Source organism: Sorangium sp. So ce176, assembly GCF_051519835.1.
Classification (GTDB): Bacteria; Myxococcota_A; Polyangia; order Polyangiales; family Polyangiaceae; genus Sorangium; species Sorangium cellulosum_G.
Genome location: NZ_CP150371.1, coordinates 576714 through 634384 on the forward strand (window position 1 = coordinate 576714; position 57671 = coordinate 634384).

The window sequence follows — 57671 nt, forward strand, 5'->3', positions numbered from 1 at the left end:
TTCCTGGAGGGGCAGCTCAAGCGGCTCTCCCGGCAGCGCGAGCAGCGCCGCCGCCGCCGCGCCCGGCTCGGCGTGCCGGTCGTCTCGATCGTGGGCTACACGAACGCCGGCAAGAGCACGCTGCTGAACACGCTGACCGGCGCCGACGTGCTCGCGGAGAACAAGCTGTTCGCGACGCTCGACACCCGCTCGCGTCGGCTGCGCTTCCCCGAGGAGCGCGAGGTGGTGATCACCGACACCGTCGGCTTCATCCGCGAGCTCCCGAAGGACCTGTTCGCCGCCTTCCGGGCGACGTTCGAGGAGGCCGCCGACGCCGACCTCCTGCTCCACGTCGTGGACGTGAGCGATCCCGCGCGCGATCAGCACATCGAGACGACCGAGGCGCTGCTGACGGAGCTCGACCTCATCAGCATCCCCCGCGTCCTCGTGTTCAACAAGGCGGACCTCATCGCGCCGGAGGAGGGGCGGCGGCTGCTGGTCGGGCACCCCGACGCGGTGCTCCTGTCCGCGACCGACAGGGAGACGACGCGCGAGCTGCTCACCAAGCTGGCGGATCGGCTGAAGAGCCGCTGGGAAGAGGCCGCGACGGTGCCCACCTACGAGGCGGAGGCTGCGGACGGCGAGCTGGACGACGGCGGGCTGTTCGACGGCGAGGCCGAGTCGATGACGGTGCTCGGTCCGCCTTCGGGTTCCAGCGCCGAGGGCATCAGCTCACGGGTGAGAGGGACGTTCGAGGCGTGAGCACCGCGCCCGGCTCCCTGTGGAGCCGTGGCAGCGCACGTCGGGAGGGGCGAGACCCGCCGGGCTCTGAGCGAGCCCGGCGGTCGGTCAGGGGGAGGTCAGGGCTCCCCCCCTCCCTCTCCTCCCTCCGCCGGGAAGTTGCCGCAGACGAAGATGCCGAGGCAGTTGCCGCTCGCGCACTCCTCGTCCGTGGTGCACTCCTCGGTGGGCGCCAGCCCGCACGCGCCGTTGCCGTTGCAGACGTTGGCCCCGCTGCAGTCGATCCCGTCCTCGTCGCCGGCCGCGACGTTCGAGCACGTGCCCTCGGAGCCCTCGATGTTGCAGGCAACGCACGCCGAGTCGCACCCGGTGTCGCAGCAGACGCCGTCGACGCAGCTACCGCTTCCGCACGTCTCCGCTTCCGTGCACTCCTGACCGTTCGCGGCCTTGCACGCGCCCGCGGCGTCGCACGCCTGGTCCTCCTCGCAGCCCAGGCCCGGCGTGCCCGCCGCGGCCAGCACGCATTCGCCCTCCTCACCGCAGACATGGCAGAGCGTGCAGTGCGCGTCCTCCGTGCACTCGGTGAAGCACGCGTTCTCCTCCGGATCGCAGGCGAACGTCTCGCAGCTCTTCTCCTCGCCGGGCGCGCACTCCACGCTGGACCCGTCGCAGGTGCCGCGGCTCGTCTCGACGCCCTCGGAGCACGTCGGCTCGCCGCACGCGGCCTCGGCCTTGGAGGGGCCGCACGTGCCGCTCTCGTCGCCCGACTCCTTGAGATCCGCGGCACAGGCGTCGCACTCCTCGTCGCAGGCCGTGTCACAGCAGACGTCGTCCGCGCAGAAGCCGCTCGAGCAGTCGTCCGCCTCCGTGCACGCCTTGGCCGTCGCGCACTGCGGGCAGGTGGGGCCGCCGCAGTCGACGTCGGTCTCCTCGCCGTTCTTCATGCCGTCAGCACAGAGATTGACGACGCCTTCATCCCCCGGGATGCGCGAACGATCGACCGTGGCGATGAGCTCGCAGCCCATCCCGAGAATCGAGATCGCGCCGGCGCAGAGCGCCACCGCGAGAAGGTGCTGGTTCTTCCACATAGTAGTCCCCTTAGAAGGTAAACCGCGCAGCGGCGCCGCCGCCGGTCGGGCTGACGAACGGAGCGACGAACGCCTTCTTCTTCATGCTCGAAGCCGCGGTCTTCGTCTCGGCCGACGTGTCGTCGCTGAGGAGCAGGACCGCCCCGGTGACGCCGAACGTGAGCGCCACGGCGAAGGACATGTCCGCGATGAGCGCGTTGCGGTCGACGCGGTCCGCCGTCTTCGTCGTCGGATCCTTGTCGAAGTCGCTCTTCGCGCTGAGCGCCTGGACGCCGAAGATCGTCCCGACCACGACGCCAGCGCCGGCGAGGCCGAGGGTGACGTAGGCCGGCACCGGGGAGCGCGGCTCGACGGGCGCCGCGGGCGGCGGCGGCTGGGCCGGCGGCGGGGTGGTGGCCGGCGGCGGGGCCGGGGGCTGCACAGGCGTCGCGGCGACCGGCGGCGGCGCCTGCGGCGTCAGCGTGACGCTGACGTCGCGCGTCTCGGCGAAGCTGACCTCGATCTCCTGGCTCGCGTCCGCGAACCCCTCGGCCGAGACGGTCAGCGTGTGCTTGCCGGGCGGCACCGAGAGCTCCGTGCCCGTCTGCGCCACGCCGTCGATCGCGATCTTGAGGCCCTGCGGCGTCTCCGGCGTGGTCGCCACGCGCACCTTCGCCGGCGTCTTCTTCAGCGCCTCGATGCGCCCCTGCGCCTCGGTGATCTTGTCCTTGAACTTCTCGGCGTCCGGCTTCGAGTCGAGGAACGACTGCCACGCCGCGACCGCCTCGGCCGCGAGCCCCTGCTTGTCGAGCGAGAGCGCGAGCTTGTACTTCGGCGCGGCGCCGGGGACGTGCTCGTCGGCCTGGCGATAGAGGTCGGCCGCGACGGCGTACTCGCCCTTGTCGAACCTGGTCTCGGCCTCCTTGTAGAGCTTCTTCGCCTCGTCCTTCTTCTGCTTCTCGGTCAGCGGCTTCTTCGGCTTCGTGGTGGTCACCGTGGCCGCGGGCTCCGCGGCCTTCGCCGGGGCCGCCGCCGCGGGCGTACCCGCCGCGGGCGGCGTCGTCCCGGTCGCGGGCGCCGCCGGCGCGGTGGGGGCCGCCTGCGCCGCGGGGGCGGCGGGCTTGGCAGGGGCCATCGTCGGCGTGGCCCCGGCGGGCGCCTGCGCGGCCGGCTTGGCCGCCGGCGGCGCTGCCGGCTTGGCATCCGTCTGCGCGGATGCCGGGCTGACGTTCGTCAGCGTCAGGAGCCCAGAGACCATTGCCGCCGAGGTCAACATCGTCAGCCGGCCCGATCGTGAACGCATACCGTAAGCCCTCCTCCGCGGATAGTGTCGCGTGGGCGCCCACTTAAGCCTTGAAGGCCGCTTTACACAAGGGTTTTCGCGTTCGTTTGGTCGCGCGCGCCCTCGATTTCACGGTTCGTGGCGCCGCGCGCCGCCTCAGGACATCAAGGCTCGTCGCCTCGCTCCAGCCATGCAGGGAAGCGAAGCCTCGCCTCGACGCCAAAGCCCAGCGTCGCCTGGCGCATGCGCGCGGTCCGCTCGGCGCCCCGAGGGAGGCTCTCGCGGAGCCGCCGCAGCGCCTCGATGTAGCGCGCGAACCGAGGATCCGAGAACAGCGCGCCGAGGTCCTCCCGGATGCGCCGTATCGTTCCTGGGCTGACGCCATGGCTGCTGAAGCTCATGGTCAGTCCGGGGGCGGCGACGACCGAGGGATTGACGAAATTCGATACCTCCGGGCGGTCGAGCGTGCAGACGAGGCGCCCGGCGTCCGTGAGCTCGCGATGGAGGCGCCGCGAGAGCGCGTCGTTGCCCGGGGCGAGGAACACGATCGCCGCGCCGGCGAGATCGTCGTCGACGTACGTGCGCCGGTGCAGCTCGATCAGCCCCTCCCGGCTGGCTCGCTCGATCGCCCCGTCGACCTGCCCTGGCGCGACGACCGAGACGCAGGCGCCCGCGGCGAGGAGCCGCTCCACGGCGTACGGCGCCTCGCCGTCGCCGCCGATGACGAGGGCCCGCCGGCCGTTGAGATCGAGCGCGATGGGGAAGAGGCGCATGGAGGGGAGTAGACACGAACGGGGGCGTCCGCGCAGCGCTTGTCGACCGGCGGGGGAGGTGCAGGACCGCGGGCGAGCTCGCTGCCCGTCCGCGCCGCGAGCGGATCAACGGCTGGGCGGGCTCTTGGGCGGCGGGCTCTGGGGCGGCGGGGGGGCCGGGGGGAGGGACGGCTGCGTTCGAAATGCGAGCTTCCGGTCGGCGTTCCCGATGCGGGTCACGAACAGGCCGACGAAGGAGCCGAACAGCGAGTCGCCCGGGCCGATCGCGGTGGAGCCGGGCGGGCGGGTGACCCAGCGCTTGATGCGGTCGAGCATCTCGGCGCTCATGGGGTTCACCTCGACGAGCACGGCGACGAAATAGCGGCTGCCGTCACGGAGCAGGGAGCGCTCCACGAGCGGCAGCTTCCGGGCCTCGGCGCAGTTGCGGAGCACGCCCTCGACGTTGACCGCGATCGTGCTCGACTGACCTCCCGCCTGGATGAGCTGGATCCGGAACACCTCGTCCCAGAGGTCGTAGACGACGCGGCAGCTCTTGGCGGCGAGCGCCAGAGGGGTGCCCCCGCTCTCGTGGAAGAGGTAGCCGCGCATCGTGATGACGGTGGGGAGCCCGCTGAGCAGCTTCTTCGAGATCTCGCCGTCGACGACGTCGCGGAAGCTCACGGTGAGCTGCACGATCGTCCGGTCGAGCGTCAGGCTCGCCGCCCGGGTGGGCAACGCGGCCGGCGCGCCGAGCGCCTGCTGCGCGTCGGCGTCCGCGATCTCCTTCGACGGCTGCCGCCCCTCCGCCGCGCCGGGCCGCTCCTGGGCCAGGGACCGGCGCGCGCCGAGGCAGAGCGCCGCGAGCAGCGCCACCTCGATCCATCGCGTCGCGCGCCGTCGGAGCGCGGCGAGCGCTCGCCGCGGGATTTCCGCCGCGCGCCGCGCGCCACGCGCCGCGCCTCTCGGCCCGCGGCCTGCGGCCGAGCAGGTCATCTCCGCTCACCGCGCCGCGCCGGGATCATCCCGAGCAGGTTCGAGAAGGCGAGCGTCACGCCGCCGGCCGCCGTGTCGACCCGCAGACCGAGGTTGTAGGTGATGTCGACCGGCACGCGGGCGAAGCCCTCGTACCCGGTCGGCGCGTCGGTGAACTCGCGGCGGGTCGCGAGCCCGTACAGGCCCGCGGCGGCGAAGAGATCGACGCCGTAGATGGAGCCGCGGCCTGCGTAGACCGGGATGCGGTACTCCGCCTCGATCTTCGCGGTGAAGTCGCCGTACCGGACCTCGATGATGTCCGTGCTGAGGAAGTTCGGCGGCTGCCGCCGATCTGGAGCGAGGTCGAGCAGCCGATCGGGCAAGAGGTCGGTGAGATCGCCGACGTAGAACTTCTCGAAGAACGGCGCGTCCCCCGCGACAGCGCCGGCGAACGCCTCGACGCGGAGCACGTGCCGCAGCGGCAGGCGGAACCAGCGTTGCGCGCCGAACTCGAACTTCTGGTAGCCGTAATCGCTGCCGAACGGCGGCACCCCCACCGTGACAGCGACGGAGGCGAGCGTGCCCTGCGTCGTCAGGAAGGGCGCGTCGCGCGTGTCGTGGTCGATCGCGGCGCGCAGCGACGAGAGCACCGTCCTGCCGCCCAGGATGTCGAAATCGATCGGCTCGCGGCTGTCGCCGCGCATGTGCGACGCGACAGTGGGCACGGTCGCGTCGATCTGCTCCAGGTGGTAGTCGAGCGAGAGCTGCGAGGACGAGGAGACGTCGTGACCCGTGCCGAGCGTCGCGCCGAACCGCTTGTAGGCGACGACGGCGTACCCCGTGACCTCGCGCTGCTCGAGCAGCGGAGACTCGAACGAGACGTCCCGGTTGCCGAAGAAGTCGCGGGCGTCGTTGTAGAGCAAGGTCACCGCGGCCGACCAGCGGGTCCCCACGAACGCGGGGTCGACGAAGCGGGTCCTCAGCGCGAGCTGGTCCGCGGCGAGCCCGACGCCGGCGCCGAGCGTGATGCCCGTCCCGGCGAGGTTGGTCTCGGCGACCTGCACGCCCGTGAACGCGGAGAGCGGCCGCGCGTTGCCGGCCGTGTCCTCGTCGGCAGCGATGCCCAGCCAGAGGTCCTGGACGACGAACGTGTTGCGCTCGACCACGTCGATCACGAGCGTCGCGCTGCCGCGCTCGGCCCCTTTGCGGAGCGAGAGCCCGACCGAGGCAAAGAACCCGGTCCCGAGGAGGCGATAGCGGGTGAGCTCGATCTCCGGATCCTCGACGTCGAGCACGTCCCCCGCGCGGAACCTGACGTAGCGGAGGATCACGCGCGCGGCGGTCCGCGCGTTCCCGCGGATCTCGACCCCATCGAGGGCGTACCGGACACGATGCCTCGCCTGGAGCGCCGCGCCGGCGGACAGCCCTGTCGCGTGGAGGCGCGCGGCCGCGTGAGGCCGCTGCGCCGTCGCCGGGCGCGCCGCGCCGGCGGCGGTCCCGGCGCGTTGCCCGAGGGCGCGCCCTGGGCACGACCCTACGAGCAGCGCGCTACAGAGCGCGAGGAGTGCGCGGCTGAGCACGGGGGGCAGGGGGATGGCCGGGGAGCGTGAGGGACTCCGGGATCGACGAGGAGCCACCGGATCTTCGCGAGACCGCCAGCGCCTCCGGAGATCTCAGCGGCGCACCGTAGCACGATCGATCCCCTCGCCGCAGGGGTCGGCCGCTTCGGGCTCGACCGCGCGCGCGCCGTCGGGGTGCTCCGCCAGCACGAGCAGGTCCAGCCGGGCTGGTGTCGGCTCGATCAGGTGATCGGCCGCCGCGAGCAGCAGCGTCCGGACCTCGGTGCGGACGCTGGCGTCGCGCGTCCAGCGCGCGCCGACGCTCGCGGCGATGGCGCGGGCGAGGAGGAGCTCCGCGCGCCCGCGCACGTCCGCGGGGATCCAGTCAGCGATGAGCGGATCCGCGAGCATGGCCAGCGTCCTGCGCAGCCCGGCGACGCGGCGCGGGCCGAACTGCTCCGGCGCGCGGGCCGCGTGGCGCGCGAGGCGCAATGCCCTGCGGAGCGCCCGACGAGCGGCCTTGCCGACCACGGCGCCGCGCACGGTGAGCCGCGCGCGCGGCGCGTCGATGGCGTGCAGCACCGCGGCCAGCGAGAGCCCTCCGGCGATGACGAGCGCCACCGTCGCGGCGGTGGCGCCGGCGTCGCGAAGCTCCCAGCCGCCTGTCGCCGCGACGAAGGCGCAGCCGGCGACCAGCGAGAGCCCCAGCGAGCCGAGCGCGCCCGCCGCATGCGACCGGCCGCGCCACGGCTCGCCTTCGCCCTGGAGGAGCCGCGCGTAGCCGTCGGGCGCGATCAGCCGGCCGCCGCTCGGGATGAGGCCCACCATGGCTCGCCGCGCCGCGCGCCCGAGGCCGACCTCCAGCGGGCCGAGCTCGATGCCGGGCGGCTCACGGAACGGGCTCACGCATCCAGGATAGCCCATCCCTCGCCGGCGCGAAGCGCGCCGGCGCACCCCGGCGCGCAGCGCCGCGGCGGCCGCGGAAGCGCTCCGTCCAGGCGCGCGGCGAGCACCAGGCGGCCGGCTTGCGGCTCGCGGCCTGTCGGACGGCGGCGGGCGGATTGCGCCATGTGCGCACGGTCGATACCCTCGACATGTGAGAAGCATCGCTGTCGGCGGCCTCGCTCTCGCCGGCGCCACGGCGATCGGGGCGCTCCTGATCGGCGGCCCCGGCTGCAGCGACACAGCCTCCTCGGTCTGCGCCGGGCTCTGCGACTGCTGGCAATGCAGCGGCGTCGAGTACGAAGAGTGCCTGGACAGCATGGATGACACCGTCCAGAGCGCCGAGCGGAGGGGCTGCCCGGAGGCGGCGGACGGCCTCTCGCGTTGCGTCAGCGCGGACCTGAAATGCGCGGCGGACAGGGACGCCGCCGAGCCCACGAGCTGCGAGCGCGAGCAGCAGGCGCTGGCTGTGTGCGGCGTCAGGGTGCCTGTGCTCGGCCCCCTGTGCGAGCGGGGCGCGCAGAGGCACTGGGAGTGTCGGGGCGAGGAGCTCGGAGCCGACGCGTGCGAGGGCGCATCGCGGTGCAGGCTCGCCTGCTATGCCGACGCGAGCTGTGACGAGGTACGGTCCGACAGCTCTCGGCGGCTCGCCGACTGTTTCCAGCGGTGCGCGGAGCACGAGCCGACGCGCTGACGCGGCGGCGCGTGGCCTGTCACGGCTCCCCCGACGTCTGCTTCTGCGCGCGCTGCGCCTTCTCGACGAGGCCGCTCGTGCCCACGCGCGACGCGAGCGCCGAGAGGACCGCGCGCAGCGGGACGCCGCGCGACGCGAGGCCGACCAGGAGGTGGTAGATCACGTCGGCCGCCTCGGACGCCACGCGCTCCGCGGTCTCCCCGGCGATCGCCTGCGCGAGCTCGCCGGCCTCCTCACGGAGCTTCGCGCCGATGAGCGGCGCGCCGCCGTCGAGCAGCTTCCGGGTGTAGCTCTTCGTCGCCGAGGACGCCTTGCGCGCCTCGATCTCCCGCTCGAGCGCCTCGAGCAGCGCGGTCGCGTCCTGCCCCGCGTCGGCGGCCTCCGGCTCATCGTCGCCGCGGGCGTCGACCTGCCGGAAGAAGCAGCTCGAGCTCCCCGTGTGGCATGTCGGGCCGCGGGGCTCGGCGAGGATCAGGAGCGCGTCCCCGTCGCAGTCGGCGTGGACGCTCGTCACCGCCAGCGTGTTGCCGCTCGTCGCCCCCTTCTCCCAGAGCTCGCCGCGCGACCGGCTGAAGAAGGTCGCGCGCCCCGTCTCGAGCGTCCGGGCGAGCGACTCCCGCGTCATGTACGCGAGCATCCGCACCTGTCCTGTCAGCCGGTCCTGCACGACGGCCGGTATGAGCTTGCCCTCTCCGAATGCGATCTTCACAGCCTATGCCTCTCCGGTGGTGTCGGGCGCCTCCGCGGCGGCGCCGCGCTCGCGGGCCGTCGCCTGGCCCTCGTCCTTCGCGCTGCCGCGCTTGGCCCGCGACCGCTTGTCGCTGGCCTTCGCCGGCGAGCTTCGTTTCTCGCCCGCCTTGTCGTCCTCGTCCTCGTCGTCGCCCGGCTCGTCGTCGTCGTCCTCGTCCTCGTCGTCATCTGCGGCCCTGTCCGCGGCGGCGCCGGGGCTGTCCGGGAGGTTGAGCGCCATCGCCTGCTCCGGGTGGTCGAGGGCGGCCTTGTAGTAGATCGCGAACGCGATCGACGCGGCCAGCCCGGTCGCCAGCGCGACGGCCTGGGAGGTCGAATACTGGATCGTCGCGGACGCGCCGAACGTCTCGGGCTTGAGGACCACGTACAGGGCGATCGCCGGGACGAAGGCGAGCGCCTGCGTCACCTTGCGCACGACGTTGTCGCGGATGACGTGGGAGAAGCCGATCGTGTACCCCACGGCGAAGATGACGAGGCCGGCGGGGAGCAGCACGTGCTCCGGGAGCGAGGGCGGGATCGAGCCGCGCTCCGCGTCGTCGCGCAGGAGCTCGAGCAGGTAGCGGCAGACGCCGTACGAGAACGTGAAGAGGAGGAAGATCTCTCCGCGGAACTTCTGCCGCCTTCGCGCGAGGAGCAGGAGCGTGAGCAGCCCTGCGCCGACGAGCGCCTCGTAGATCTGCGTCGGGTGCACGGCGAGCGACGCCTCGGCGGTCGGATCGAGCCCGCGCTCCTTGACGTGCTGCACCCACGCCGGGGACCCGCTGCCGTGGTCCAGCGTGCCTTCGGGCCAGTGCGGGAACGTGCCGAGCTTCTTGAGCCAGGCCGGCGCCGTCTCGCCGAGCGGCCGGCCGAAATCGCAGCCGAAGAGGTAGCACCCGATGCGCGTGATCATGAGCCCCGAGGCCAGGCTCGGGACGGCGACGTCGGCCCACGGGAGCAGCGGGATGCGATGAGAGCGCAGGAACAGGTAGGAGCCGATGAAGCCGCCCAGGAACCCGCCGTACGCCACGAGCCCGCCGCGGCGGATGTCGAACATCGCGCCGAGCGAGTCGAACTCGTCGAGGTTCGTGAGGATGTAGAGCACGCGCGAGCCGACGACCGCTGCGAGCGCGGTGACGACGTAGCAGTTGGCCATCGTCTCCTTCGGCAGGCCGTCGCGCTCCGCGAGCCCGAGCGTCAGGTACCAGCCCACGACGAGCGAGAGGCCGAGCATGACGCCGTAGCTGTAGATGGGCAGCGGACCCAGGGTGTAGGTCTGCCCCTTGAACTGGGAGGCGAGGGCGGCGAGCGCGACCCCGGCGATGCCCGCCGCGGCTGCGGCCGGTTTGTTCTTCGCGAGGAACAGCCCGATCGCGCCCGCGAAAGCGATGCCCGCAGCGATCAGGAAGACCCAGAGCAGGGGCACGGTCCACACGGGCAGCGGGACGCGAAACAGGATGGGGTGCATGGCGCCTCTCCTTACGCCTGGGATTGGGCACCATCAAGCGCCGTCTCTCGGGCATGACGCAGCGGGCCAAGGCGCTCGTAGACGCTTGTCCGGCCGCATCGGGCGAACGCGGTGCGCCCGGGCCGACAGCGCAGCGTCGTCCCCCCTGACGATGACGTCCGCGAGCGGCCCTCGAAGTCCGCGCGCGCCGCTGCTAGCATCGATTCCGTGCTCTCTGGCCGCGCCGCCGTCAGCGTCTTCGCAGTCCCCGGGCTGCTCGCGAGCGCGTCGTGCGTCCCCGAAGGGCCGGCCACAGGCGACGCGAGCACGCGGCCGGCCGGGGCGGTCGCGGCGTCGGCGCCCCCCGGGGCGGCGGGGGCGGTCCAGGGCGCGAGGGGCGCGGGCGTGTTCGAGGACGACTTCAACCGGTCGGCGCTTGGCCCCGACTGGAACGCGCTCAGCCCCAGCTGGAAGATCGAGGATGGGCGGCTCTGCGCGCGCGCCGCGAGGAACCGCGGCGTGTGGCTGAAGCGGCCGCTGCCGGAGAACGCGCGGATCGAGTTCGACGCCATCGCCGAGGCCCCCGACGGCGATCTGAAGGCGGAGCTCTGGGGAGATGGGCGGAGCGGTGCGACGGCGGCGAGCTACACGAACGCGACGAGCTACCTCGTGATCCTCGGCGGGTGGAAGAACACGAAGCACGTGCTCGCCCGGCTCGACGAGCACGACGAAGGTCGGCTGGAGATCGACGTCGATCCGGACAGCGATGACGAGCGAGCGCGCCCTGTCGCTCCGGGGCAGCCGTACCGCTTCCGGATCGAGCGCCATGATGGAAAAACGCTCTCCTGGTCGGTGAACGGCGTCGAGTACCTGGAGCTCAGCGATCCCGAGCCGCTCTCCGGACCGGGGCACGAGCACCTGGGCTTCAACGAATGGGATGCGCCGGTCTGCTTCGACAACCTGCGGATCACGCCCCTCTAGCCGCGATGGAATCGAGCGAGGTCGAGCGGGAGCTTGAGGAGCTGGAGACGCGCATCGAGCGGCTGCGCGCGCTGTACGAGCAGTACTTCATGGGCATCGAGCGGCTGGAGCCGCTCATCCCTCGGAAGGACGTCGACCGCCGCATCTGGGTGATGCGGCGCGAGCAGATCAGGAACACCGGGCTCCGGTTCAAGTTCCAGATGCTGTTCCAGCGCTACAACACGTTCCAGCAGTACTGGGGCCGCATCGCGCGCGAGATCGAGAACGGGACGTACCGCCGCGACGTCATCCGCGCAGCGAAGCGGGTCGGGGCGAAGGAAGCGCTCACGATCGTCGGGCGCAAGCGGGCGGAGCGCTACGCGGACCTCGCCGAGCAGCAGGCGACGGCGGGCGAGGCGCCCCGCCGCAGCGATGGCGCCGAGGATCACGAGGAGATCGACGTCGACGACGAGGCGGTCACGCTGGCGCCTCCGCCGTTGCCCCCCGCGTCGCCGGCGCGAAAGCAAGCGCTCGCTGTCGAGGACGCCCCTCGGCGCGAGGCCCCTGCGCAGCCGATCGCGCCGGAGGCGTCGAGCGCCGCGCCCGCGGGCCCGCAGGTGCGCCCGCTCGTCGCGCTCGTGCCGCCTGCCCCACCCCAGGCCACGGCCGCCGTGAAGCCCGCCCCGCTCGGGGGTTTGCCTCGCGGGCTCGGCCTCACCAGGCCTCAGCAGAAGTCCGCGGAGATCAAGCCGGCCGAGGCAAAGCCGGCCGAGGTCTCCCCCCCGGGCGGCAGGACCTCCGCGCGCCCCGCTGCCGACCGGAACCAGCCGGCGGCGGCGGGCGCCACGAGCCGTCAGCGGCTGGCCGAGCTCGCGGCGGAGATGCGCGCCCAGCGCGCGCAGAGCGGTGCGGCCGGCGACGCGACGAAGGTAGCGGCCGCACCGCCCGTCCTCCAGGCGGACGTCGCGCCTGAACCCCCGCCCCCGCCGAAGCGACCGCCCCCGCCCCCTGTCCGACCTCGGCCGGCCCCTCCCGCGCCAGCGCCAGCGGCCGCCCCCGCAGCGGCGCCCGCGGCGACGGGCGCTGGAGCGAGGCGGCAGGAGCGCGTGCACTCGGACCGGCCGCCGCCTACCCGGCGCCGTCGCTCCACGGTGCCGCCCGCCGCGGACGCCGGCACGGCGAGCGGAGCTCGGCATGCGGCGCCGCGCGCGTCATCGCGCCCCCCGGAGGCCGCGCGCGCGGGCCTCGACGCTGGCGTGCGCGCGCGACCCGCGCCGCCCCCGCAGCGGCCCGCCGCGCGCGACGACGATCTCCCGGAGCAGCGGCTGCGTCAGATCTACGCGAAGTACGTCGAGACCAAGCGCGCGGCGCGGGAGTCGACGGCCGGCGTCACGTACGAGCGCCTGGCCGAGAGCCTCCGCGCGCAGGCCGCGAAGCTGCGCGCGACGAACCCGGCCAGGTCCGTCGACTACGACGTCGTCGTCAAGGACGGCAAGACGCTGCTGAAGCCGATCCTCAAGTAACCGGCAGCCGACGGGCCGACGCCAATCAACGATCGCGGACGCGAGCGGCCCACGCTTGCGTCGCAGCGGTGATGACGCACGGACAGAACGCGACGCTGCGAGCGCCGGGAGGCTGAGCTCGCCGAGCAACGCTCGGCTCGCTGCACTCCTCCAGGAGGCGCTCGCTACATCGGGTGGCTGGGTGGGTGGTGATGTTCTGGCGGGTCAGTGATGTGCGACGCGACGCCAGAGCTGCGGCAGGCGCTGGACCCGCGAGGGGACCGAGCCCTCGTCCTCGACGAAGAGGATCGCGCAAGCCGTGCGGTCGGCTTCGCGCATCCTCGCGCATAAGTCGGCCAGATCGTCATCGGCGTCCACAACGTCGGCCTCGGCCGGCTGGGGAGCGCCCTGAACGTACCTGACATTGTCAAGGGCGACCCATCGCCCAGCGAACTCTTCAGAACGACATATGTCGCGCCATGTCATCCGAGGCGCGGCCAAACGAATCTTACTGCCCATGTCCCGTGAGCGACCTTCTCCCCCATGTTCCAAAGTCAAGAGCCGACCTAACAAGCCAGGGTGCGGCGTCCAATGAGCCTTCAGAACCTCAGGGCGGGATCTAGCACCTGTCAAAATCGGGCGTCAAGGCAACCATGGAACAGCTGGGACCCCCTGGGCGTTGTACCCAGCTCCTCACGACGTTACGTCGTCACTTGCAGCGCGCCGGTAGCTGGGACATGGCCTCGCTCGCCCCGATCCGCGCCGCCGCGAGCGCGTGGGACTTGGCCCCACACCCCTTGGACGCCACGGCTCGCTTGGCGCTCGCGCCGATCGCGGCTCGCGCCTCGGCCTTCCTGGCGCCGTCGCAGCCCGCGAAGCGCTTCACCGCGAGGTCTGTGTTGCCGCCGTTCGCCAGGTTGATCGCGGCCCTGCACTCCTGCTCGGCCTTCTCGTTGCCGGCGGGCGCGGTCTTGGGCCCGGCGGTCGCGGTCGGCGTGCTCTTCGGGACTTCGTCCGGGGACGCCTTCTTGACGGGCTCGTCCGTGTCGGGCGGGGGCTCGGGGGCGGAGGGCTCGCTCGTGGGCACAGCCACGGTGGGGTCCGACGTCACGGTGACCGACGGCGCGCTCGGCAGCGGGATCAGGTTCGAGGCGCTCTCGTCGGTCGCATTCCCGCTGCCCCTCCTCGTCATCATGACGATGCCCACGACCCCGAGCACCGCGACGGCCGCGACGGCCGCGAGGATCGGGGCGGTCTTGTTCTTCTGCGCGGGCGGGGGCGGCGGCGCGGGAAACACCTGGCCGCTGCCGGTGTGCACGGGCGGGTGCGCCGGCACGGCGCCCGACGGCATCGCCGCCTGATCCATCACCGTGGCCGCGTGGTGGCCCGCCTGGGGGTTGACGACGGTCCTGCCAGCCCCCGTCGGCGGGCCCGCGACGAAGAGCGGCTCGCCGATCTGGGTCTGACCCGAGCGCGATGGCATCAGTGCGGTCCCGCTGGTCGGGGCCTCGAGCCCGACCTGGGTGCGCGGCGCCGCCCCGAGCACCGAGAGGCGGGGCCCTGCGCCGATCGTGAGCTCCTCGTAGAAATCCCGCGCCGACTGCTGGCGGTCCTCGCGCTTCTTGCTGAGGGCCCTCATGACGGCCGCCTTCATCTTCGGCGGCGCCGCGGCGCCCATCGGCACGGCCTCGAACGGGAACGGCTGCGCCGTCATGTGCTGCGTCGCCCACGCCCACGGCGTGTCGGCGTCGAACGGCAGGCGCCCGGTGAGCATCTCGTAGGTCAGCACGCCGAGCGAGTAGATGTCGCTGCGCGCGTCGAGCTCCGTCCCCGTGAACTGCTCGGGGCTCATGTACGGCGGCGTGCCGAGCACCATCCCCTGCTGCGTCAGCTTCTGCTCGGCCTTGGCGCTGCGGTCGTCGCGCTTCGCGATGCCGAAGTCGAGGACCTTGACGTAGTCCTCCTCGCCCGCGCGCCTGGTCAAGAAGATGTTGGCGGGCTTGAGATCGCGGTGGACGATCCCCTTCTCGTGCGCCTCGTGGAGCGACCCGCACACCTGCGCGATGATGCGATCGACCCGCTCGGGAGAGAGCGCGCCGCCCCTCTCGAGCGCCTCCTCGAGCGACTGCCCGTTGAGGAGCTCCATCGCGATGTAGAGCTCCCCCGTGTTCGTCTGACCGAAGTCGTAGACCTTGATCGTGTTCGGGTGCTCGAGCTCGCTGACCGTGCCGCACTCTCGCATGAAGCGCGCGACCACCTGCGGGTCCTTCGCGTGCTGCGAGAGCAGCGTCTTGACGGCGACCTTCCGCACCGACGTCCCCATCGGCTGCTCGCCGTTGTAGACGCGGCCCATCCCGCCCTCGCCAAGCACCCCGACGATCCGGAACCGGCCGCCGACGATCGTGCCGATGAGCGGATCTGCCTCCACCGGCGCGACAGGGAGGAGCGCGCCGCACGTGGCGCAGAAGCGCGCCCCATCGATGTTTGGCTGATGGCAAGCGGGACAGTCCATGCGATCGAACCTCTACCCCCGAAGCATGACGAGACGCGCCCGTCGTCTCGGGCTGCTCTGCTGCGCGCCCGGGCGAAGGTGCGCGGGGCAGGATCGCAGCAGCCGCGCGCCGAGCGCAAGGGAGCTCTCGCGGTGCCGCCGCGACGGCGCGCGGCGCTGCCGCGACCGCGCCGCGCCGTCGCGGCGGGTCAGGCTTCGCGGCGCGGGCCTCGCCGCGCACGACCGGACGGCGCGGAGCGCGGATCGAAGCGCGGTACGACGCGAGATTCGACGCCGGTTTCGCCGCACGTGCGACGTTCATCTTGAAAGCGGGTAGCTCTCGAGCGAGATACGCCCCGCCGGACGGGGTGGGCGCTCCCGCTGCCCGACGCGACGGACCGCGCTCCCGCCGCGGATCCAGCGAAACGGACGAAAACGATGCACACCGCTTGACACGTCTCTTGCAGGGGGCTAAGAGCCTCCTCCCTTCGCGGGACTCGTCTACCTTCTGAGCGACGTGAGCGGCGCCAACGGCTTCACCTCGCTGCGGTCCAGCCCGATCGGCACACCCCGAACGGCGCAGGCAGACGGTTCAGCAGGGCCGGGAGTAGATTGCTCGTAAAAAAGTGATCGGTCTTGGAACAGTCCGCTAGGTCAGCACGCACGCCTCCCGGCGCCTCGGGGGCGAGCAGCGGGTCGATGTCGCTGGCGTAGCTCAATCGGTAGAGCACCTGCCTTGTAAGCAGGGGGTTAGGGGTTCAAGTCCCCTCGCCAGCTCCGAGGCAAGGCAGCAGGTCGATGGTTCAGGAGGTCACGGTAGGGACAAGATCCGGTAAGATCGGATAGTAGGAAAATTCTGGAGGGTTGCCCGAGCGGCCAAAGGGAGCAGACTGTAAATCTGCCGGCAATGCCTACGATGGTTCGAATCCATCACCCTCCACCGGAGCGGTTTTTCGCTCCGACAGCGATCCGACCAGGATACACATCCGCCGGGACCCGTCCCGTCGGGCGCCCGCGGGCGTAGCTCAGTTGGTAGAGCGTCAGCCTTCCAAGCTGAACGTCGCCGGTTCGAACCCGGTCGCCCGCTCTGTGGTCGGTCGTTTGCCCACCTAGCTCAGTTGGCAGAGCACGTCCTTGGTAAGGACGAGGTCGTCGGTTCAATCCCGATGGTGGGCTCCAGCGAGGACAGCGCAACGCATTCGCGAACTTCATTCCGGCAGGAGACATCTCGATGGCCAAGGAGAAATTCACTCGTACGAAGCCGCACGTGAACGTGGGCACCATCGGCCACATCGACCACGGCAAGACCACGCTCACGGCCGCGCTCGTCAAGGTGCAGTCGAAGCGCCAGCTGGCGAAGGCGATCTCGTACGCCGACATCGCGAAGGGCGGGACGGTCCGTGACGAGACCAAGACGGTGACCATCGCGGCGGCGCACGTGGAGTACGAGTCGGTCAACCGCCACTACGCGCACGTCGACTGTCCCGGGCACGCCGACTACATCAAGAACATGATCACCGGCGCGGCGCAGATGGACGGGGCGATCCTCGTCGTGTCGTCGCTCGACAGCGTGATGCCGCAGACGCGCGAGCACGTGCTGCTCGCCCGCCAGGTCGGCCTGAACCACATCGTCGTGTTCCTCAACAAGTGCGACGCCGTGGACGACCCGGAGATGCTCGACCTTGTCGAGATGGAGGTCCGCGAGCTCCTGTCGAAGTACAAGTTCGACGGCGACAACGCGCCGGTCATCCGGGGCGCGTCGCTGCCTGCGCTGCAGGGCGACCCGAAGTGGGAGGAGACGATCCAGCAGCTCCTCAACGCGCTCGACAGCTACATCCCCGAGCCGGTGCGCGACATCGACAAGCCGTTCCTGATGGCGATCGAGGACGTGTTCTCGATCAAGGGCCGCGGCACGGTGGCCACGGGCCGCATCGAGCGCGGCGTGATCAAGGTCGGCGACGAGGTCCAGATCATCGGCTTCAAGGACACGAAGAAGTCGGTCGTGACCGGCGTCGAGATGTTCCGGAAGCTGCTCGATCAGGGGCAGGCGGGCGACAACGTCGGCTGCCTCCTCCGCGGCGTGGAGAAGGAAGAGATCGAGCGCGGCCAGGTGCTCGCGAAGCCCGGGTCGATCACGCCGCACACGAAGTTCACCGGTGAGGTGTACGTCCTCAAGAAGGAGGAGGGCGGGCGCCACACGCCGTTCTTCACCAACTACCGGCCGCAGTTCTACATCCGGACGACGGACGTGACCGGCACGGTGAACCTCCCCGAGGGGGTGAAGATGGTGATGCCGGGCGACAACATCACGATGACGATCGAGCTCATCGCCCCGGTCGCGCTGGAGGAGCAGATGCGCTTCGCCATCCGCGAGGGCGGCAAGACGGTGGGCGCCGGCGTCGTCACCAAGATCCTCGCGTAGGAGGCCGACATGGGCGAGCAGGCCGGTGGGTGGCGTGCGGCGCGCATCGCCGTCTCACTGGCCTGCAGCGAGTGCAAGTCGCGGAACTACAAGACGACGAAGGCGCCCGACCAGGTGGTTTCGCTCAAGAAGTTCTGCAGGCAGTGCAAGAAGCACACGGTTCACAACGAGACGAAGTGAACGGGTGCTCAGGAAGGCGCAGCGGTTCTAGGGGTATAGCTCAGTTGGTAGAGCAGCGGATTCCAAATCCGCAGGTCGGGAGTTCGAGCCTCTCTGCCCCTGCAGGGGAATGCGGGCGCCCAAGGGCGGCCCTCGAAGCCCCATCGAGCAGGCATCCGCCTGCCGCGGGTCGGCGCGTTTGGTGTGGTTATGGCGAACGGTCAAAAAGACAAGCAGACGCCGAAGGTCGCGGAGGATGGGGAGCCGGAGGAATCTGGACCGATCGTGCCCGCCGAGACGTCGTCCCTCGCGACGCGGAGCGAGGAGCCGGAGGCGGCTGATGTCGAGGGCGCCGGCGAGCCAGAGGAAGCCGAGGAAGAGGTCGCGGCCGCTCAGCTCGGGACCGAGCGTTACGTGCTTGCCGGCTTCTTCGCGGTCGGGATGCTTCTCGCCTACCTGCTCGGCAAGATCGTTCACGGCATCTGGGCGACCCTCGCCAACAAGGACTGGTTCAGCCGGACGCTCCCGGCGTTGTCGGCGGTTGGTGACGACGACAAGGCGACCTACGGCATGGTCGTCGGCGGCATCGTCGCGCTCGTGATCGTTGTGCGCGCGTTCCGCAATGCGGAGCTCCGCACCTGGAGCGATGAGGTCGCTGCCGAGCTGGCCAAGGTGAAGTGGCCGACCAAGAAAGAGGTGACGAACTCGACGTTCGTCGTGATCGCGACGACCACCGTGGCGACCCTCTACCTGGCGCTGCTCGACCGCTTCTGGGCATTCGTGACCAACATCGTTTACGGCGATGGAAGCTGAAGCAGGGAGACCCTGAGGGAATCAAGCGCCATGGCCAAGAAGTGGTACGTCATCCATACCTACTCGGGATACGAGGCGAAGGTGCGCGACGCGCTCCAGCAGCGCGTGAAGCAGTACGGACTGGAAGATCGGTTCGGCGAGATCCTCATCCCGAGCGAGACGGTCACGGAGAACCGTCCCGGTGGCAAGACCCGCGTTCGTCAGAAGCTCAGCCTGCCCGGCTACATCTTCGTCGAGATGGACATGAACGAGCAGGTCTGGCACCTGGTCAAGGACACGCCCAAGGTGACCGGCTTCATCGGCAACCAGGCGCCGCAGGAGGTCCCCCTGGCGCAGATCGATAGCCTCCGTCGGGGCATCGTCGAGGGGGCGGTCAAGCCGAAGCCGCGGCTCACGTTCGAGGTGGGTGAAGAGGTGCGGGTCCTGGACGGGGCCTTCGCGAACTTCACCGGCACGGTCGACGACGTGAAGATGGACAAGCAGAAGCTCAAGGTGAAGGTCAGCATCTTCGGCCGACCCACCAGCGTGGAGCTCGACTTCGCGGCCGTGGAGAAGCGCTAGCCAGGAGCGAACGGCTGCAAACCTGCGGGCGAGGACCGCGCGTCCGCGGCACCTCACTGTTTCTCTGAAAAGTAGACCGCCCGTCGGGCGGCGGTTCGATAGGGTGCGAGATTCATCATGGCGAAGAAAGTCACTGGGTACGTGAAGCTGCAGCTTCCGGCGGGCAAGGCCAACCCCTCGCCCCCCGTCGGTCCCGCGCTCGGCCAGCACGGCGTCAACATCATGGCGTTCTGCAAGGACTTCAACTCGCGGACGGCGGCGCAGGGGGACATGATCATCCCCGTCGTGATCACGGTCTTCTCGGACCGCTCGTTCACGTTCATCCTCAAGACGCCGCCGGCCTCGGTGCTCCTCAAGAAGGCGGCGGGGCTCGAGACGAAGAAGAAGCCGGGTGCGGGCTCCAAGGAGCCCAACAAGGTCAAGGTGGGCAAGGTGACGCAGAAGCAGCTGCAGGAGCTTGCCCAGCTCAAGATGCAGGACATGAACACGACGAACCTCGAGTCCGCGATGCGCAGCATGGCGGGCACCGCCCGCTCGATGGGCATCGACATCGTCGACTGAGGTTGGTCACAGCCGTGCCCCGCGATCGGGGCGCGCTCCGCCCGAGCAGCCCTCGATGGAGGGGGCCCCGGCGGGGAAGAACAAGGACTTACCACGGTAGTTTTAGGCGCACCGTGGGAGGCGAGAGCCGTTAAGAAGGAGGGCATATGCCGAAAGTCGCCAAGAAGAAAGTCGCAGCGCGAGCAGCCGTCGACCGCGCTCGAAAGTACACACTGCAGGAGGCGTGCGCGCTCGTGAAGCAAGCCGCACCCGCCAAGTTCGACGAAACCGTGGACCTCGCGGTCCGGCTGGGGGTCAACCCGCGGCACGCGGACCAGATGGTCCGCGGCGCCGTGGTGCTCCCGCACGGCACGGGGCAGTCGCTCCGGGTGTTGGTGTTCGCCAAGGGAGAGAAGGCCAGGGAGGCCGAGGCGGCCGGCGCCGATTTCGTCGGTGAGGCGGATCTCGTGAACAAGGTCCAGGAAGGCTTCATGGACTTTGACCGCGTGATCGCCACGCCCGACATGATGGGTCTGGTTGGCAAGCTCGGCCGTATCCTCGGTCCGCGCGGCCTGATGCCGAACCCGAAGGTCGGGACCGTGACGTTCGACGTGAAGACGGCCATCTCGGAGGCCAAGGCCGGCAAGGTCGAGTACCGCGTCGAGAAGGCGGGCATCGTGCACGCCCGAATCGGCAAGGTCTCCTTCGCGGAGAACGCGCTCCACGTGAACGCGGACGCGCTGATCCAGGCGCTCGTCCGGGCCAAGCCGGCGACGGCGAAGGGCATCTACCTCCGGAGCATCACGATGTCCTCGACGATGGGCCCGGGGGTTCGCATCGACCCGGTCCACTTCGTCGGCAAGGCAGAGGAGGCGTAGCCCATGGAACGGTCCCAGAAGGAAGCGGTTGTCGGCTCAGTCCGGCAGAAGTTCGAGCGGATGTCTTCCGCGGTCTTCCTGGATTTCAAAGGGATGAACGTCGAGGCGGTCACCAAGCTTCGCGATGAGTTCCGGAAGTCCGGCGTGGAATACCGGGTCGTGAAGAACACGCTCGTCCGCCACGCCATCAAGGAGCACCCCTGGGCGAACACGCTCGTGAAGAGCCTGACCGGCATGACCGGCGTGGCCTGGAGCTACGAGGATCCGAGCGCGGCAGCCAAGGTCGTCAAGGCGTTCCGCAAGGACAACCAGAAGCTCCAGATCAAGGCCGGGCTCATCGAGGGTCAGATCCTCTCGGGTGACGCGGTCGAGACGCAGCTCGCGACGATGCCCGGCAAGGATGAGCTTCGTGCCACCCTGCTCGCGACGCTCCAGGCGCCGCTCCAGCAGTTCGTGCAGCAGCTCAACGCGCCTCTCCAGAATTTCGCCTATCTCCTGAAGGCGAAGGAAGACGCGGGCTCGTCGGGCTGAACGGGCGCTTTCGTATCAATTGGGCCTTGCGCCCGTCTGGTTTTGGTTTACATGGCCCCCTCCCCGGGGCGCGCAGAAGAGTTTGAAGGAGTCTTGCAATGGCTGAGATCACGCGCGAGCAGGTCGTCGATTACCTCTCCAACCTCCCTGTCATCCAGATCGCCGAGCTCATCAAGGACCTCGAGAACAAGTGGGGCGTCAAGGCTGCCCCCGCGGCCGTCGCCGTCGCGGCTGGCCCCGGCCCCGCGGCCCCGGCCGAGAAGGCCCCGGAGCAGACCGAGTTCGACGTCATCCTCGCAAACGCGGGCAGCAACAAGATCGGCGTCATCAAGGCGATCCGTGAGATCACCGGTCTGGGCCTGAAGGAGGCGAAGGACCTGGTCGAGGCCGCGCCGAAGACCGTCAAGGAGCAGGTTTCCAAGGCGGATGCGGAGGAGATGAAGAAGAAGCTCGTCGAGGCAGGTGCTACCGTCGAGCTCAAGTAACGATCACCGCTCCCTGCAAGGGAAATCGGGATCCGCCGGAGGACGGCGGCAGGGGCGGTCGTCCCTGCCGCACGTCCCGCTTTTGTTTGAAGAAGGGGACCGCGCGTGCGGACCCTCTGTCGAGGACCACGGGTACGGGCCCTCGACCGCTGCTGAAGAAGAGGACCGCAGGTACGGGTCCTCGGTCAACTCTGAAGAGGACCGCGGGTGCGGGTCCTCGACCAATGCCGGAGCTCAATGGGTCGCCACGCGGTCCGCTCTGCCCCCACAGCCAAGATGTTCTGGGTCCTCACACCCTGGGGACGCTCGCTCGCCATTGGTGCGTAGCTTCGTGTTCGTTGCTCGGTTCGAGCCGTGCGCCCGCCCCGCACGTCTCGTGTGAGCCGGAGGAAATCGATGCCGTCGGTCGTCCAATCCAACTTCCGCGTCCGTAAGAACCTGGGTCGCGTTCGTCGCATCATCGACGTCCCCAACCTGATCGACATCCAGAAGTCGAGCTACGACAAATTCCTCCAGATGAGCGTTCCGCCGAACGAGCGGGAGGAGGTCGGGCTGCAGGCGGTGTTCCGCTCGGTCTTCCCGATCAAAGACTTCAACGGCACGAGCGAGCTCGTCTTCGTCTCGTACAACCTCGAGCCGCCGAAGTACGACGTCGATGAGTGTCGCCAGCGCGGTATGACCTACTCGGCGCCGATCAAGGTCACGAACCAGCTCATGATCTACGACACCCGCGACGGCGGGGAGCGGATCGTGCGCGACATCAAGGAGCAGGAGGTCTACTTCGGCGAGCTGCCGCTGATGACCGAGACGGGCACGTTCATCATCAACGGCACCGAGCGCGTCGTCGTCAGCCAGCTCCACCGAAGCCCAGGCGTCTTCTTCGATCACGACAAGGGCAAGACGCACTCGAGCGGCAAGCTGCTCTATTCCGCGCGCGTCATCCCCTACCGCGGCTCGTGGCTCGACTTCGAGTTCGACCCGAAGGACATCATCTACGTTCGCATCGACCGCCGGCGGAAGATGCACGCGACCGTGCTGCTGCGCGCGCTCGGCTACTCGACGCAGGACCTGCTGAACTACTTCTACTCGACGGAGACCGTGTTCCTCGAGAAGGGCGGCAAGTACGCGAAGAGCATCGAGTATGACCTCCTCGCAGGCCAGCGGACGACGCGCGACATCAAGATCGGCAACGACGTCATCGTCAAAAAGAACACCAAGTTCACGCGCGCTGCCATCCGGAAGATGAAGGAGGCGAAGCTCGAGCGGCTCAGCCTCGAGCCGGAGGAGCTCGTCGGGAAGGTGGCGGCGCACGACATCGTCGACCCGGAGACGGGCGAGGTCGTGGTCGAGGTGAACGAGGAGCTCACCGAGGCGAAGCTGGAGCGGCTGCGCGAGGCGAACATCGAGCAGTTCCGCATCCTCTTCATCGACGGCCTGAACGTGGGCTCGTACCTCCGCGACACGCTGCTCACCGACAAGGTGAAGACGATGGAGGACTCGATCCTGGAGATCTACCGGCGCCTGCGGCCGGGCGATCCGCCCACGCTCGAGACCGCCAAGACGCTGTTCCACAACCTGTTCTTCAACGCCGAGCGCTACGACCTGTCGAAGGTCGGCCGGCTGAAGCTGAACTACAAGTTCTACCGGGACGTCCCCGAGGAGGAGCGGCCGGGGCTCGATCTCACCGTGCTCACCCCGCAGGACATCCTCGAGACGGTACGGCACCTCATCGAGCTCAAGAACGGCCGCGGCTCGGTCGACGACATCGACCACCTCGGCAACCGCCGCGTGCGCGCGGTCGGTGAGCTGATGGAGAACCAGTACCGCATCGGCCTCGTCCGTATGGAGCGCGCGATCAAGGAGCGCATGAGCATGTCGCAGGAGATCGACACGCTCATGCCGCACGATCTGATCAACGCGAAGCCGGTCAGCGCCGTGGTCAAGGAGTACTTCGGGAGCTCTCAGCTCTCGCAGTTCATGGACCAGACCAACCCGCTCTCGGAGGTCACCCACAAGCGCCGCCTGTCGGCGCTCGGGCCGGGCGGCCTCACCCGCGAGCGCGCCGGCTTCGAGGTGCGCGACGTCCACGCGACGCACTACGGCCGCATCTGCCCGATCGAGACGCCGGAAGGCCCGAACATCGGCCTCATCGCCTCGCTGTCGACGTTCGCCCGCGTGAACGAGTTCGGCTTCGTCGAGACGCCGTACCGCAAGGTCGAGAACGGTCGCGTGACGGAGGACGTGATCTGGCTCTCCGCGCTCGAGGAGGAGGGCAAGTACATCGCGCAGGCGACCGTGAACCTCGATGAGGGCGGGCGCTTCAAGGAGTCCCTCGTCTCGGCCCGTTACAACGGCGAGTTCAAGATCGTCACCCCCGAGATGGTCGAGCTGATGGACGTCGCGCCGAACCAGATGGTGTCGGTCGCCGCCGCGCTCGTGCCCTTCCTCGAGCACGACGACGCGAACCGCGCGCTCATGGGCGCCAACATGCAGCGCCAGGCCGTGCCGCTGGTCCAGTCGCATGCCCCGCTCGTGGGCACCGGCATGGAGGAGCGGCTCGCCCGCGACTCCGGCGTCTGCGTCATCGCGCGGCGCCCCGGCGTGGTCGAGAGCGTGGACGCGACGCGCATCGTCGTCCGGGCCGAAGGCGAGGGCGCCGAGGTGCCCGATATTTACCACCTCATGAAGTTCCAGCGCTCGAACCAGTCGACCTGCTACACGCAGAAGCCGGTCGTCAGGACGGGCGAGGTGGTGAAGAAGGGCGACGTGCTCGCCGACGGGCCGTCGACGGACATGGGCGAGCTCGCGCTCGGCCAGAACGTGCTCGTCGCGTTCATGCCGTGGCAGGGCTACAACTTCGAGGACTCGATCCTGGTCTCCGAGCGCATCGCCAAGGACGACGTGTTCACCTCGATCCACATCGAGGAGTTCGAGTGCGTCGCCCGCGACACGAAGCTCGGCAAGGAAGAGATCACCCGCGACATCCCGAACGTCGGCGAGGAGGCGCTCAAGGACCTCGACGACTCCGGCATCGTGCGCATCGGGGCCGAGGTCCGTCCGGGCGACATCCTGGTCGGCAAGATCACCCCGAAGGGTGAGACCCAGCTCTCGCCCGAGGAGAAGCTGCTCAGGGCGATCTTCGGCGAGAAGGCCGGCGACGTCCGCGACAGCTCGCTGAAGGTGCCGCCCGGCGTCGGCGGGATCGTCATCAATGCCCGGGTGTTCTCGCGCAAGGGGACCGAGAAGGACGACCGCGCGCGGGACATCGAGGATCAGGAGCGGGCCCGGATCGAGCGGACGCGCGACGAGGAGATCAAGATCCTCCGTGACTCGTTCTTCCGCCGCATCCGCGAGATCCTCCTCGGCAGGGAGACGACGGGCAAGCTCGTCGACGACAAGGGCAAGGTGCTCTTCCAGAAGGGCGCCATCATCGATGAGGCGTCGCTCGTCGACATCCCGCGCAAGTACTGGGGCGAGATCCCGGTCGACGACGCGGAGCGGGTGCAGCAGATCCTGCGCGACCTCGAGGAGCTCGTCCGCACGCGCGAGGAGCACTTCCGCGACAAGATCGATCGCCTCTCCAAGGGCGACGAGCTGCCGCCTGGCGTCATCAAGATGGTGAAGGTCTATATCGCCATCAAGCGCAAGCTCCAGGTCGGCGACAAGATGGCGGGCCGCCACGGCAACAAGGGTGTCATCAGCCGGATCCTCCCCGAGGAGGACATGCCGTATCTGCAGGACGGCAGGCCGGTCGACCTCGTGCTCAACCCGCTCGGCGTGCCGAGCCGCATGAACGTCGGTCAGATCCTCGAGATTCACCTCGGGTGGGGCGCCTTCGAGCTCGGTAACCAGCTCCAGCGCATGCTGGAGCAGCAGCGGGCGACGGCCGAGATCAAGGAGCACCTGAAGGCCATCTACGCGGGCGACGAGTCGATGGACGGCTTCTTCGACAACCTCGATGACGGCGACGTCAAGCGCTTCATCAAGACGGTCGACGAGGGTGTCTTCATGGGATCGCCGGTGTTCGACGGCGCGCACGAGTCCGACATCAAGGGCGCGCTCGATCTCGCCGGGCTCCCCACCTCGGGGCAGGCGATCCTCTTCGACGGCCGCACGGGCGACGCGTTCGATCAGAACGTCACGGTGGGCATCATGTACATGCTGAAGCTCCACCACCTCGTCGACGACAAGATCCACGCCCGCTCGATCGGGCCCTACTCGCTGGTCACGCAGCAGCCCCTCGGCGGCAAGGCGCAGTTCGGCGGGCAGCGTCTCGGCGAGATGGAGGTGTGGGCGATGGAGGCCTATGGCGCGGCCTACGCGCTGCAGGAGTTCCTCACCGTGAAGAGCGACGACGTGATGGGCCGCACCCGGATGTACGAGGCCATCGTGAAGGGGGATTACACCCTGGAGGCGGGGCTGCCGGAGAGCTTCAACGTGCTCATCAAGGAGCTCCAGTCGCTGTGCCTGAACGTGGAGCTGGTCGAGTCGACCGGGGGCGTGGAGGCCTCGGCCGCGGAGGAAGAGGAGTGATGCAGTTCGTCACGTCACGAGCGCCGCGCGCCTGGTCGGTGATGGCGGTTGCGGCGCGCCGCGCGGGCGGCGCGCCCCCGAAGGCTGACACAGTGGGCGCGGACAGGTTCATCGGTTTCGTTTCCGTCTCCGGAGGTCTCCATGCGTGACATCTTCAGCTTCTTTGAGAAGCCCAAAGACCCGCTGTCGTTCAGCGCCATCCGCATCTCGCTCGCGAGCCCGGAGAAGATCCGCGAGTGGTCGCACGGCGAGGTGAAGAAGCCGGAGACCATCAATTACCGGACGTTCAAGCCGGAGCGAGATGGCCTGTTCTGCGCCAAGATCTTCGGGCCGGTGAAGGACTACGAGTGCAATTGCGGCAAGTACAAGCGCATGAAGCACCGTGGCATCGTGTGCGAGAAGTGCGGCGTCGAGGTCATCCAGTCGAAGGTCCGCCGCGAGCGGCTCGGGCACATCTCGCTGGCCACGCCGGTCGCCCACATCTGGTTCCTGAAGAGCCTGCCGTCGCGCATCGGCAACATGCTCGACATCACGCTCAAGGACCTGGAGAAGGTGCTCTATTGCGAGGCCTACATCGTCATCGATCCGAAGGAGACCGGCCTCATGCGGGGCGATCTCCTGAGCGAGGAGCGCTATCTGCAGCTCCTCGACGAGTACGGTGACGACAAGTTCAGCGCCGGGATGGGCGGCGAGGCGGTCCTCGAGATGCTCAAGCAGGTCGACGTCCACGGCCTGGCGGAGCTGCTCAGGACCGAGATGCGCGCCGCCACCAGCGAGGCGAAGCGGAAGAAGCTCGCCAAGCGGCTGAAGGTCGTCGAGGCCTTCCGCGAGAGCGGCAATCGGCCGGAGTGGATGATGCTGACCGTGATCCCGGTGCTGCCGCCGGATCTGCGCCCGCTCGTCCCCCTGGACGGCGGCCGCTTCGCGACCAGCGACCTGAACGACCTGTACCGGCGCGTCATCAACCGCAACAACCGCCTGAAGCGGCTCCTCGAGCTGAACGCGCCGGAGATCATCATCCGGAACGAGCGGCGGATGCTGCAGGAGGCGGTCGACGCGCTGTTCGACAACGGCCGCCGCGGCAAGACGATCACCGGCCCGAACAAGCGCCCCCTCAAGTCGCTCTCGGACATGCTGAAGGGCAAGCAGGGCCGGTTCCGCCAGAACCTGCTCGGCAAGCGCGTCGACTACTCGGGCCGCTCGGTCATCGTCGTGGGCCCGACGCTGCGCCTGCACCAGTGCGGACTGCCCAAGAAGATGGCGCTCGAGCTCTTCAAGCCGTTCATCTACAACAAGCTGGAAGAGCGCGGCTACGTCAACACCATCAAGAGCGCGAAGAAGATGGTGGAGAAGGAGCGCCCGGAGGTCTGGGACATCCTCGAGGAGGTCATCAGCGAGCACCCGGTGCTCCTGAACCGCGCCCCGACGCTCCACCGCCTCGGCATCCAGGCGTTCGAGCCGGTCCTCATCGAGGGCAAGGCGATCCAGCTCCACCCGCTTGTCTGCGCGGCGTTCAACGCCGACTTCGACGGCGACCAGATGGCGGTCCACGTGCCGCTGTCGGTCGAGGCGCAGATGGAGGCGCGCGTGCTCATGATGAGCACGAACAACATCCTCTCGCCCGCGAGCGGCAAGCCGATCATCAACCCGACGCAGGACATCGTGCTCGGGCTCTACTACGCGACCCGCGAGCGGAAGTTCGAGCGGGGGTCCTACCGCGCCGACACCCTCTCCTTCGGCGAGGATGGCGTGGCGCAGGGCTACCTGCGGGGCATCTACGCCTCCCCCGAGGAGGTGCGGATGGCCTACGACAACGGCGAGGTCGCGTTGCACGCCGGCATCCGCGTCCGCGTCCCGATCATCGACGACGACGGCAACCCGCAGCTCGACGAGTTCGGCCACGTGAAGCGCCGGATCGTCGAGACCACGGTGGGCCGCGTCATCATCTCCGAGGTCCTCCCGAAGGGGGTCGCGTTCGAGTACGCGAACAAGACCCTCGACAAGAAGGCGCTCTCGGCGCTCATCGACGTCTGCTACCGCATCCACCGCAACAAGGAGACCGTCCTCCTCGCGGACCGGCTCCGCACGCTCGGCTTCGACCACGCGATGCGGGCGGGCATCTCGATCTGCATGGATCACATGGTGATCCCCGCGGCCAAGAAGGTCCTTCTGGGCGAGGCGCAGAAGGAGGTCGAGCGCGTCGTCGAGCAGTACCAGGAGGGGCTCATCACGGACGGCGAGCGGTACAACAAGATCGTCGATATCTGGGCGAGCATCGCCGACCAGGTCACGACGGAGATGATGGGCGGCATCGGCAAGGAGACGATCGTCGATCACGAGACGGGCAAGTCCTCGATCGAGCCGAGCTTCAACCCCATCTACATCATGGCCGACTCCGGCGCGCGCGGCTCCACGCAGCAGATCCGGCAGCTCGCCGCGATGCGCGGCCTGATGGCCAAACCGTCCGGCGAGATCATCGAGACGCCGATCACCGCGAACTTCCGCGAGGGTCTCAGCGTGCTCCAGTACTTCATCTCGACGCACGGCGCCCGCAAGGGCCTCGCCGACACGGCGCTCAAGACGGCGAACTCGGGTTACCTCACCCGGCGGCTCGTCGACGTGGCGCAGGACGCGGTCATCTCCGAGTTCGACTGCGGCACGCTCGACGGCATCCGCGTGGCGAAGCTCGAGGAGGCCGGCGAGGTCATCCAGCCGCTCGGCGACCGCATCCTCGGCCGCGTCGCGCTGGAGGACGTCGTCGACCCGCTCACCGGCGAGGTGCTCATCACGGCGAACACCGAGCTCGACGAGCAGTCGGTGCGGTCCATCGAGGACGCCGGCATCGAGGAGGTCGTCATCCGCTCGGTGCTCACGTGCCAGCTCCGCCGCGGGGTCTGCGCGCTGTGCTACGGGCGCGACCTCGCGCGCGGCTACCGGGTCAACATCGGCGAGGCGGTCGGCATCATCGCCGCCCAGTCGATCGGCGAGCCCGGCACGCAGCTCACGATGCGCACCTTCCACATCGGCGGCACCGCGGCGCGCGGCAAGATCGAGGCGAGCTACCTCGAGGCCCGCACCGAGGGCACCGTCCGCCTGCGTCGCGCTGTCGTCCAGAAGAAGAAGGACGGCACCATGGTGGTCATGAACCGCCACGGCGAGATCGTGGTCGTCGATGAGACGGGCCGCGAGCGCGAGCACAACCGCCTCGTCTACGGCGCCATCCTCAAGAAGGCCGACGGCGATCGCACCAAGCCCGGCGAGCTCCTCGCCGAGTGGGACCAGTTCGCGACGCCGATCCTCACCGAGGTCTCCGGCGTGGTGAAGTTCGGCGACCTCATCGAGGGCGTCAGCGTGCAGGATCGCCTCGACGAGGTGACGGGCCTCTCCCGGAAGGTCGTCATCGAGTCGAAGGCGGCCGACGTCCGCCCGCGCATCTCCCTGAAGGACCCCGAGTCGGGCAGGACGCTGAAGCTCCCGAACAGCGAGCTCGAGGCGCGCTACCTGCTGCCTGTCGGCGCGCACATCGTCGCCCAAGAGGGGGATCTCATCGAGGCCGGCGAGGTCATCGCGAAGATCCCGCGCGACACGACGAAGGTGCAGGACATCACCGGCGGTCTGCCCCGCGTCGCCGAGCTGTTCGAGGCCCGAAAGCCCAAGGATCACGCGATCATCAGCGAGATCGACGGCGAGGTCACGTTCGGCAAGGACACGAAGGGCAAGCGGAAGGTCATCATCACGCCGTACTCGCCGGACGGGCACGCGCTCGGCGATCAGGCGCGCGAGTACCTGATCCCCAAGGGCAAGCACATCCAGGTGCAGCCGGGTGACCGGGTGCGCGCGGGTGACCCCCTCCAGGACGGCCCGCCGAACCCGCACGACATCCTCCGGGTGAAGGGCGAGAAGGAGCTGTCGGCCTGGCTCGTGAACGAGATCCAGCAGGTCTACCGGCTCCAGGGCGTCGGGATCAACGACAAGCACATCGAGGTCATCGTCCGGCAGATGCTCCGGCGGGTCCGCGTGCGCGAGGTCGGCGACACCAACTTCCTGGTCGACGAGCAGGTGGAGAAGCACATCTTCGAGAAGGAGAACGAGACCGTCCTCGAGCGCGGCGGCAAGCCCGCCATCGCCGAGGCGCTCCTCCTCGGCATCACCAAGGCCAGCCTGTCGACCGAGTCGTTCATCAGCGCCTCGTCGTTCCAGGAGACGACCAAGGTGCTCACCGAGGCCGCGATCAACGGCAAGACGGACGATCTCCGCGGTCTCAAGGAGAACGTCATCATGGGCCGCCTGATCCCGGCCGGGACGGGGCTGCCTGCCTACAAGCGCCTCCAGGTCGTGGTCGAGGGCGAGCCGGTGGTCCAGGCCCCGTACGTCGCCCCGCGGCCGCGTCCCGAGGAGACGCTCACCGCCGTGAACGAGGAGTAGCAGCCGCGCGGCGCGCCAGGGGCGCCTTCGCCCCTGAGCGCGCCCGCCTCCTGCGAGGCGCCCTTGCGCCGGTCAGGACACCGCTTTCCCCTCCAGGACCCGGGGCCTTCCGCTCTGGTGAACCGCGCCGGACGTGGCGCGCACGCCCACCCGGGGTCAGTCTTCACCTCACGTAGCAGCGCGTCGGTCGAGCGGGGGCACGGGATTCAACCGGCGTTCGCCGGGATGTTCACGGGGCTCGCGCGGCGCCCCCAGCTCTGCTCTCATTCATGGAGCGCACCCCATGGCTGCATACGCCGCGAGCGGCAGGCCAGCTCTCCCCGCGTGCTCCCATCCGCGAGGGTTCTCCGGCGCGCGCCCACCCCCAATTTTTGAGTAGAATCAGGGTTTCGATGGCTTCCGTTCACGGATTGAACCAGCGGATTGCCGATCGCCTCGTCCTCGAGGGGCGCATCACCCCGGACGATCATCGTCGCGCCGTGGAGTACGCGATGCGTACGCGCGGCCGCATCGAGGACGCCATCATCGAGCTCGATATCGTCAACGAGGCCGAGCTCCTGAAGTTCATCGCGACCGTCCACAACACCCGCTTCGTCTCGACCGAGAAGCTCTCGAAGGCGATCATCGAGCCGCGCGTGCTCGCCAAGGTCTCGGCGATCACCGCGACGCTGCACGGCGTCTTCCCGGTCCTGCTCGACGAGCGGAACACGACGCTCTCGGTCGCGACAGCGGACCCCGACAACGACGTCGCGCTGCACGAGATCCGTCTGGCCGCAGGCGTGCGGGACGTACGCGCCATCGTCGCCCGCCCGGCCGCCGTGCGCGCGGCCATCGCGTACCACTACCGGGGCGACTCGACCGCGTTCAACTCGCTGCTCCGGCCGGTGAGCTCGTTCGACGAGGTCCTCTACAACAACGCCAACAACAACCCCTTCGAGCGCACGTCGACGGCCCACGATCGCGCTTCGATGACGCATGAGCGCGCGCCGGTGATGCACGATCGGGCCTCATTGACCCACGTGCCCGCGGCGCATTCGCAGACGATGCACGGGCAGACGATGCACGGGCAGACGATGCACGGGCAGACGATGCACGGGCAGCCCGCGCACGTGACGCCGCCGCATGCCCAGCCGATGCACACGCAGACGATGCACGGACTGCCGACGCACGCGACGCCGGCGCTCGCGCCGGTGCCCGTGCCGCTCGTCACGGCGCCGCCGGCTCCGGCCGTCATGCGGGCGCCCTCGGCGCCGCCCCGGGGGACGACGGCTGGCCCTCCGCCGACGCCGGTGCCGCCGTCGCCCCCCGCCCAGCTGCAGCAGGTCGCCCCGGTGTCCGCGCCGATCCCGCCGCCGCCGCACCCGACCACGAGCCACGCGTACGTCGAGACGCTCAACGTCCTCGTCAGCCTGCTCGAGAACAACCGGCAGGACCTGCGGGGCCACTCCTCCACTGTCGCGCGCATCGTCCGGAAGCTCTGCGAGCGCATCGGCCTGCCGCCGACCACGGTCGCGAGCTACGTGGCCTCGGCCTACCTGCACGACCTCGGCAAGAACGGCCCGTACCACCTCACCGCGCTCAACGTCGCCGAGTACGAGGGGCACCGGCTCGCCGCGACGAAGAGCGTCGACCTCCCGGCGCACCTCATGGAATCGGTGGGGCTGCCGCAGGACGTCGTCTCGGCGATCAACCTGATGTACGAGCGCTACGACGGCAGCGGCTTCCCCGACGGCCTGTCCAGCAAGGAGATCCCGCTCGGGGCGCGCATCCTCGCGGTCGCGGACACCTACGCGGACCTGACGCAGAACCCGCGCAACCCCTACCGCAAGGCGCTCCGCCCGCCCGAGGCTTGCGACGTGCTCGCCCAGTACCGCGGCACCATCTTCGATCCGAACATCGTCGACCTCTTCCGCCAGGTCATGACCGGCGACGACATGCGCGCGAAGCTCCTGTCCGATCGGCACCAGGCGCTCATCGTCGACCCGGATCCCGAGGAGACGACGGTGCTCGAGCTGCGGCTCCTGGAGCAGGGGTTCGAGGTCTCGATCGCGCGCAACGTGGCGCAGGCGCGGCGCGAGCTCGAGACGAAGGACATCGAGGTGGTCGTCAGCGAGATCGATCTCGAGGAGCCCGACGCCGGCCTCGCGCTCCGGGCCGACGCGCTGAAGCTCGGCTTCGGCCGCGACAAGACGTGGGTCATCCTCACCGCGAAGACCGACCGGCAGACCGCCCAGCGCGCCTTCGATCTCGGCGTCGACGACTTCGTCTCGAAGCCCGCGTCGACCGACGTCATGGCCGCCAAGCTCCGCCAGCTCATCGAGCGGCGCTCCTCGACAGCCGTCCCCCGTGGCGTGTCCGGCTCGCTCGCCGAGATGGGCCTGCCGGACATGATCCAGATCCTCTGGCATGGCCGGAAGACGTGCGCGCTCAAGATCCAGGCGAACTCGATGGCCGGCGAGATCCACTTCGCCGACGGGCAGGTCGTCCACGCGCTCTGGGCCGGCGCGCAGGGCGAGGACGCGTTCTACCGGATGCTCACGCTCCGCGAGGGGGACTTCCGCCTCGACCCGAGCTTCTCGCCCAGCACCCGCAGCATCACCGCCTCGCCCGAGGCGCTGCTCCTCGAAGGGATGCGCCGCCTCGACGAAGGCACCCTGTCGTAGACGCGCCGCGCCTGGAGGCCGGGTTGAAAGACTCCGTCTGCATCGAGACCGCGCGGCTGCGCCTCTCCATCCCGCCCGCCGAGCTCGCCGGCCGCTACCTCGCCTACTTCGAGCGCAACCGCGACCACCTGGCCCGGTGGGATCCGCCGCGCCCCGAGGGCTTCTACACCGAGGCGTTCTGGCGCGAGCGGCTCCTCCGCGATCGCGACGACCTCGCCGCCGACCGGGCGCTCCGGCTCGCGCTCCAGTGGCGAGGCGCCCCCGAGGGCGAGGTGATCGGGGTCTGCAACTTCAACCAGTTCGTCCGCGGCGCCTTCCAGGCCGCGACCCTCGGCTACTCGCTCGACCAGCGCGCCGTGGGCTCGGGGGTCATGTCCGAGGCGCTCCAGGCGGCGATCGCGTACATGTTCGACAGGCTCGGCTTTCACCGGGTGATGGCGAACTACCTGCCGCACAACGAGCGCAGCGGCCGGCTGCTCCGGCGCCTCGGCTTCGTCGTCGAGGGGTTCGCCCGCGATTACCTCTACATCGACGGCGCCTGGCGCGACCACGTCCTGACCGCGCTGACGAACCCCCGCGCCGCGCCGCCGGGCGCCTCGCGAGCGCCGGCGGCGGCGCCCCCGTCGGGGAGCGCCGGCCAGCGCCACGGATGACCTGGCTACGCGGCGGCGGGGCGCCCGTCACGGCGCGCAAGCACAGGAGATCGCTGACGATTGCGGCCGGTTGACGGCGGCGCTCGCGGCGGCCCGCGCGCCGCGTCTTGCCGGTGAGCGGGCGCCGCTCTAGCCTCTCTGGAGGCGTGGACCGCAGGTGCGGCCGCGACCCGGAGGCACAATGTACGGTCCGCAAGGCAATGGTGGCGGCGGCGCGCGCAGACCGGCGCAGCGCTCGGCGAAGGTCACTGTCCCCGAGATCCGCTCCCGCAAAGGGATCTCGCCGATCGCGATGGTGACGGCCTACGACTTCACGATGGCGCGGCTGCTCGACGAGGGCGGCGCCGATCTGCTGCTCGTCGGCGACTCGCTCGGGATGGTCGTGCAAGGGCACACGACCACGCTCCCCGTGACGGTCGAGGAGATCTGCTATCACGGGCGCGCTGTGGCGCGCGGCGCGCGGCGCGCTCACGTCGTGGGCGACATGCCGTTCATGAGCTTCCAGCTCTCCCCTGTGCACGCGCTCGAGAACGCCGGGCGGATGATGAAGGAGGGCAGCTTCGAGAGCATCAAGCTCGAGGGGGGCGCGGAGATCGCCGAGCACGTGCGCCGGATCGTCGCCGCGGGCATCCCGGTGATGGGCCACCTCGGGCTCACGCCGCAGTCCGTGCACGCGATGGGCGGCTTCAAGGTGCAGGGCAAGGGCGACGAGGCGGCCGAGCGCCTCATCGCCGACGCGCGCATCCTCGACGAGGCGGGCGTCTACGCGATCGTCCTCGAGGCGATCCCGCCGGACCTCGCGCAGGAGGTGACGGCGGCGGTCTCCGTCCCGACGATCGGCATCGGCGCCGGGGCCGGGTGCGACGGGCAGGTCCTCGTCTGTTACGATCTGCTCGGGATGTTCCGCGAGCTGACCCCGAAGTTCGCGAAGCGCTTCGCCGAGGTCGGCGACCAGATCGTGGAGGCGACGCGCGCCTACGTGGACGAGGTGCAGTCGCGCACGTTCCCGGCCGCGGAGCACAGCTTCAAGCCGAACGGGCCGCGCCGGGCCCCCGCCGTCGCCGCCGCGCCCGCGAAGCCGGAGTTCCCGCCGGCGGACGAGATCCCCGCGCACTGGCAGACGCACTGAGAGGCCCCGGCCGACTTCGGCCGGCCCAGGCGTGCGCCGGCTCCAGCCGGCGAGGACATCGGCCGGCTTCGGCCGGCGAGGACATCGGCTGGCTTCAGCCGGCCCGGGCCTCCGCGGGCTCCCGCCGCGCGCCGAGGGCGCGCAGCAGGAGCTCGGCCGCGAGCAGCACCAGCAGCAGCAACGCCACGTAGGGCGACGCGTCGATCGACGCGGACATGCCGCCCAGCTCCGCGGCGCGGGCGCCCGCGGCGACGCGGCGTGGGCGCAGGTCGATCTCGCGCTCCGGGACCGAGACGACGCGCGTCGAGCGCTCGCCGTCCAGGGTGAGCTCGTAGAGCCCGGCGAGCGGGGGCGACACGCGCAGCCGCCGCTCGACCTCCGCGACGGGGAGCGGCGCGCGCCCCGCGGAGCCCTCGCTGCTGTCGACCCGCACGCGCTCGACCTTCACGTCGCGGTAGCCGTCGAACGTCCACATCTCGCCCGCCGCGAGGCGGCGCGCTCCGCCCCGCGCGCGCGCGGCGCCCACGAACCCGTCGAGCAGCGACAGGAACGCCGGCCGCAGGGAGACGTCGCTCTCCTCCGTGCTGAGCGGCAGCGTCATGAACAGCACGACGCCGCGCCCGAGCGGGCGGCGCACCAGGAACGGGGCGCCGTCCTTCCACCGGGCGAGCACCTCGGCGCCCTCGGAGGCCTCCGGGCCGAGCGTGGTCCGGCCGCGCGGGGCGATGTCGGCGAGGCCGGCCGCGGACGGGCCGATCCAGCCCGCCGTGGCGGGATCCACGCCGGGCACCGGGGACGGCGACCAGCGGACGACCCCGGGCACCAGCGGCTCGAACCCGGCCCCGAGCGGCGCCGCGGCCGCCCGCTGGCCGAGCGTCAGGAGCGCGACGCCGCCGCGCTCGACCCACGCGGCGAGCGAGCGGCGCACCTCCGGCGTGAACCCGGGCGCGTCGTCGACGATGAGCCCCGCGTGCGCGGCCAGCTCGTCCGCGTGCTCCGGGACGGAGGGCAGGGGCCTGATCTGCGCGTCGAGGTCGAGCGCGGAGAGCGCTTGCTCGAGCGGCGGAGGGCCGCCCGTCTCGACGTGCGTGGTGGCGGGGTCGACGACGACAGCGATCGAGAGCGGGCCGCCGGCGGGGATGATCGGCGCGCGATCGTCCTCGGCGATCGCGTCGCTGCCGGTGAGCGCGGCGATCAGGATCTCGGGCGTCCCGGAGGGCAGGTCGATCGAGATCTCCTCGGCGCGCAGCGCCGGAGGGAGCGCGACCTTGCCGAGCACGGCGTCGCCGGCGCGCACCTCGAGCGAGCGCCCCGCGGCCGCGGAGGCGCCCGCGGCGGGCAGCGCCGCCGCGCCGCCGTCGCGCTCCGCGGCAGCGGGGTCGGGCCCGGGCGCGGCGGCCGACGCGGCGGTGCAGACGACGCGGACGCGCGCCTTCTGGCTGGATCGATCGGCGCGCACGATCCCGCAGTCCTCTCCGCCCGCCTCGAGCTCCTCGAGCGGCACCCACGTGGCGATGTCGGGCGTGCCCGAGATGGGCGGGGCGCCGGGCGCGCCGTCGGCGAGATCGCTGAGGAGCACGATCCGCTTGTCGCTCTGGGGTAGCCCCCGGAGCAGATCGCGGGCGAGATCCAGGGCGCCGTCGAGGTCGGTGGCGCGGTCCGACGGCGTCACCGCGGCGAGCGCCTCGGTGACGGCGGCCAGGTTGGTCGTCGACGCGAGGGCGACGCGGGCCGGCGCGCCCGCGAGGACGATCGCCGCGGCGTCGCCCGGCGCGAGCCCGCCGGCGAGCTCGCGCGCGGCCGTCAGCGCGCGCTCGAACCGCGAGGGCGCGTCGCTCCGCCGCGCGTCGCCCGCGGCATCGCCGCCGCGGGACCGCGCCCGCATGCTCAGCGAGTCGTCGACGACGATCGCGAGGGCGACGGACGCGCCGGCCCTGCGGCTGAGCGACAGGTGCGAGCAGCGCAGGAGCGGCGTCGCGCCGAGCACCGCGAGCGCGAGCACCGCGAGGGCCCGGGTGGCGAAGAGGGCGCGGTCCTCGAGGAGGCTCCGGCGCCGCGCCGTCGGCGGCGTGGCCGGGACCAGGCGCGCCGGCGGGAACGGCCGCTCCTCGGCGCGGCGGCGGCGCAGGAGGTGCGCGGCGATCGGCGCGCCGACGAGCAGCGCGACAAGCAGCGCGCCGAGCGTGACGAAGCTCATCGGCGCGCCTCGGCGATCGCCCGCACGAGGGCGCGGACGACATCGGTCGGGGGCTCGGCGGTCGTCGCGCGGAGCAGGCGGCCGCCGCGCGAGGCGAGCGCGCGCGACCAGGCGTCGGTGAGCTCGGCGAGGCGCGCCTGGTACTGCGCGCGGACCGCGCCCGCGTCGGCCTCGACAACGGCGCCGCCCTCCAGGGCGCGGAGGCGCACGTTGCCCTCGAAGTCGAGCTCCGCCTCGCTGGGATCGAGGACCTGGAGGGCGATCAGCGTGCGGCCGCCCGTGCTGAGCGGCGTGAACGCGGAGAGCGCGCCCGCCGCGCCGGATTCATCAGCAAGATCCAGGAGATCCGAGATGAGCAGCACCACGGCGCCGCGGCGCGCCTTCTTCGCGACGGGCGCGAGCGCGCGCTCGATGGCGCTCGCGTCGCCGCTCCAGTCCTGGGCGGCGGACGTGGCCTCCAGGGCGCCGACGATCCGCTCGAACGCCTCGCGCCCCGCCATGGCGGGCAGGCCGTGGGTGCCGGCCCCGCCCAGCCAGGCGAGCCCCACCGGATCGCCGGTGGCGAGCGCGACGCGGGCCATGGCCGCGGCGATGAGCGCCGCGTAGGCGAGCTTGGCGCCGGGCGCGCGCCGGCCGCGGTACGACATCGAGGCGGTCGCGTCGACGCACAGCCAGAGGGCGCGATCGGTCTCGGTCTCGAACTCGCGCACCATGAGGCGGTCGTGGCGGAGCAGCGCGCGGCGATCGAAGAAGCGGAGATCGTCGCCGGGCACGTAGGGCCGCTGCCCGCCGAACTCGACGCCCGCGCCCTTGCGGATGCTCCGGTGCATCCCGGCGTAGACGCCCTCGGCGACGGCCCGCGATGTGAGGCGGAGCGGGGCGAGCCCGCCCCAGTCGATGGGAAATGCGGCGAGCGAGGCGCGGTCGGGAGAGGGCGGCACAGGGGCGCTTCTTTAGCCTGGATCCCCGGGGCGATCACCTCGCCGTGCGGGCGCGGCCGGGCCGCGCTCGGCCGCGCCTGGGCTCCCTCGTCCGCGCGGCTTTACCGCTGGCTTTCCCGTTCCTCCGGGGCCGAGGGCTTGCCGCGGTGACGCCCACCACACATCAGCTCCAGGGAATGGCTGACGAGAGGAGACCGGCGTCGCGCGCGTGGCTCGGGTACCTGCTGATCGCCGGCGCGATCCTGGTCTTTTCCGGGATCCTCAGGCCGCTGGGGCGGCCGCTCGTGCCCTACGACGAGGCGGTCGCCGAGGTGCGGCGCGGGGAGGTCGCCTCGGCGGTGGTGAAGCCCGACGAGATCGAGCTGATCCGCCGGGGGGAGGCGCAGCGGCCCGGGGAGCGCGTCCGCGTGACGCGGCTGCCCGGCGTCGAGGACGAGCCGCTCGTGAGGGCGCTGCTCGACCAGGGGGTCCGCATCGAGGCGAAGAGCGCCCCGTCCTCGGCGTGGATGCAGGTGGCGATCTGGCTCGTGCCGCTCGTCCTCATCAACGCGGCGTTCTTCATGATGCTGCGCCGGTCGGGGCAGGGGGCCGGCGGGCCGCTCGGGTTCCTGCGCAGCAAGGCGAAGGTCTACGACCGGTCGAAGCAGGAGCCGGTGCGCTTCTCGGACGTGGCGGGGGTCGACGAGGCCAAGGACGAGCTCGTCGAGGTCGTCGACTTCCTCCGGGAGCCGTCGCGGTACCGGTCGCTCGGCGGGCGGATCCCGCGCGGCCTCCTGCTCATCGGGCCGCCCGGCACGGGCAAGACCCTGCTCGCGCGCGCGGTGGCGGGCGAGGCGAACGTGCCGTTCTTCTCGCTCAACGCGAGCGAGTTCGTCGAGATGTTCGTGGGGCTCGGGGCCGCGCGGGTGCGCGAGCTCTTCGAGGAGGCGCGCAAGAGCGCGCCCAGCATCGTGTTCATCGACGAGATCGACGCCGTGGGCAGGACGCGGGGCGGCCTCAGCGCGATCTCGACCCACGACGAGCGGGAGCAGACGCTCCACCAGCTCCTCGCCGAGCTCGACGGCTTCGACGCGCGCACCACCGTGATCCTGATGGCCGCCACCAACCGGCCCGAGGTGCTCGATCCTGCCCTGCTGCGGCCCGGGCGCTTCGACCGACAGGTCATCGTGGACCGGCCCGACCTGCGGGGGCGCGAGGCGATCCTCGCCGTGCACGCGCGCCGGGTGCCGCTCGCGAACGACGTCGACCTCGGGCTCGTGGCGCGGCGCACGCCGGGCATGGTGGGGGCCGACCTGGCCAAGATCGTCAACGAGGCGGCGCTCGCCGGGGCGCGGCGCGGCGCCAAGGAGATCGGGCAGGCCGACTTCGACGAGGCGCTCGATCGCTCGCAGCTCGGGCTCCGGCGCCGCGGGCAGATCATGACCGCGGAGGAGCGGCGGCGCGTGGCCTACCACGAGGCCGGGCACGCGCTCGTCGCGCTCGCGCTGCCGGCCGCCGATCCGGTGGAGCGGGTGTCGATCGTGGCGCGGACGATCGGCGCGCTCGGCGTCACGATCCAGGTGCCCCGCGACGAGCGCCAGCTCGCCACGGAGCAGGAGATCGAGTCGCGCGTCACGGTGATGCTCGGCGGCAGGGCGGCGGAGGAGGTCGCGCTGGGCCAGGTGTCGAGCGGCGCGCACGACGACCTCGGGCGCGCCACGGCGCTCGTCCGCGAGATGGTGACCCGCCTCGGGATGAGCCGGCGCCTCGGGCTGCCCGCGCTGTCGCGCAACGTCGGCGCGCCGATGCTCGGCGTGATCCAGGAAGAGCGCACCTGCAGCGAGGAGACCGCGCGCGAGGTGGACGAGGAGGTGAGGGAGCGGCTCGGCGAGATGTACCTGAAGGCCAAGCAGCTCCTCGTCGACCGCCGCGAGGGCCTCGAGGCGGCCGCCGAGGCGCTCGTGCTCAAGGAGACGCTGCGCGGCGAGGAGCTGGAGCGGATCGCGGCGGTGTCGACGCGACGGAAGATCTCCGTGGGGTCGCCGAGCGCCGCCTGAGGCTCAGGCCACGCGGCGCCGGCGCCGGAGGCCGCCCGCGAGCGCGGCGAGCGACAGCCCGGCGGCCCAGGCGTCGCCGCCCTGCGCGCCGGCGGCCGCGCGGCAAGCGCAGCCGCCGTCCTGCGCGGCGGGCTCGCCGCTGTCCGGCGGATCTTCCGGCCTGTCGACCCCGACGCCCCTCACGAAGATCGCCTGCTCCGGCGCGTCCGGATCGTTCGACGCGAGGAGGACGGTCGCGGTGAACTCGCCGGCGGCCTTCGGGGCGAAGCGGATCGCGAGGTCGATCGCCGCCTCGCCGTCGATCTCGAGCGCGGCGTCCGCGAGCTCGAAGCTCTCCGCGTCGCCTGTCGTCACGGCGACGTCGAGCAGCGCCTCCCCCGCGTTGGACAGCGTGACGAGCTCCGCGTTGACCTGCCCCACCTCCACCGCGCCGAAATCGATCTCCTGCTTGTCCAGCGCGAGATCCGGGAGCGGCACGTGGACGCGCTCGCTCTCGAAGAGCCAGGCCTGCTCGGTGAGCGGGAAGGCGAGCGGGATGTCGACGATCGGGATCGACCACTCGCGGCCCAGCAGGCTGATGCCGAACGCGGGGATGAGGTGGAGCGTGCCCTCGTAGCGCACCGAGCCCTCCGGGCGCACGTTGAGCTCGACCGACGGACCGCCCAGGTACTCCGTCGAGGACGCGCTCCGCTCCGGGGTGATGTCGCCCCCGCTCACCGTCGCCTGATCGAGCGTCTCGACGGCCACGCGGTGTGTTGCGTAACGCGCGGTGACATCCATGGCGACGTCGAGCTCGAACCTGCCGTCGACGCCGGGGATCGATCCGATGATGTCGGCGAGGGAGACGGACGCGAGCCGCTGCACGTCCGTCGAGCTCGCCAGCGTGATGCCCGGATCCCAGCCCCAGGCGTCGAACTCGCCGCGGGTGTGCACCTGGAAGTCGACCTGCGGGACGTAAGGGATATCGCCCGTCCAGTCGAAGTCCTGGCCCAGGACGGAGATGCTGACGCGTCCCTGGGCGCTGACGTCGAGCCCGTAATCGCAGGCAAACACCCCTCCGCCCGCGTCGCCGGGGGCGGTGAGCGAGAGCGCCTCTGGCCACGACGCCTCGAGCGCGCCGCTCAGGGACACCTCGGTATTCGCATAGACCGCGGCCCGTAAGCTCAGCTGCAGCGGTGAGCTCGGCGGAATCCAGCCCGTCTCGAAGTCGAGATCGAGCGGGATGGCGGCTCTGCGCTGGAAGGCGACAGGGCCCCGCTCGCAGAACAGCGGGTCTTCGGGGCACGGCGCGGCGAGCGAGTCGTAGGCCGAGGCCGCGGCGGGGGCGAGGAGGGTGAGCGCCGCGGCGGTGCCGCGGAGAGCGCGCGCTCGACGGCGCCGAGCAGAGGAGAAGGCAGCGAGGACAGCGTCGCCGAACAGCAGGGAGCGCATGATCGCGATTATCGCGACCCGGGCGCTCCACGTCATCACCGCATTCCAGGTCGGAGCGCGGTCAACGCGACCCGATCAGCGTGCCGACAGCGATTCCGGCGACCGCGCAGAGAATGGCCACCAGGGTCCAGAGAATGCGCTCGCGCGACGAGCTGCCCGCGCTCGCCGCGCTGTCGCCGGACGCCTCGTTGGACACCGCAGCGCTGGCCTCGGGCAGCGCCCGGACCACCGCGCTCTCCCGGGACGGGGCGCGGAGCGCGACGTCCGGAGTGGAAACGTCGTTCTGGGCGGCGGCGTGATCCAGGCCGGTTTGCTCGAGCTCCAGCTCGGTGATCGAGTCCGCGTCGTGGAGGCTGGCGAGGCTGGCGCGGGAATGGCCGATGAAGCGCCGCTCGCGGCAGGCGCGCAGGGCGTCGGCGAAGGCGGGGGCGCTCGGGTGCCGCTCCGCCGGGTCCTTGGCCAGGGCCCTCAGGATGACGGCCTCCAGGCCGGCCGAGATGAGCGCGCCGTGCTCGCTGGAGCGCGGCGGCAGCGGCTGCTCGGCGATCTGCGCCGTCATGGCGGCGATCGGCGTCCGCTTGCTGAACGGCGCGGCGCCGACGACCATCTCGTACAGGATGCAGCCGAGCGCGTAGACGTCGCAGCGCGGGTCGACGTCGTCTCCGCGCACCTGCTCCGGCGCCATGTACTCGGGGGTGCCGAAGATCATGTCCTGCTCGGTGAGCCCGGGCGCCATCTGATCGCCGTGCACCACCTTCGCGAGCCCGAAATCGACAACGCGGACGCGGCCCGCGAGCGGCGACGGCGCGGCGCCGTCGTACCCGTCCGGCGGCGCGGCCGGGCGGTCGATGAGCACGTTGGCCGGCTTGAGGTCGCGGTGGACCACGCCCGCCGCGTGCGCGGTCTCCAGCGCGGCGCAGATCTGCACGGCGATCTCGATCGCGAGGTCGACAGCGATCGGCGCGCGCTCCAGCAAGAGCTCCTCGAGGGAGCTGCCGTCGATGTGCTCCAGCGCGATCGCGAGGAGCCCGTCCTCCTCGACGAAGTCGAGCATCCGGACGATGTGAGGCCCCTCGACCCGCCTCAGGATGGCGGCCTCGCGGTGATAGCGCCGGAAGATCTGGGGCGTGCCAGAGAGGTGCTTGTGGATCACCTTGAGCGCGACGCGCCGGCCGTCCTCGTCGCGGGCGGCGCGGTACACGACGCCGGACGCGCCCTCGCCGATGACCGACTCCACCGTGTACCGCGAGGCGATGCGGTGCCCGGCGGGCAGGCGTTCGGGCGCGGGCTCCGGGGAGATCACCGGGCGATCCCCGCGTCCGCGGGGGGAGGCGCGGGGTCCGGGGGCGGGGGCCCGAGGTGCAGCTCCGTCGACGAGGTGCACGCGCTCACGATCTTCGGGCTCAGCTCGATGGGGTCGAGCCGCGCTGTCGGATCGGACTCGCGCCACGCGGCGCAGGCGGTCTCGGCGAGCCCGGTCGCGTCGAGCGCGACGTACGCCTCGAGCAGGTGCCGGTGCACCGTGGCGATCTGCACCCGGGCGAGGTCGCCGTAGCCGAGCAGGCGGTTCGCCCGCGCCACCGCGTCGATGTAGCGGCCGCTCCGCACGTCGCCGGCGAGCTGCGGCAGCTCGGCGTCGACGCGGCGCTGGGCCTCGCGCGCGCGGCCGGCGCCCTCGGAGCGCACCAGGGCGCCGGCGCTCGCGGCCTCGGCCTTGCCCTGCGTCGTGAGCGGCAGGTCGGTGAGCGGCACGAGGATCACCATGCCGCGGTGGAGCGTGTCCTTCTTGAGGTGGTTGTACTTGTGGAGCATCCACGCCTTGTCCCGCTTGCCGAGGAAGCGGTAGGCGATGGTGAGCAGGTTGTCGGTCTGGCCGACGACGTACCGCAGGTTGTACGGCACGATGATCTCCATCCCGTCGGTCGGCTCGATCCAGGGCATTGTGTCGTTCGAGAGCGCGAGGACGTCGCTCCTGTCGGCGGCGCCGAGCAGCCGCTCCGCGAGGTTCGCCCAGGTCTCGCCCGCGGTGACGCGGTGGTGGCCGAGCGCGGGCACCTCCAGCCGGAGGCCGGGGATGATCGGGACGCCGGCGCCCGCGTCGAGCGCGTTGGCGGCGACGAGCACCTGCTCCATCTGCACGCGCCCGTAGGTGCGCTCCGCGATCTGCGCGAGGGTCTCCCCCTCGCGGACCACGTGCGGGAACGCCGCCGCCGCGCTGCCTGCCAGCGTGATCGCGGCCAGCGCGCCCGCGGAAAACCAGGTTCGCCCAGAGCTCACGGGGGCGAGGGTACCAGGGGTTCGCGGCGCTGTGCGATGGGCTCGCGCGGCGCAGCGAGAGCCGGGGGGCGCCCGCAATTTCGTCCCGCCCGAGGTTTCGTGCCAGAGTCGGCCGGATTCATGAGACACACGACGATGGCCGGCACGATCCCGGCGTGGTTCTCGCGGCGCTCGCCCGCCGCGGCGCGGCTGCTCGCGGTGGGCTTGCTCGGGCTGGCGACGCCGGGCTGCCTCGTCCGGCAGGAGCTCTACGACCAGGCGCGCGCCGAGATCGGGAGAGAGCGTGAGGAGGGAAACAAGGCCCGGGCCGAGGCCCAGAGCGCCCGCGCCGAGGCGGCGCAGCGGTCGGCGCAGGTCGCCGCGCTCGAGGCAGAGCTCGGGCGCCTCGAGGACGACCTCCGGGCGCGCGACCTCACGCTGTCCGAGGCGACCACGGCCGAGGCCGGGCTCGTGCGGCGGCTGGACGAGCTCGCCGCGATGAACGAGGAGCTGTCGGCGCGGCTCCGGAGCGCCGGGCAGAGCGTGGGCCAGCTCGCGAACGAGCGCGGCAGCCTGTCGGCCGAGCTCGCCGAGGTGCGGGCCAAGGTCGACGAGCTGCGCCGCCAGCAGGCGGCGGCCGAGGCGCGGGCGGCGAAGATGCGCGACCTCGCGAGCCGGTTCCAGGCGATGGTCGACGGCGGGAAGGTCCGCGTCGAGATCCGCGGCGGGCTGCCGCTGCTCGAGATCTCGAGCGACGCGCTGTTCGACGCCGGGAAGGCCGAGGTCAAGCCGGCGGGGCGGAAGACGCTGGCCGAGATCGCGGGGGTGCTCCGGACGATACCGGATCACAGGTTCCAGGTCGCCGGGCACACGGACGACAAGAAGCTGAGCAAGAACGCGAGGTTCGCGTCGAACTGGGACGTCTCGGCGGCGCGCGCGGTGGCGGTCGTCGAGGTGCTCATCGGGCGCGGGATACCGCCGCAGCGCCTGTCCGCGGCCGGATACGGGGAGTTCGCGCCGGTCGTGTCGAACGCGGCGGAGGCGGGGCGGGCGAAGAACCGGCGTATCGAGATCGTGCTGCTGGCGGAGCAGGAAGCGGAAGCGGCGGGGAAGACGGGGAAGGCGCTCGGCGAGGCAGGGCCGGTGGCGGCGCCGTGAAGGGCGCGAGTCCGGCAGGCGCTGCTCCGGCGGAAGCGGAGTCAGCGCTGGCCAGCGCGACAAGGCACCCGACAGACACCCTTGCTGGCCCGGGGCTCGGTCGGGCGCCGGCGCGCCGACGTCCGCCGCGTCATCGCACGTTCGCGGAGCGGTCCTCGACCGTTTCCCCTCATGTCATCGCTTCTCCCCTCGCCGCAGCGCGCACGCCGCGAGGACGCACAGCGCGGGCGTGACGACCATGTGATAGCGGTCCTCGCCGAAGAACACCGCGTGCGTCAGCGCGACCGAGGCGACGGCGAACGCGAGATAACCGACGACTCCCCCGTTCGCGGGGCGGCCCGGCAGCGGCAGCGCGGCGATGACAGGGATCGCCACGGCGAGCGGCCAGAAGGCGTGATCGTCGCCGAGCGCGCCCCACGCGATGAGCCCGAGCACCGCCGCGAGCGCCGCGAGCTGCGCGACGAGCGCCCGCCACGGGCGCAGCCGCGGGAGCGCGACGACGCCGAGCGCCGCGACCGAGAGCAGGCCGAGGTGCGACGCCGTGAGCACCCAGCGCCCGGCCGCGCGCCGCTCCTCGGGCCACGCCGCGGGGTTCGCCTCGCCCAGGTAGCCGATGGGGAACGACTCGTGATCGAAGGTGAAGCTCAGCTTCTTCGGGATGAGCGCCAGCCAGCGGACGGGATCGTCCTTGATCCACTGAAGCCCCGCGGCCATCCAGCACCGGTCCTGGGCGACCTGCCCGCGCGCGATCGGGCAGCCGTCGCCCGCGCGCAGCGTCTCGAAGCGCCCCGTCGCGCGCGGGAACGCGCCGATGGCGAGGTTCCAGCCGCCGTTCGTCGAGACGAGCGCGCAGCCGTCCATCACCCGGCAGTTCCGGATCGTCCACGGCGCCACCACCGCGAGGGCGGTCACGGCCGAGATCGCCGCGGCGAGCGCGCCGCGCTTCCACGCGGCGCGCGCCCCGCCGGCCGCCCCGCCGGGGCGAGGCAGCGCGAGCAGCGCGAGCGCCGGCGCGCAGAGCAGGCTCTGCGGCCGCACCAGCGCCGTCAGGCCGAGCGCCGCGCCCGCGAGGAGCGCGCCGCGGACCAGGCGGCCGCGCGCGGCGTCGCGCGCGAGCAGCCACGGCGCCGTCACCAGGCCGAGCGCCGCGAGCGGCTCCGTCATGAGGAGCGCCGCGTACACGATGAGCCCCGGCGACAGCGCCGCGAGGAGCGCCGCGACGCGGGCGCGCGTCGGCGTCGTCGCGCAGCGCGCGAGGCGATGGACAACGACGACGAGCAGCGCGCCGGCCACCGCGTTCGCGACCGTCGCCACGTGCGGCCCGGCGCCGAACAGCTTGTAGACGAGGCCCAGGAAGCCGCTGTAGCCGACCGGGTAGTGGCACCAGGGGTGCCACACCGGCTGACCGCCGACGAGGAGATCGTCCGAGTAGCCGAGGCCGGCGGCGATCCGGCGCGCGCCGAAGTCGTAGTAATGGCCGTCCCACACCGGCTCGCGCGCCCACGCGAGCGCCACGTAGAGCCGCGGCAGCAGCGCGAGCACGAACGCGATCGCCGAGAACCCGAGATCCCCGCCGCGGCGCGTCGGGTCGCGGCCGGCGCGCGCCGCCTCGGCGCCGGCGCGCGCCGCCTCAGCCATGCTGCTTCGCGCGCGTGCCGGCGGAGATCTCGCGCAGGCGGCGCATGTAGGTCTTCGCTACCTGGGCCGGATCGATCCGCAGGTACTTGGCAATTTCCTGAACGAATCCCTGCACATAGACGGTCGCTGGCAGGTCGCCCATCGACTCGTTCTCGATCGCCTGGAGGTGCGCCAGCGAGATCTTCGTCCGCTGCGAGATGTCGGTGAGCTCGACGCCCTGCGACTCGCGCACCTTGCGCAGCAGCGCGCCGCTGAACTGCGTCTCGGCGTTGATCTCGCGCGCGAGCTCGGCCTGGAGCATGGCGAGCTCGGCCGCGGCCGCGGAGTTCTCGGCCCGCGCCGGGCCGAGCGGCGTGCGCGGATCGTCGGGGTAGGTCGACAGGTCGTAGGCGCGGCGGCGCACCGGATCGAGGAGCGTGTCGTGCGCCTCCTCGATGCGCGCCTGCTCCTTCTGGAGCACCGCGGGGCTGAGCACGCTGACCACCGGCAGGCTCCCCTCGCGGTAGATGTCGCGCTGCCGCTTGTAGGCGCGCCGGATCTCGTCGTCGGCGGCCGTGCGCGCGAGGCCGAGCGCCTCGTAGAGGGTGGCCGGCGCGGCGCTCTTCGCGGCGGCGGCGAGGGCGCGCGCGTGCGCCTCGGCCGGGCGCGAGTCGCGCGCGGCGAGCAGCGCGAGGATGCGCCGGGCCACGCGCTCGAGGTTGCGCGCGCTCTTCGACGTCGGGCTGTCGATGAGCAGCGGCTGGCGCCGCCGCGCGGTCAGCCACACCGCGTCGTCGTGCTCGATGTGCCCGAGGTAGTCGAGGGAGATGCCGAGGAAGCGCTGCGACACCGCGCTCATCGCCGGGCCGAGCTCGAGGTCGGAGCGGTGCCGCGTCTGGCTGACGACGAGGTGCGGCTTCACCCGCGGGAGCTGCGCGGCCGCCAGCGACGCGACCCCCTCGTCGAACCGCTTCACCTCCATGATGAAGTCGCGCGGCGTCGCGAGCGCCGGGAGCGACCCGGCCACCTTCTCCACGAGGCGGATCTTGAAGCGCTCCTTCATGAGCGCGCGGCGCAGGGTGCGCTGGTAGAGCGCGCGGCAGAAGCGGTAGGCGTGCTCGACAGCGAGCGGCTCGGGGGTTGTGACGCAGATGCCGACGTCGGCGTGCAGGAAGAGGTCGAGCGTCGAGGAGCCGGTCGCCGCGCCGAGGCTGACGATCACGTAGTCGACGTCGAGCTCCTGGATCATCTTCATCCAGTAGGCGGCGCGGCTCGGCCGGAGCGGCGTGGCGGTCATCGGGTCGTACGCGGTCGGGACGAGCCGGAGCCCGGGCACCGTGGTCGCGATCGGCTCGGCCTTGCCCTCCTCGATGTCCTCGCGCGTGACGAGCGGCGGCGTCTCGATCCCGAGCGCCGCGTGCAGCCCCGGGCTGTAGGCGTCGGTGTCGAGGATGATCACGTCGCGGCCGAGCTGCGCGAAGTACACCCCCAGGTTGACCGCGAGCGTCGCCTTCCCGACGCCCCCGCGGCCGCCCCCGACGGCGATCACGCGGCGGGAGCGCGACGTGGAGAACGAGGGGACCTCGCCCGGCAGGGCGAGGTCGTCGTCCGACGAGCCGGGCGGGAGCGTCGAATAGCGGGACGGAGGGTAGGACTCACCGGAGCTGGACAAGGTTCCTCGTGATGCGGTGTGCGGTGTGCGGTCTCGAGACGCGGCGCGGCGAGCTGCCCGCCTCGTGGGAGCGGGCGTGTCCCTCCTAGCACGCGCCGCGCGCCGCCATCAGCGTCGCCGTCGCCGCGGCCCCGCGCTGGCCGGCGCGCGGTCGGCCGGCCTTGCTCGCCGCGGCGCCCGCCGCCAGAGCCGCCTCGACGCGCCCCGTCCGCTGGAGTAGGCGCTTCGCCGTGGCCACCGTCCGACCCTTCCGCGCTTACCGACCTCCCCAGGCTCACGCGGCCCGCGTCGCCAGCCCGCCGTACGACGTCATCTCGACGGCCGAGGCGCGCGCCCTCGCGGCCGGGGGGCTGCACAGCTTCCTCCGCGTCTCCCGCCCCGAGATCGACCTGCCCGAGGGGACCGACGAGCACGACGACGCGGTCTACGCCCGCGGCGCGCAGAACCTCGCCGACCTCATCGCCAGCGGCGATCTCGCGCAGGACCCGGATCCGCACCTCTACCTCTACGCCCAGAAGATGGGTGAGCACCGGCAGATCGGCGTCGTCGGCTGCGCCTCGGTCGCGGAGTACGAGCAGGACGTCATCAAGAAGCACGAGAAGACGCGCCCCGACAAGGAGGACGACCGCACCCGCCACATCGAGGAGCTCGGCGCCCACGACGAGCCGGTCTTCCTCACGTACCGCGCCGACGAGGGCATCGACAGCGCGGTCGCGCAGGCCACGCAATCGCCGCCCATCTACGATTTCACGACGGCCGACGGCGTCGAGCACAAGCTCTGGGTCCTCGGCCGCGCGTCGACCGCCGACCTCGAGGAGCGCTTTCAGCAGATCCCGACGCTCTACGTCGCCGACGGCCACCACCGCAGCGCCGCGGCGGCGCGCGTGCACCGGAAGCTGCGCGGCGACGGCGGCGAGCACGACGTGTTCCTGGCCGTTGTCTTCCCGCACGACCAGATGAACATCATGCCGTACAACCGCGTTGTGCGAGACCTCGCCGGCCGCAGCGCGGAGGCGCTCCTCGCCGCGCTCGGCGAGCGGCTCGACATGGTGCCGGTGCCGGTCCAGGACGGCGCGGCCGCGACCCCGGCAGGTCCCAAGGCCTTCGGGCTTTACCTCGGCGGCCGCTGGTACACCGCCCGGGTGCGCCCGGGGTCGTTCGACGCGAAGGACCCGGTGGCCTCGCTCGATTGCTCGATATGCCAGGACCAGATCCTCGGCCCGATCTTCGGCGTCAGCGACCCGCGGCGGGACAAGCACGTCGATTTCGTCGGGGGCATCCGCGGGATCGGCGAGCTCGAGCGGCGCGTCGACTCGGGCGCGTTCACGGTGGCGATCGTCCTCTACCCGACGCAGATCGGCGAGCTGTTCGCGGTCAGCGACGCGGGGCTGCTCATGCCGCCGAAGAGCACGTGGTTCGAGCCGAAGCTCCGCAGCGGGCTCTTCGTGCATACGTTCTGACGAGCGCGCCCCACCGGGGGTAGACTGCGCGCATGGCGGACATCAAGCGCGTATCACCCGAACAGGCAAAGAAGCTCATCGAGGAGGAGGGATATCTCTATCTCGATGTCCGGAGCGAGCCCGAATACGCGGCTGGCCACCCGAGCGGCGCCCACAACGTACCGCTCCTGCACGCCGGCGCCGGCGGCATGAAGCCCAACCCGGACTTCCTCGACGTTGTCTGCGCCCTGTACCCCAAGGACGCGAAGATCATCGTGGGCTGCCGGTCCGGGCAGCGCTCGATGCGCGCGGCCGAGGCCATGGTGTCGGCCGGCTACACGGCCGTCATCGACCAGCGCGCCGGCTTCGAGGGCCCGCGCGACGCGTTCGGCGCGCTGACCGAGCGGGGGTGGGGGCCGGCCGGGCTTCCTGTCGAGACGACAACGCCCGGCGCGTCGTACGCCGAGCTCCGGCAGAAGGCCGGCAGGTAGCGCGCATTGCCGCGGCCCTGAGCGCATTGCCGGCGGCCGCGCCTTCCGCTACGAACCGGCGTGCTCCACGGTGCGCGCGTCGCAGTTGTCATCCCCGCGCGGGACGAGGCGCGCTGGATCGCCGAGGCGGTGGGGGCGGTCCCCGCCTTCGTCGACCACGTGATCGTCGTGGACGACGCCAGCCGAGACGGAACCGCCGACCTCGCGCGCGCGGCCGGCGACGAGCGCCTCGAGGTGGTCGTGCACCCCGCGTGCCGCGGCGTCGGCGCGGCGATCGTCGCCGGCTACCGGCGCGCTCGCGCCCTCGGCGCGGCCGCCGTCGCCGTCATGGCGGGCGACGGGCAGATGGACCCGCGCGACCTCCCGCGCGTCGTCGCCCCGATCACCTCCGGCGAGGCCGATTACGTGAAGGGCGATCGCCTGCGGCACCCGGACGTGTGGCGCGTCATGCCCCTCCAGCGGCTCGCCGCGACGGCGGCGCTCGCCGCGCTCACCCGCCGCGCGGCGGGGCTCGACGCCCTCTCCGACAGCCAGTGCGGATACACCGCCATCTCGGCGCGCGCGCTCGACGCGCTCGACCTCGACGGCCTCTGGCCCCGCTACGGCTACCCGAACGACCTGCTCGCCGCCCTCGCGGCGCGCCGCCTCCGCGTCCGCGAGGTCAGCGTGCGCCCCGTCTACCGCGGCGAGGCGAGCGGCCTGCGCGCGCGCCACGTGCTCACCATTCTCTTCCTCATCGCCAGGAGCGTCCTCAGGCAGCGCCTGAGTTGATCCGGGAAACACAGGCTGATCAGCTTTGGCCATCGCCGCAAGCGTCCTAAGGAAGCGCCTGAGTCGAACCGGAAAATAGAGACTGACCAGGCCAGGACGGAATGTGCCAGTCGAACGAATCGACACGAGGGGCCGCCCAAATCGGTCGACAACTCGCTGGTTGGTTCCATAGCAAGGCAGGCCTGGCGACCTGACTCATCGACTCGTCGCCGAGGGCCCCGCAGGCGCGGACCCCAGGGCCATGCTTCAACCGGTGGGGGTGACGGACGTGGCGATCAGCCGAGCCGCCTGGTTCAGAGTCTGGAATCTGGGGAGGGCGCGGACTCCCTCCTTCACGCCCCGGGTCGTGGCCTATGCGTTCGGCATCGAGCTGCCGTATAGCCTGCTTGTCCCGGTCGCTCACCTGCGGCTGCTCGGCGTCGTGGACTCGCATGTCCAGGCGCGCATGCTCGGGTTGATCGGGCTCCTGTACATCGTCAAGACAGCGGGCCTGATCGCGCTGCTCGTCCACATGCTGCGCCCGATCGAGCGCCTGCGGCGGTACGCCGTGGGCCACCCCCTCCACAGCGGCGCCGGCTTCGACGAGACCGGCAGCGGCGCGGCGCCCCCGGAGGAGCTCATCCTCGCCGCGGCGAACGCCGCCTACGACACGCCGCTCTCGTTCGCGACGGTCTGGTCGGTCTCCTGGGCGCTCCTGTACCTGCCCGTCACCATCGCGTTCTACCTCATCGCGCCGGACCAGGCCCCGATCGGCGTCCAGCGCGGCGTCGCGCTGGCCCTCTTCGCGCTGGCGCTCTTCGCGGCCGCGCTGCCGCTCGCCTACAGCATCCTCGGCCGCCTGCTCTCGCCCGCCGCCGGCGTCATCTCGCTCCTCGCCCGCGAGCGCGGCCTCTCCGTGCCCGGCAAGGGCTACTCGCTCGCTGTCCGCCTCGTGATCCTCGGCGCCTGCCTCGCCATCGCGCCGACGAGCTGGATGGCGGCGATGGTGCTCGGCGAGACAGCGGTGCCGGCCAGGCCCGGCCTGAACCTCACGCTGGCGATCTTCTCGATGGTCGCCGTCACCTGGGCCCCCGTCTGCGCGGGCTTCCTCGCGGGCGCCCTGGCCGGCCCGTTCCAGCAGGTCGCCGCTGTCATCCAGACCATCGTCCAGCGCGGCGAGGTCGACCGGCTGGAGCGCATCCCCGTGTACTTCAAGGACGAGATCGGCGCCCTGGCGAGCGGCGTGAACGCCATGGTCGATCGCCTCGAGGAGTCGTCCCGGCGCACGCGCAGCTACCTGGCGGAGCGCGAGCGCCTGCTCCAGGACGCGGCGCAGCGCGCGGCGCAGCTCGGGGCCGTGCTGGACAACCTCGTCGAGGGGGTGTTCGCGTGCGACCGCCAGGGGCGCCTGACGATGCTCAACGCCTCGGGGCTCAGGCTGCTCGGCCTGTCGGGCCGCTCCGGGCAGGTCGGCCGCATGGTCGAGGAGGTGATGGACCTCAGCCGCATGCGCCACACCGACGGCCGACCGTTCACGCGCGACGAGCTGCCCATGGTGCGGGCGCTCGCCGGCGAGACCATCGTGCAGGAGGAGCAGGTGCTCGCGAACGGCCGCGCGGGCCGGGACGTCTTCCTGCGCACCAGCGCCGCGCCGATCCGCAGCGAGAACGGGGCGATCCTCGGGGCGGTCACCGTGGCCCGCGACGTGACGGAGCTCATGGAGCTCGATCTCGTCAAGGACCAGTTCATCCGCGTCGGCGCGCACGAGCTCAAGACGCCTGTGGCGATCATGAAGGGCTACGCGCTCGCCCTGCTGCGCAACACGAACGACCTGCCGGCGCCCCGCCGCAAGATGCTGGAGGCGATCGACCGCGGCGCGGACAGGATCAACCGCATCGTCGACGACCTCCTGGCCATCTCGCAGGTCTCGCTCGACGTCCTCCACGTCTCCGAGGAGGACGTCGACCTCAGGGAGCTGCTGAAGCAGGCGGTCGACGGCGTCGCGAAGTCGGCGAGCCGCCACCGCGTGCGGCTGTCGCTCGACGCCGAGCGGCCGACCGTTGTGCGCGCCGACCCGGAGCGGCTGCGCCAGGTGCTCGCGAGCCTGCTCGACAACGCGGTGAAGTACTCGCCCGACGGCGGCGACGTCGACGTCCGCGTCGCGGTGGCCGAGCGCGCGCCGGCGTCCTCGCCGTCGCTCTGCGACGCCGCGCTCTTCTCGCAGCGCCACGGCTCGTCGCCGGGCTTCGAGGCGGTCGTGTCCGTGCGCGACCAGGGCGTCGGCATCCCGGCGCACAAGCAGGCGCGGATCTTCGAGCGCTTCTTCCGCGCGCACACGGACACCCGGCACGACTACGGCGGCATGGGGATCGGGCTGTTCCTTGCGAAGGACATGATCGCCCGCCACGGCGGTCGCATGTGGTTCGAGAGCGAGGAGGACAAGGGCAGCACGTTCTATTTCACCGTTCCACTCCGCAGCGAGGCCCCCGCGGTCGACCGACGATGAGCGGCAGACGTGCAAAGACTGTGCTCCTGGTGGAGGACGACGCGGACCTCGTGGCGCTTGTCTCCCTCGTGCTCCAGGAAGACGGCTACCGGGTGAAGATCGCGTGCAACGGCCGCGAGGCGCTCGCCAAGCTGGAGAACGACATCCCCGATCTCATCCTGCTCGACATGAAGATGCCGGTGATGAACGGCCCGGAGTTCGCGCGCGAGCTCGAGGTCCGGCACGGGCGACAGGCGCCCATCATCGTGCTCACCGCCGCGGCGGACGCGCACCGGCGGGCGGCCGAGGTCGGCGCGGACGCGTGGCTGGGCAAGCCGTTCGACCCGGACGCGCTGCTCTCGACGGTGAGGCGTTACACAGGGTGAGCGCGCGGGAGCTGCCGGCGCCCGGCGAGGTCGCGCCGCACCTCGGCCCAGTACCGCGCGGGGAACCGCCGGTGATCGAAGCCGGTCGCGCGGAACACGCGGGTGATGCGGGCATATCGGCGCAGGCTCCATTCCCTCATGATCTCGAGCGAGGGATGCAGGCCCCGTGCCTCGATGAACGGCGCCGCCCGCGCGCAGAGCGCCGGCATGACCTCATTGAGCCACGATCGCATCAGGCGCTCGTATCCGGACATACCGACGCAGCGCCCGGAGATCACCTGAGCGCGCGTGACGCCGTGGCGCGCGAGCTCCTCCTCGGGCAGGTAGCAGATGCCGCGATCGGCGTCCTCCTGCATGTCCCTGAGGTTGTTGAAGAATTGATCGAGCCGGCCGAACTCCCCGGCTGCGTCCCAGTGCTCCATCGTCAGGAACGGAACGAGCTGGAAGATGTGGCCTGACAGCCGCATCAGCATCGTGTCGTGCTCCTTCATCGTGCGGATGAGGAGGCCGGGGGCGTGGTAGTCGGCGAGGGCGAGCAGGTAAGCGTCCCAGGCGGCGAGCGAGCGCCCCTGGAGGTCGTCGGCCTCACGCGGCCCGCGCGCGGCGCCTTGATCCGGATCGCTCGCGTCGCGGAGCCACAGCGCGCGGATGGCCGAGAGCTCGCTCGCGAAGGGGCTGCTCGGATCGACGAAGCCGCGTGAACGGAGCAGCCTCCACGCCTCCATGAACCGGCTGAAGCGCCGCTCGTGGGGCTCGATGCGCTCGTTCTCGGCCAGACGGTCGACGATGCGGATCCAGCGGATGCGATCGAGCCACGCCTGCTTCACGTCGGGGGCGAGGCCGAGCACCCAGGCGGCGTTGTCCTCGTCCTTCAACGCGTCGTCGGACAGGGCGCGATAGTGCGATGATCCGACGACCGCTGAGATGGGCTGGTAAGCACGAGCACTCCTCTCCGACACCGGCGCCGCGGCGGGTAGGCAAGGCAGTCGAGGGGAGGTGGGTTGAGTAGGTTTCACGAGATCGCGTGCCGCCGTTGATTGTGCCTGTCGCCGGTGTCGCCCTGCGCTCGCGTGCGGTCATTGGTAATGATGGCTGTTGCCCATCCCGAGGACTGGATCGCCTGTGCAAGCGATGACGCGTTGTCCGCTGTCCGGTAGAACTTTCCGCTCCTCCCCGAGATGCAAGCTGACGCCCGCTCGCCTTCCTTTATGAGACCTTATAGTCTCCCAGTCGACGCGGAAATTCGTCGTCCAGGGCACGGGCGCCGCGGACAATGCATGGATTCCTTGCGTATTTGCCGGTGCGCTGCGGCAACGCCGTCAATGAGCGTCGGTGTATACCCCGGGCTGATACGTTGTCCAACGGATAAAACCGTGGCTGCCCCGGCGTTTTTGCCGCTTCCTGATCTGTCGCTCCGCTCCCTCTGGTGTCCTGGGCAGATGGGTTTTCCGGAGTTCCTGGCGGATGCCGACGCGCCGCGGCGCCGCCGGGGCGCCACGCCGCGCGACGCCCCGTGAACGCCGCCCGGTGAATCGCTGTTTCTCGTCCTTCTCGTGCGCAGTCTTCCAGTCGCGCGGCGCGATTCGAGCGCTCCGAGAGTCGTTCGGCGCGATGCTAGACGATCTCGGGCGCTCGATGATTCAGCGCTTGTCGTCGTGCCGTGGTGAACGCGTCGAATCTGTGGTTGTGATCACCACCTGAAACGGCCATCCACGCTCGGCGCGCCCACGGGATATCCGCTCCAGACGCAGGAGGTGGAGGAGACGCCCTGGCGGGTCGCGCCCGGCGCGCTCGCGTGGGCGGACGCGGGCGCGCCCGGACGTGAGCAGCGCCACGCGGGGACCGTCCGGCGCCGCCGCGCGCGGTCCGGCGCCGCCGCCGGCTACCGCTCGCGCAGGCGCTCCACGCGGGCGCGCCAGTACTGGAGATCGAGCGTCGAGAAGAGCGCGGCGGCGCGCGCGACGTGGCGCCCGCGCTCCGGATCGCGGCGCGCGAGGTGCCGCGCGAGCTCGAAGCGGGCGCGCGCCTCGTCGACGGGCAGCCCGCGCGCGAGCGCCTCGCCGATCGCCGCAGCCCAGAGCCGCCTGCCGCGCGCGCGGCGGCCGGCGAGCCACGCGGCGAGGCCCCGCAGGCGGAGCGACGTCGAGCGGCCGAGCGGGAAGATGCGCGCGTACCGGCTCAGCGCGCGGCACGCCTGCGCCGAGAGCCGCGACAGGTCGCGCCGCTCGGCCGGGCTCCGGGCGTCCTCGAGCAGCGAGAGCAGCACCTCGCACGTCGCCGCGTAGCCGTACAGGCAGTGATAGCCGGCCGGCTGCCCGCCGCGGATCAGGCGGAGCGTCCGCTCGGCGGCCGCGCGCGCCTCGCCGCGCGCGCCGCCGAGCAGGTGCCCCAGCGCGACCTGGCCGTGCGTGATCTGCTGCGAGTGGTCGCCGAGCCGCTGTACCTCGGCGGCCAGCTCGTCGAAGATCGCGATCGCGCCCTCGCCGTCGCCGAGCAGCAGCCGGCACTGCGCGCGGCCGCTCTCCGCCCAGACGTGGCCCTGCGCGTTGTCGCTCCGCCGCGCCGCGGCCGAGAGCGCGCCGTAGCGGTCGAGCGCCTCCATCCAGCGGCCCTCTGTGTGCGCCACGCTGGCGAGCAGCGCGATGCATTCCTCCTTGCGGCGGCGATCCTGCAGCGCCTCCGCCAGCCGCTCCGCCTCCGTGAGCAGCGCGCGCGCGTCCCGGCACCGGCCCTCGCCGAGCGCCGTCATCCCGCGCAGGCACGACACGAACGCGACGCCCCGCGGATCCTCGAGCGCCGCCGCGGCCGCCGTCGCGCGCGCGGCGTACGCGTCCACGACGGCCTTCCACGGCACGTACCCGAACGCGACGCTCAGGGTCGCGTAGCCGCGCGCGAGCGCGAGCGACGGGCCGAGGCGCGCCGCGGCGTTCGTCGCGGTCAGCGCGGCGAGGAACGCGCGCGTCGGCTCGTTGCGGAAGAGGTACGTCTCCGACAGCTTCTCCGCCGCGAGCGACGCCTCGGCGAGGCGCTCGCGCTCGTCTTCATCCCGGGCGCGCGGGATGATCGGCACGCCCGCGACGTGCGCGAGCTGCAGGCCGAGCTGCCGCAGCGACGCCGTCACGGGGCGGAGCCGCTCCCGGAGCGGCGCGCCGTGGCCCGCCGCGCGGAGCCACGCCGCGTCGTCGCGGGAGATCCGATCGAGCGCCGCGGCGCAGTGCCGCTCCGCGCCGAGCAGGTCGCCGAGGTTGTAGTGGGCCTGGCCGAGCCGCCGCTCCCAGCGCGCGCGCCGGAGCGGCGGCGCGCGCTCCTCCGGCGGGAGCGCGCCGTCGAGGTCGAGCGCCCTCCTGTAAAAATCTACCGCGTCGCCGGACGCGCCCGTCGCGAGCGCCTGGGCGCCCGCCTTGTCGAGGTACTCGAGCGTCTTCTCCACGACGCCCGCGATCGCGTGGTGGTGGGCGAGCATCGGGTACGACAGCGCGAGATCCGGCGCGTCGCGGTGCCGCTGCTCGATCGCGCGGGCGGCCGCGGCGTGCAGGGCGCGCCGCTCCGGCTCGGGGATGCCCGCGTAGACGGTCTCGCGCAGCTTGTCGTGCACGAAGCGGAGCTGCCCCGGCTCGGTCGCCTCGAGCACGCAGCGAGCGGCGAGCTCCGCGAGCGCGTCCATGGCCTCGACGTCGGCGAGGCCGGCGGCGCCGAGCAGCAGGCGCTCCTCGAGCTCGCGGCCGAGCACCGACGCGAGCCGCGCCAGCGCGAGCGCCCCCTGGCTCAGGCCCGACAGCCGGCGCGCGACGAGCTCGCGCAGCGAGCGCGGCAGCGGCAGCGCCGCGGGCGGCTGGCTCGCGCGCGCGGCGCGGGAGAGCTCCGCGGCGGCGCCCTCGGCGCCCGCGCGGATCCGCCACACGT

The 57671-nt window shown here is 71.4% G+C and carries 44 protein-coding genes and 5 tRNA genes (2 of these 49 cut by a window edge); 30 read left to right on the forward strand and 19 right to left on the reverse strand.

Annotated elements, in window-relative coordinates:
- Positions 1 to 741 carry the final stretch of a GTPase HflX gene (gene hflX / locus WMF42_RS02170; protein ID WP_437689939.1) on the forward strand. 1128 nt of this gene lie to the left of the window's left edge, so only the last 741 of its 1869 coding nucleotides appear in the window; the start codon falls outside the window, past its left edge; its stop codon occupies positions 739 to 741.
- Positions 742 to 839: 98 nt separating this feature from the next.
- Here hflX and WMF42_RS02175 read toward each other — a convergent pair whose 3' ends face one another.
- The 6 genes from WMF42_RS02175 to WMF42_RS02200 form a co-directional block, all read right to left on the reverse strand.
- Positions 840 to 1808, reverse strand: coding sequence for a hypothetical protein (locus WMF42_RS02175; RefSeq protein WP_061612613.1), 969 nt, complete (start codon positions 1806 to 1808; stop codon positions 840 to 842).
- A 10-nt stretch (positions 1809 to 1818) separates the two neighbouring features.
- Positions 1819 to 3045 carry a PEGA domain-containing protein gene (locus WMF42_RS02180; RefSeq protein WP_437689940.1) on the reverse strand — a complete coding sequence of 409 codons (1227 nt, stop codon included), beginning with the start codon at positions 3043 to 3045 and terminating at the stop codon, positions 1819 to 1821.
- Between the two features lie 188 nt (positions 3046 to 3233).
- Positions 3234 to 3842, reverse strand: a complete 609-nt coding sequence (locus WMF42_RS02185) for a precorrin-2 dehydrogenase/sirohydrochlorin ferrochelatase family protein (protein ID WP_437689941.1) — start codon at positions 3840 to 3842, stop codon at positions 3234 to 3236.
- Between the two features lie 105 nt (positions 3843 to 3947).
- On the reverse strand, positions 3948 to 4694 hold the full coding sequence (locus WMF42_RS02190; protein ID WP_233561253.1) for a hypothetical protein: 747 nt from the start codon (positions 4692 to 4694) through the stop codon (positions 3948 to 3950).
- Positions 4695 to 4810: 116 nt separating this feature from the next.
- Positions 4811 to 6373 (reverse strand): BamA/TamA family outer membrane protein, encoded by a 1563-nt coding sequence (locus tag WMF42_RS02195; protein ID WP_437689942.1) that lies wholly within the window; start codon positions 6371 to 6373, stop codon positions 4811 to 4813.
- Positions 6374 to 6466: 93 nt separating this feature from the next.
- The gene (locus tag WMF42_RS02200; protein ID WP_437689943.1) at positions 6467 to 7258 is read right to left on the reverse strand and encodes a hypothetical protein; all 792 of its coding nucleotides are present in this window, start codon (positions 7256 to 7258) and stop codon (positions 6467 to 6469) included.
- Positions 7259 to 7448: 190 nt separating this feature from the next.
- On the opposite strand from WMF42_RS02200, the gene WMF42_RS02205 reads away from it, so the two are divergent.
- A complete protein-coding gene (locus tag WMF42_RS02205) occupies positions 7449 to 7988 on the forward strand; it encodes a hypothetical protein (protein ID WP_061606980.1) in 540 nt (179 codons plus the stop codon).
- Positions 7989 to 8007: 19 nt separating this feature from the next.
- Here the strand turns inward: WMF42_RS02205 and hisIE are convergent, their stop codons facing one another.
- Both hisIE and WMF42_RS02215 read right to left on the reverse strand, forming a co-directional pair.
- Complete coding sequence (gene hisIE, locus WMF42_RS02210) at positions 8008 to 8697, reverse strand: bifunctional phosphoribosyl-AMP cyclohydrolase/phosphoribosyl-ATP diphosphatase HisIE (protein WP_061606981.1); 690 nt, start codon at positions 8695 to 8697, stop codon at positions 8008 to 8010.
- A gap of 3 nt (positions 8698 to 8700) precedes the next feature.
- Positions 8701 to 10185: a prolipoprotein diacylglyceryl transferase gene (locus WMF42_RS02215; RefSeq protein WP_061606982.1), complete on the reverse strand. Its 1485-nt coding sequence runs from the start codon at positions 10183 to 10185 to the stop codon at positions 8701 to 8703.
- A 207-nt stretch (positions 10186 to 10392) separates the two neighbouring features.
- Between WMF42_RS02215 and WMF42_RS02220 the strand changes: the two genes are divergently transcribed.
- A complete protein-coding gene (locus WMF42_RS02220; RefSeq protein WP_437689944.1) occupies positions 10393 to 11145 on the forward strand; it encodes a hypothetical protein in 753 nt (250 codons plus the stop codon).
- A 5-nt stretch (positions 11146 to 11150) separates the two neighbouring features.
- Complete coding sequence (locus tag WMF42_RS02225; RefSeq protein WP_437689945.1) at positions 11151 to 12647, forward strand: MXAN_5187 C-terminal domain-containing protein; 1497 nt, start codon at positions 11151 to 11153, stop codon at positions 12645 to 12647.
- A gap of 688 nt (positions 12648 to 13335) precedes the next feature.
- Here the strand turns inward: WMF42_RS02225 and WMF42_RS02230 are convergent.
- Entirely contained in the window at positions 13336 to 15138 is a 1803-nt protein-coding gene (locus WMF42_RS02230) for a serine/threonine-protein kinase (RefSeq protein WP_437689946.1), read from the reverse strand.
- A 683-nt stretch (positions 15139 to 15821) separates the two neighbouring features.
- On the opposite strand from WMF42_RS02230, the gene WMF42_RS02235 reads away from it, so the two are divergent.
- The 19 genes from WMF42_RS02235 to panB all read left to right on the forward strand — a co-directional run bounded on the left by WMF42_RS02235 (position 15822) and on the right by panB (position 34909).
- A tRNA-Thr gene (locus tag WMF42_RS02235) sits at positions 15822 to 15894 on the forward strand.
- 81 nt (positions 15895 to 15975) lie between these two features.
- Positions 15976 to 16057, forward strand: a tRNA-Tyr gene (locus tag WMF42_RS02240).
- Positions 16058 to 16131: 74 nt separating this feature from the next.
- Positions 16132 to 16204, forward strand: a tRNA-Gly gene (locus WMF42_RS02245).
- Between the two features lie 16 nt (positions 16205 to 16220).
- Positions 16221 to 16296: transfer RNA gene (locus tag WMF42_RS02250), tRNA-Thr, on the forward strand.
- 52 nt (positions 16297 to 16348) lie between these two features.
- Complete coding sequence (tuf, locus tag WMF42_RS02255) at positions 16349 to 17539, forward strand: elongation factor Tu (RefSeq protein ID WP_434045295.1); 1191 nt, start codon at positions 16349 to 16351, stop codon at positions 17537 to 17539.
- A 9-nt stretch (positions 17540 to 17548) separates the two neighbouring features.
- Complete coding sequence (gene rpmG / locus WMF42_RS02260; protein WP_061611806.1) at positions 17549 to 17719, forward strand: 50S ribosomal protein L33; 171 nt, start codon at positions 17549 to 17551, stop codon at positions 17717 to 17719.
- A 29-nt stretch (positions 17720 to 17748) separates the two neighbouring features.
- Positions 17749 to 17821: transfer RNA gene (locus tag WMF42_RS02265), tRNA-Trp, on the forward strand.
- 87 nt (positions 17822 to 17908) lie between these two features.
- A complete protein-coding gene (gene secE / locus WMF42_RS02270) occupies positions 17909 to 18511 on the forward strand; it encodes a preprotein translocase subunit SecE (RefSeq protein WP_233562403.1) in 603 nt (200 codons plus the stop codon).
- Positions 18512 to 18541: 30 nt separating this feature from the next.
- Positions 18542 to 19072 carry a transcription termination/antitermination protein NusG gene (nusG, locus tag WMF42_RS02275; protein WP_061611807.1) on the forward strand — a complete coding sequence of 177 codons (531 nt, stop codon included), beginning with the start codon at positions 18542 to 18544 and terminating at the stop codon, positions 19070 to 19072.
- A gap of 117 nt (positions 19073 to 19189) precedes the next feature.
- Positions 19190 to 19633: a 50S ribosomal protein L11 gene (gene rplK, locus WMF42_RS02280; RefSeq protein WP_020732610.1), complete on the forward strand. Its 444-nt coding sequence runs from the start codon at positions 19190 to 19192 to the stop codon at positions 19631 to 19633.
- Between the two features lie 146 nt (positions 19634 to 19779).
- Positions 19780 to 20490 carry a 50S ribosomal protein L1 gene (rplA, locus tag WMF42_RS02285; RefSeq protein ID WP_061611808.1) on the forward strand — a complete coding sequence of 237 codons (711 nt, stop codon included), beginning with the start codon at positions 19780 to 19782 and terminating at the stop codon, positions 20488 to 20490.
- 3 nt (positions 20491 to 20493) lie between these two features.
- Entirely contained in the window at positions 20494 to 21021 is a 528-nt protein-coding gene (rplJ, locus tag WMF42_RS02290) for a 50S ribosomal protein L10 (RefSeq protein WP_061611809.1), read from the forward strand.
- 98 nt (positions 21022 to 21119) lie between these two features.
- Positions 21120 to 21506 carry a 50S ribosomal protein L7/L12 gene (gene rplL, locus WMF42_RS02295; RefSeq protein WP_061611810.1) on the forward strand — a complete coding sequence of 129 codons (387 nt, stop codon included), beginning with the start codon at positions 21120 to 21122 and terminating at the stop codon, positions 21504 to 21506.
- 396 nt (positions 21507 to 21902) lie between these two features.
- The gene (gene rpoB / locus WMF42_RS02300; RefSeq protein WP_437689947.1) at positions 21903 to 26039 is read left to right on the forward strand and encodes a DNA-directed RNA polymerase subunit beta; all 4137 of its coding nucleotides are present in this window, start codon (positions 21903 to 21905) and stop codon (positions 26037 to 26039) included.
- Positions 26039 to 26188: a hypothetical protein gene (locus WMF42_RS02305; protein WP_155798895.1), complete on the forward strand. Its 150-nt coding sequence runs from the start codon at positions 26039 to 26041 to the stop codon at positions 26186 to 26188. The genes rpoB and WMF42_RS02305 overlap by 1 nt, the downstream gene beginning before the upstream one ends.
- Positions 26181 to 30464 (forward strand): DNA-directed RNA polymerase subunit beta', encoded by a 4284-nt coding sequence (gene rpoC, locus WMF42_RS02310; RefSeq protein ID WP_061611812.1) that lies wholly within the window; start codon positions 26181 to 26183, stop codon positions 30462 to 30464. Before WMF42_RS02305 ends, rpoC begins: the two co-directional genes overlap by 8 nt.
- A gap of 392 nt (positions 30465 to 30856) precedes the next feature.
- The gene (locus tag WMF42_RS02315; protein ID WP_437689948.1) at positions 30857 to 33127 is read left to right on the forward strand and encodes an HD domain-containing phosphohydrolase; all 2271 of its coding nucleotides are present in this window, start codon (positions 30857 to 30859) and stop codon (positions 33125 to 33127) included.
- A gap of 23 nt (positions 33128 to 33150) precedes the next feature.
- Positions 33151 to 33780 (forward strand): GNAT family N-acetyltransferase, encoded by a 630-nt coding sequence (locus tag WMF42_RS02320; RefSeq protein WP_061611814.1) that lies wholly within the window; start codon positions 33151 to 33153, stop codon positions 33778 to 33780.
- A 181-nt stretch (positions 33781 to 33961) separates the two neighbouring features.
- Positions 33962 to 34909, forward strand: a complete 948-nt coding sequence (panB, locus tag WMF42_RS02325) for a 3-methyl-2-oxobutanoate hydroxymethyltransferase (protein ID WP_061611815.1) — start codon at positions 33962 to 33964, stop codon at positions 34907 to 34909.
- A 94-nt stretch (positions 34910 to 35003) separates the two neighbouring features.
- On the opposite strand, the gene WMF42_RS02330 is transcribed toward panB, so the two are convergent.
- Complete coding sequence (locus WMF42_RS02330) at positions 35004 to 37106, reverse strand: VWA domain-containing protein (protein ID WP_437689949.1); 2103 nt, start codon at positions 37104 to 37106, stop codon at positions 35004 to 35006.
- Complete coding sequence (locus tag WMF42_RS02335; protein WP_061606541.1) at positions 37103 to 38047, reverse strand: DUF58 domain-containing protein; 945 nt, start codon at positions 38045 to 38047, stop codon at positions 37103 to 37105. Before WMF42_RS02335 ends, WMF42_RS02330 begins: the two co-directional genes overlap by 4 nt.
- Positions 38048 to 38223: 176 nt before the next feature.
- On the opposite strand from WMF42_RS02335, the gene ftsH reads away from it, so the two are divergent.
- Complete coding sequence (gene ftsH, locus WMF42_RS02340) at positions 38224 to 40083, forward strand: ATP-dependent zinc metalloprotease FtsH (RefSeq protein WP_437689950.1); 1860 nt, start codon at positions 38224 to 38226, stop codon at positions 40081 to 40083.
- Positions 40084 to 40086: 3 nt separating this feature from the next.
- On the opposite strand, the gene WMF42_RS02345 is transcribed toward ftsH, so the two are convergent.
- From WMF42_RS02345 to WMF42_RS02355, 3 genes are all read right to left on the reverse strand, one after another.
- Positions 40087 to 41214, reverse strand: coding sequence for a choice-of-anchor D domain-containing protein (locus tag WMF42_RS02345; protein WP_437689951.1), 1128 nt, complete (start codon positions 41212 to 41214; stop codon positions 40087 to 40089).
- 361 nt (positions 41215 to 41575) lie between these two features.
- Complete coding sequence (locus WMF42_RS02350) at positions 41576 to 42817, reverse strand: serine/threonine-protein kinase (RefSeq protein ID WP_437689952.1); 1242 nt, start codon at positions 42815 to 42817, stop codon at positions 41576 to 41578.
- Positions 42814 to 43791: a LysM peptidoglycan-binding domain-containing protein gene (locus WMF42_RS02355; protein WP_061606544.1), complete on the reverse strand. Its 978-nt coding sequence runs from the start codon at positions 43789 to 43791 to the stop codon at positions 42814 to 42816. Before WMF42_RS02355 ends, WMF42_RS02350 begins: the two co-directional genes overlap by 4 nt.
- Positions 43792 to 43911: 120 nt before the next feature.
- Between WMF42_RS02355 and WMF42_RS02360 the strand changes: the two genes are divergently transcribed.
- The gene (locus tag WMF42_RS02360) at positions 43912 to 44928 is read left to right on the forward strand and encodes an OmpA family protein (RefSeq protein ID WP_437689953.1); all 1017 of its coding nucleotides are present in this window, start codon (positions 43912 to 43914) and stop codon (positions 44926 to 44928) included.
- A 174-nt stretch (positions 44929 to 45102) separates the two neighbouring features.
- Here the strand turns inward: WMF42_RS02360 and WMF42_RS02365 are convergent, their stop codons facing one another.
- From WMF42_RS02365 to WMF42_RS02375, 3 genes are all read right to left on the reverse strand, one after another.
- On the reverse strand, positions 45103 to 46566 hold the full coding sequence (locus WMF42_RS02365) for a glycosyltransferase family 39 protein (protein WP_437689954.1): 1464 nt from the start codon (positions 46564 to 46566) through the stop codon (positions 45103 to 45105).
- On the reverse strand, positions 46559 to 48217 hold the full coding sequence (locus WMF42_RS02370) for a helix-turn-helix domain-containing protein (RefSeq protein WP_061610938.1): 1659 nt from the start codon (positions 48215 to 48217) through the stop codon (positions 46559 to 46561). The genes WMF42_RS02365 and WMF42_RS02370 overlap by 8 nt, the downstream gene beginning before the upstream one ends.
- 85 nt (positions 48218 to 48302) lie before the next feature.
- A complete protein-coding gene (locus WMF42_RS02375; protein ID WP_155798783.1) occupies positions 48303 to 48455 on the reverse strand; it encodes a hypothetical protein in 153 nt (50 codons plus the stop codon).
- Here WMF42_RS02375 and WMF42_RS02380 point away from each other — a divergent pair.
- The 5 genes from WMF42_RS02380 (at position 48448) to WMF42_RS02400 (ending at position 53768) form a co-directional block, all read left to right on the forward strand.
- A complete protein-coding gene (locus tag WMF42_RS02380) occupies positions 48448 to 49677 on the forward strand; it encodes a DUF1015 domain-containing protein (RefSeq protein WP_437689955.1) in 1230 nt (409 codons plus the stop codon). The genes WMF42_RS02375 and WMF42_RS02380 overlap by 8 nt on opposite strands.
- A gap of 32 nt (positions 49678 to 49709) precedes the next feature.
- Positions 49710 to 50147 carry a rhodanese-like domain-containing protein gene (locus tag WMF42_RS02385; RefSeq protein ID WP_061610940.1) on the forward strand — a complete coding sequence of 146 codons (438 nt, stop codon included), beginning with the start codon at positions 49710 to 49712 and terminating at the stop codon, positions 50145 to 50147.
- A 60-nt stretch (positions 50148 to 50207) separates the two neighbouring features.
- Positions 50208 to 50918: a glycosyltransferase family 2 protein gene (locus WMF42_RS02390; RefSeq protein WP_437689956.1), complete on the forward strand. Its 711-nt coding sequence runs from the start codon at positions 50208 to 50210 to the stop codon at positions 50916 to 50918.
- 268 nt (positions 50919 to 51186) lie between these two features.
- Positions 51187 to 53403: a HAMP domain-containing sensor histidine kinase gene (locus tag WMF42_RS02395; protein ID WP_233562143.1), complete on the forward strand. Its 2217-nt coding sequence runs from the start codon at positions 51187 to 51189 to the stop codon at positions 53401 to 53403.
- Positions 53400 to 53768, forward strand: a complete 369-nt coding sequence (locus WMF42_RS02400) for a response regulator (protein WP_437689957.1) — start codon at positions 53400 to 53402, stop codon at positions 53766 to 53768. Before WMF42_RS02395 ends, WMF42_RS02400 begins: the two co-directional genes overlap by 4 nt.
- On the opposite strand, the gene WMF42_RS02405 is transcribed toward WMF42_RS02400, so the two are convergent.
- A complete protein-coding gene (locus tag WMF42_RS02405) occupies positions 53756 to 54643 on the reverse strand; it encodes a squalene/phytoene synthase family protein (protein ID WP_437689958.1) in 888 nt (295 codons plus the stop codon). The two genes, WMF42_RS02400 and WMF42_RS02405, sit on opposite strands and share 13 nt — an antisense overlap.
- Positions 54644 to 55650: 1007 nt before the next feature.
- Positions 55651 to 57671, reverse strand: the 3' portion of a protein-coding gene (locus WMF42_RS02410; protein WP_437689959.1) for a serine/threonine-protein kinase. It continues 1912 nt past the right edge of the window; the window shows 2021 of its 3933 coding nt (coding positions 1913–3933); its start codon lies beyond the right edge, outside the window — the gene reads right to left on this strand; its stop codon occupies positions 55651 to 55653.

Excerpts from the sequence above, each read along its gene's own strand:
- WMF42_RS02215 (WP_061606982.1), bottom strand. The coding sequence starts at position 10,185 with ATGCACCCCATCCTGTTTCGCGTCCCGCTGCCCGTGTGGACCGTGCCC.
- WMF42_RS02330 (WP_437689949.1), bottom strand. The coding sequence starts at position 37,106 with ATGAGCTTCGTCACGCTCGGCGCGCTGCTTGTCGCGCTGCTCGTCGGC.
- panB (WP_061611815.1), top strand. The coding sequence starts at position 33,962 with ATGTACGGTCCGCAAGGCAATGGTGGCGGCGGCGCGCGCAGACCGGCG.
- rplK (WP_020732610.1), top strand. The coding sequence starts at position 19,190 with ATGGCGAAGAAAGTCACTGGGTACGTGAAGCTGCAGCTTCCGGCGGGC.
- rpmG (WP_061611806.1), top strand. The coding sequence starts at position 17,549 with ATGGGCGAGCAGGCCGGTGGGTGGCGTGCGGCGCGCATCGCCGTCTCA.
- rpoB (WP_437689947.1), top strand. The coding sequence starts at position 21,903 with ATGCCGTCGGTCGTCCAATCCAACTTCCGCGTCCGTAAGAACCTGGGT.
- rplA (WP_061611808.1), top strand. The coding sequence starts at position 19,780 with ATGCCGAAAGTCGCCAAGAAGAAAGTCGCAGCGCGAGCAGCCGTCGAC.
- WMF42_RS02305 (WP_155798895.1), top strand. The coding sequence starts at position 26,039 with ATGCAGTTCGTCACGTCACGAGCGCCGCGCGCCTGGTCGGTGATGGCG.
- WMF42_RS02230 (WP_437689946.1), bottom strand. The coding sequence starts at position 15,138 with ATGGACTGTCCCGCTTGCCATCAGCCAAACATCGATGGGGCGCGCTTC.
- ftsH (WP_437689950.1), top strand. The coding sequence starts at position 38,224 with ATGGCTGACGAGAGGAGACCGGCGTCGCGCGCGTGGCTCGGGTACCTG.
- WMF42_RS02225 (WP_437689945.1), top strand. The coding sequence starts at position 11,151 with ATGGAATCGAGCGAGGTCGAGCGGGAGCTTGAGGAGCTGGAGACGCGC.
- rpoC (WP_061611812.1), top strand. The coding sequence starts at position 26,181 with ATGCGTGACATCTTCAGCTTCTTTGAGAAGCCCAAAGACCCGCTGTCG.
- WMF42_RS02180 (WP_437689940.1), bottom strand. The coding sequence starts at position 3,045 with ATGGTCTCTGGGCTCCTGACGCTGACGAACGTCAGCCCGGCATCCGCG.
- secE (WP_233562403.1), top strand. The coding sequence starts at position 17,909 with ATGGCGAACGGTCAAAAAGACAAGCAGACGCCGAAGGTCGCGGAGGAT.
- WMF42_RS02385 (WP_061610940.1), top strand. The coding sequence starts at position 49,710 with ATGGCGGACATCAAGCGCGTATCACCCGAACAGGCAAAGAAGCTCATC.
- rplL (WP_061611810.1), top strand. The coding sequence starts at position 21,120 with ATGGCTGAGATCACGCGCGAGCAGGTCGTCGATTACCTCTCCAACCTC.
- WMF42_RS02360 (WP_437689953.1), top strand. The coding sequence starts at position 43,912 with ATGAGACACACGACGATGGCCGGCACGATCCCGGCGTGGTTCTCGCGG.
- WMF42_RS02175 (WP_061612613.1), bottom strand. The coding sequence starts at position 1,808 with ATGTGGAAGAACCAGCACCTTCTCGCGGTGGCGCTCTGCGCCGGCGCG.
- rplJ (WP_061611809.1), top strand. The coding sequence starts at position 20,494 with ATGGAACGGTCCCAGAAGGAAGCGGTTGTCGGCTCAGTCCGGCAGAAG.
- WMF42_RS02400 (WP_437689957.1), top strand. The coding sequence starts at position 53,400 with ATGAGCGGCAGACGTGCAAAGACTGTGCTCCTGGTGGAGGACGACGCG.
- tuf (WP_434045295.1), top strand. The coding sequence starts at position 16,349 with ATGGCCAAGGAGAAATTCACTCGTACGAAGCCGCACGTGAACGTGGGC.
- nusG (WP_061611807.1), top strand. The coding sequence starts at position 18,542 with ATGGCCAAGAAGTGGTACGTCATCCATACCTACTCGGGATACGAGGCG.
- WMF42_RS02365 (WP_437689954.1), bottom strand. The coding sequence starts at position 46,566 with ATGGCTGAGGCGGCGCGCGCCGGCGCCGAGGCGGCGCGCGCCGGCCGC.
- WMF42_RS02315 (WP_437689948.1), top strand. The coding sequence starts at position 30,857 with ATGGCTTCCGTTCACGGATTGAACCAGCGGATTGCCGATCGCCTCGTC.
- WMF42_RS02185 (WP_437689941.1), bottom strand. The coding sequence starts at position 3,842 with ATGCGCCTCTTCCCCATCGCGCTCGATCTCAACGGCCGGCGGGCCCTC.